Origin of the sequence: Pelagerythrobacter marensis (genome assembly GCF_036700095.1) — a bacterium.
In the GTDB taxonomy this organism is placed as follows: Bacteria; Pseudomonadota; Alphaproteobacteria; order Sphingomonadales; family Sphingomonadaceae; genus Pelagerythrobacter; species Pelagerythrobacter marensis_A.
The window spans coordinates 2828478-2885116 of the sequence record NZ_CP144918.1; the positions used below are offsets into that span (position 1 = coordinate 2828478).

Sequence of the window (56639 nt, forward strand, 5' to 3'; positions counted from 1 at the left end):
CGAATCCTGCGCCATTGCAGGGACGGCCGGAAGGCTCAGTGGAACGGCTGCGAGGATCGACGTGGCGAGCAGTTTCTTGCGCGGATTTATCACTGGTGCGTTTCCTTGAAGGCTATGAAACGGGATGATTATCCGGCTATCCGAGTGGCTATCCGATGTGAAGCTTTCACAAACTTTGGCCATAAGATACTGTTATTATGTTATTTCTCGTGAGCCCTAAACTCGGGTTTGTTTCTTTGTTGCGAAATGGAGACACTTTTCCTGCACGCAGCCGCAGATCGGCACGACGGCGATAACGCACAGGAATAGTGGCATGAACAAGCGTTATGCTTCGGCGGCCTCTCGGCATTGCCTTCGCAGTTCGGGACCTGCAGATGGCTTGCCTGCACTGCCCCACGCCAAGCCGAGAGAGGCCGAGAATTGACCGTTCACACCCCCGCCGGCCCTGCCCGCCTCCACCGCATGGTGAAAACCCTGGCGCTGATCCTGCCGCTCGCAATGGCGGGTGCGAGCGCACAGGCCAGCGAAGCGGCAATGCGCCAGGCCATCGCCGATCCCTTGCATCGGGCAGCCCCCGGCTGCGTCGCTGGTCGTTTCGAAGAGGGGCGTCTCGTGCAGTTCGCCGCCGCGGGATTTGCCGACATCGACAAGGGCCGGCCGCTCGGCCGCGACACGCTGTTCTACGGTGCCTCGCTGTCCAAGCAGTTTACCGCGCTGGCCGCGGCCACGCTGATTGCGGACGGCAAGCTCGCCCTCGACGACGATGTGCGGCGCTATCTGCCCGAACTGCCGCGCTATCGCGCGCCGATAACGGTGGCCATGCTCATGCACCACACCTCGGGCATTCGGGATTCGCTGGGCCTCCTGCGCATGGCCGGGATGAGCGACGTCGGCCGGGCCTCGAAGCAGGAGGCACTCCAGCTGCTGTTCCGACAGACTGACACCGCCTTCGTACCCGGAACCCGCTACGACTATTCCAACGGCGGTTACCTGCTGCTTGCCGAGATCGTCGAGCGTGTCTCCGGCATGTCGTTCGCCGAATATGCGCATCGGGCGATCTTCGCACCGCTGGGCATGCCCAATGCCTATTTCCTCGACGACGCCAGCCCCCGCCCGGGAACTTTTGCGCATGGTTATATGCCGGCGGACACGGCTGACGGGGCCGAGGGCGGAAGGTTCGTTCGGCGCGACACCTTTCCGCGCTTCAGCGGGTCGGGCGGATTGATGCTCTCGATGGCGGACCTCGAGCGTTACGAAGCCGACATCGAGCACGGTCACCGCGTTTTCACACCCGAAGTCGCCCGGATTCTCCTGACGCCGGGGCGCTACAGCGATGGCAGGGAGGTCGATGACGGCCGGGGGCTGAGCTATGGCGGCGGGCTGCACATAGGGCGCAAGGGTGGCCGGCGCGTGGTCAGGCACGGCGGTTCGGCCGAGGCCTTGAAGCATGCCTACCTGCGCCTGCCCGATACCCGCCAGGCCTTTGCAGTGCTGTGCAACCGGGGCGACTGGAAGGCAAGCGACAGGCTGGCGCGGGTCATGGCCGCCAGCGGCGTGCCGGCACCGGGCCTGCCCGACGCGCAACCGGTAGGACTGTTCCATTCCCCCGAACTGGACGCAGATTACCGCATCACCGCCGACGGCGCCGGATTGACCGTGCAAGTGACTTCGCCGCTGGTGGAGGAAGCGCAGATCCTTCGTTTCGCGCCCAAAGACGACGGCGCCTATCATAGCGGAGCGACAACGATCGCGCCGACCGGCGATCCCGCGCGCATAATCGTCAGCCGCGGCGGCTCGGGACCGATTGCCTTTACCCGCGTGCCGGCAGGGCCGGCAGGGAACGAATCTTCTGCGCCATAGACTTCGCCGCGCGCCCTACTCGTATCCTTGAAGATCGTGAAAGGAGGCAATCCGGGCACTATTCAGAGGTATTTCCCAGCCACTCCACCCATGCGCCATGCGGATGCGCAGTGGCGAGCAAAGTCCAGTTCGCCGGCCCGGGCCAATAACGCACGCGCAGTTCGTGGGCGAACGTCTCGCGGTTGGTCTCCAGCATGATCCACGCGAGCGGTTCGTCGGCCGTGGCCGCCTCGCCCGCTCGCTCCATGGCCTGCACGATCCTCTCGCGCGACGGTTCGGGGACATATTGCCACACGATCGAGTGGAACAGCGCGCGCGTTACGCCCGCGACCTGCGGCTCGGACAGCACCGCCTCCACCCAGTCGGCCGCACCCATCCGGTCGAGTTCGGGCGCACGCTCGCACGCCAGCCGGGCGGCGCAGTCGATCCGGCCCATCCGCTCGCGCGCTTCGGGCCAGACATAGCTTTTCAGCCGCAGCACGGTGTCGGGATCGCGCAAGTCCATCGGCTTGAGGTCGCAACCGCGGATGCCATCGATCCGCACCGGATCGGCGGGCGGCGGCGGCCCGCGCCATTCGGGCGCAAGGCGCATCGGCGAATCCGCCGGCCCTGCGGCCACACCGCCCAGGTCGAAGCGAAACCGTTCCATCATCGTGTTGATGCCCGCGCTGGCGCCGATCTCGTTCATTTCGAAGCGCGGGCCGAGCCGGCCCGACAGCCACAGCAGGCCCGCCATGATGCTGGCCGAACGGCCCGCCTCGTTGGTCTGCGGCGGATGGTCGAGCCAGGGGAGCAGGAGATGATCGTATGTCTCGACCAGGCCGGACACCAGTTCGTCCACCGCGCCCTGGTCGGTCGTCAGCCCGGCATAGACCGGCTCGAGCCGTTTGTCGGCCCCGCTCAGCAGCAGGTAATGCAGCCCGCCCGCGATCCGGAGCGGCATCGCGTCCTCCAGCACCAGTCCGTGCCAGTTGGCCATCCGGCGGCCCACCGCGGTTTCGGTTTCGAGCACGGCCAGCATCGCGCGGATGACCCGCGCCGTGCCCGGCGCCCCGGCCTTTTCGGCGTGCTGCGCCTGCCACTCGATCCCGGCGGGAACCGAGCGCGTATGCATGATCGCGTGCGGACTTTCCGCCATGTCCATTGCCCTTTCCGCGCCCCTTGCCTAAGTGCCGCGGCGCAATGGCAACACCGCTGACCTTCGCCATCCCCAAGGGGCGCATTCTCGAAGAGGCTCTGCCCGTGATGGAACGTGCCGGCGTCGTGCCGGAAGAGGCGTTCCATGACAAGGGCAACCGCAGCCTCACATTCGCCACTACGCGGGAAGACCTGCGCCTGATCCGGGTCCGTGCATTCGATGTCGCCACTTTCGTCGCGCACGGCGCGGCGCAGGCGGGCATCGTGGGGTCGGACGTGATCGAGGAATTCGACTATTCCGATCTCTACGCGCCGGTCGATCTCGCCATCGGGCACTGCCGATTGTCGCTCGCGGCGCCGGCCGAGGTGCCCGAGGCAGGGGCCGGCGCGAGCCACATGCGCGTGGCCACGAAGTATCCGAACCTGACCCGTCGCTGGTTCGAACGACAGGGCATCCAGGCCGAGTGCGTGAAGCTCAACGGCGCGATGGAGATCGCGCCCGCCCTGGGCCTTGCCCGACGGATCGTCGATCTCGTGTCCACCGGCCGCACGCTGGCGGAAAACGGGCTGGAGGAACGCGACGTGATCATGCAGGTTTCCGCCCGCCTGATCGTCAATCGCGCGGCGCTCAAGACGGACCCGCGCGTGGGCGAACTGGTCGAACGTTTCCGCGCGATCGCAAACGGCTCCGAGGCGGCCTGATGCGGCGCCTTTCGATCGCAGAGCCGGGATTCGAAACCGCCTTTGCCCGGCTGGTCGACGGCCGGCGCGAAAGCGACATCGCGGTGTCGCAGGATGTCGCCACAATCGTCGAGCGCGTCCGGCGCAAGGGCGATGCGGCGCTGGCGGAATATACCCGGCGGTTCGACAAGCATGATCTCGTCGACGATGGCGACTGGCGCATCGCGCCCGGGGCCTGCCAGGCGGCTTACGAACACCTGACCCCGCAGCTGCGCGAGGCGCTGGACCTCGCCGCACGCCGGATTGAAGCTTACCACCGCGATCAGTTGCCGTCCGATCGCGATTTTACCGACGACGCCGGGGTCCGCCTGGGCGCGCGCTGGCAGCCGGTCGATGCCGCGGGCCTCTACGTGCCCGGCGGCCGCGCGGCCTACCCCTCCTCGCTGCTGATGAATGCCATTCCCGCGCGCGTCGCCGGGGTCGGACGGCTGGTGGTGGTCACTCCCACGCGCGGGGGCGAGAGCAATCCGCTGGTACTCGCCGCGGCCCATCTCGCCGGCGTGGACGAGATCTGGCGCATCGGCGGGGCGCAGGCGATCGCGGCGCTGGCCTATGGCACCGAACGGATCGCGCGGGTCGATGTCGTGACAGGCCCGGGCAATGCCTGGGTGGCGGAGGCCAAGCGCCAGCTTTACGGCGTGGTCGGGATCGACATGGTTGCCGGGCCGAGCGAGATCCTGGTGATCGCCGACGGCGACAACGACCCCGACTGGATCGCCGCCGACCTGCTGAGCCAGGCGGAGCACGATCCCACCTCGCAATCCATCCTCATCACCGACGACGCCGCCTTCGCCGATCAGGTGGAGGACCGCATCGATATCCAGTGCGCCATGCTGGCGACTCGCGCCACCGCGCAGGCGAGCTGGCGCGACAACGGTGTGATAATCTTGGTCGAATCGCTCGACCAGGCCGTCCCGCTGGCCAACCGGCTCGCGGCCGAGCACGTCGAGCTGGCAGTGGCCGATCCCGGCGCCCTGTTCGCGGGCCTGCGCCACGCGGGCAGCGTCTTCCTGGGCCGCCATACGCCGGAGGCCGTGGGCGACTATGTCGCCGGGCCCAACCACGTTCTGCCCACCGGGCGCCGCGCGCGCTTCGCCAGCGGCCTGTCGGTGCTCGATTTCATGAAGCGCACAAGTTTCATCGAGCTCGATCCCGCTTCGCTCGCCGCCATCGGCCCTGCTGCGGTTGCGCTGGCCGAGGCCGAAGGGCTACCGGCGCATGCCAATTCGGTTTCCATGAGGCTCAAATGACATCCGCCCCTTCGCCCCGGCGCTCGATCGCGCGTTCGGCCGCGCGCCTTGCAGCCGTTCAGGCGCTGTACCAGCGCGAGATGGAGCGCACCGCCCTCGCCCGCCTGCTCGACGAATTTCACCAGCACCGGCTCGGCGCGGTGATCGAGGACGAGCACTATGCCGAGGCCGAAGTCGCCTTCTTCGACGATGTCGTATCGGGCGTGGATGCGCGGTGCGACGAGATCGACCTGCTGCTGAGCGAAAGGCTGGCCAAGGGGTGGAACCTCGCGCGGCTGGACAAGACGATGCTGCAGATCCTGCGCGCCGGAACCTACGAACTGCTCGCGCGGGCGGACGTGCCCGTCGGCACCGCGATCAGCGAATATGTCGACGTCGCCAAGGCCTTCTTCGACGACCGCGAGGCCAAGTTCGTCAACGGCATCCTCGACGCGGTGGCCAGGCAGGTGCGGTGAGCGGCGAGCTCGATCTGATCGAGCGCCTGCGCGCCCTCCCGCTGCATCCGGGGGCGCGAAACCTGGACGACGATGCCGCCGTGCTCCAGATCGGCGGCGAAACCCTGGTGCTGACGCACGACATGCTGATCGAAGGTGTGCATACCGCGCCGGGCCAGGACGCGGCCGACGTGGCGTGGAAACTGGTCGCGACCAACCTTTCCGACCTCGCCGCCAAAGGCGCGCGGCCCGTCGGCGTGCTGATCGGCTTCACCCGCGGAGGGGACGACGACCGGTTCGTCGCGGGGCTGGAGGAGGCCCTGTCGCATTTTGCCGTCCCGCTGCTGGGGGGCGACACCGTTGCAGGCGGGCCGCCGCGCAGTCACGGTCTCACCGCGATCGGCCGGGCAACGCATGTCCCGGTGCCTGCGCGCAGCGGCGCGCGACCGGGCGATGCGGTCTGGGTTACCGGCATCCTGGGCGCCGCACTGGCCGGGTACGAGGCCTTTCTGGCCGGCGACCGGCCGCGCGCCGACGCCTATCTGCGCCCTCGCCCCCTTGTCGAAGAGGGCATCGCGCTCGCCCCGGTGGCGACCGCGATGATGGACGTTTCCGACGGCTTGTTGCTCGACGCCTGGCGCATGGCGCGCGCCAGCGGGGCCAGCTTCGCGCTGGACAGCGCAGCGGCACCTGTCGCGCTGCCCGAGGGGCGCCGGGACGAGGCCCTGCGCTGGGGCGACGATTACCAATTGCTCTTCACCCTGCCCGCCGGGATCGCCCCGCCCCTTCGCGCGACCCGTATCGGTGCGGTGACGCGGCGCGAAGGCGATGCGGCGCTGATTCTCGACGGGGAGTCGATCGAATCACCCGACGGACTCGGCTACAACCATTAGGGTCGTTTTCAGCAAGGCCGAAGCGGCTCCGGCCCGCGCTCAGATATCGGGGCAGGGAACGCCGCGCTTCTCCAGGATCGGGCGCAGCGCGTAGTAGGCTTCCTTGGTGCGATGGCTGGGGATCGCCGGGTAGAGGTGATGGATGAAATGGGTTTCCATCCCGATCGAGCCGATATGGCCCAGCCGGCTCTTGAACAGGCGCGTATTGGTATAGCGGCCCTGCTCCACGCGGGGATGATGCGGCGCCCAGGACAGGTAGAACCGGATGTAGCTGAGGCCGATATGGCGCGGCAGCCACCAGATCAGCGCCGCCTCTATCGCATATCCGCTCCACGCCATGCCGAACAGCACTGCCATGAAGATCAGTTGCAGCCGGATCGTGTCCTTCAACGAATCCGACGCTTCCTTCGTGCCCATCTCGTGCAGGATGCGCTTGTAGATGTGGATCGACCCGTCGACGCCCGGCTGGCGGTTGAGCCAGGTCTTGTAGATCGCGTGCCACGGGCCGTTCGCCCGGTCGGGATAGTCGGGGTCCTTCTCGGGATGGTTGGTGTGATAGTGATGCTCCAGATGCATCAGCCGCGCCATCGAGAACGGGAAGACGATGATGATCGTCGAAACCTTGCCCGTCCATTCGTTCAGCCAGCGCCACTTGCTGCCCGGGCGGGCGATGTTCGAATGCATCGCCTCGTGACTGGTGACATAGCCGCCCACGGCGAACACGGTCGAAAGGACGAATGCCAGCGGCAGGTTCAGCCAGCCCATGATCGCGAGCGGGAAGAAGCTGAGCCAGATCGCGTAACAGGTGAAGGCGAAGGCGGGATAGATCCACATCTTCCCGCCCTCGAATTGCTTCGCGATCTCGCGCTCTTCCTTGAGCAGCGCGACGCGCGTGTGCCGGTCGAGCGTCGAATCGCCGGAAAGCGGTATCGCCGGGCTATCGCCGGGCGTCGGCGTGTCGGCTTGCCTGTCGCGGTCGAAACCGCCGCGCTGGTGGAGTTCGCGCGTTCCGCCGACACCTTCGGTCACAGCCAGCGCCCCTTTATCGTTGCGTAGAGCCCCCATGGGCCGCCGATCAGCAGGCCGAAGCCGATGGGGGACAGGCCGAGCGGCGGCGTCCAGCCCCAGTAGGCCATCGTCTGCGCGATCAGCGGCGCGATGAAGCCGATGCCGAACAGAAACGGCATGATCTTGAACAGGGACTGCACTGCCTTCTGCATGGCCGTTTACTTAATCTTAAGTACGTTCGGCCGCAAGCTCGCGTCGATTTCGGTCGGGCTAGCGTCGCATTTCGGTGCATCGCCGGACAAAGCGCGCAAAGCGCTGCAGGCCCCCTTGCGCGATGCGCACCACCGCCTATACCTCGTAGGCGCAAACGGCCCTGCGAAAGCGGGGCCGTGCGCCAAGAGAACAAGTATTCTGGGAAAAAAGAGGGGACACGCGCGTGAATCTAGTCACGATCGCAATCGCTCTGGGGCTGCTTGCCGTCATCTACGGCATTGTCACCAGCCGCCAGGTGCTCGGCGCAAATGCCGGTAGCGCAAAAATGCAGGAAATCGCCGGCGCCATTCAGGAAGGCGCACGCGCCTATCTGAACCGCCAGTATACCACGATCGCTTTCGTCGGCATCGCCGTCGCCGCGATCGTATGGTATTTCCTCGGCCCGATCTCGGCCATCGGCTTCGTCCTCGGGGCGATCCTGTCGGGCGTTGCGGGCTTCATCGGCATGAACATTTCGGTCCGGGCCAACGTGCGCACGGCCGCCGCGGCGCAGACCGGGTTGCAGCAGGGGCTCACTCTCGCGTTCCGCGCGGGCGCGATCACCGGGATGCTGGTGGCCGGCCTCGCCCTGCTCGCGATCGCGGTGTTCTTCTACATCCTGATCGGCCCGATGGCGCTGGCGCCCAACGGCCGCGAAGTGATCGACGCGCTGGTTGCGCTTGCCTTCGGCGCCTCGCTGATCTCGATCTTCGCGCGGCTCGGCGGCGGCATCTTCACCAAGGCCGCCGATGTCGGCGCCGATCTGGTCGGAAAGGTCGAGGCGGGTATCCCGGAGGACGATCCGCGCAATCCCGCGGTGATCGCGGACAATGTGGGCGACAACGTGGGCGACTGCGCCGGCATGGCCGCCGACCTGTTCGAAACCTATGTCGTCACGGTGGGCGCGACGATGGTGCTCACCGCGCTGCTGCTCACCACCGTGGGCGAGCTGCTTCTGCCGCTGATGGCCCTGCCGCTGCTGATCGGCGGCGCCTGCATCGTCACCTCGATCATCGGCACTTATTTCGTCCGCCTGGGCGGCGGAACGAACGTGATGGGGGCGATGTACAAGGGTTTCCTCGTCACCGCCGTTCTGTCGATCCCGGCGATCTGGTTCGTCACCAGCTATGCGCTGGGCGGCGACATGAACAGCGTGATCAACCCCGGCACCGACATGGTGCCCTTCAACGGGATGGACCTGTTCTGGTGCTCGATGGTCGGGTTGGCGATCACCGGCCTGATCATCTGGATCACCGAGTATTACACCGGCACCAATTATCGCCCGGTCCGCTCGATCGCCAAGTCCTCCGAAACCGGCCACGGAACCAACGTGATCCAGGGCCTGGCGATCTCGCTGGAGGCGACCGCGCTGCCGACGCTGGTGATCGTGGCGGGCATCGTCATCGCCTACCAGATCGCCGGCCTGATGGGCATCGCCTATGGCGCGACCGCCATGCTGGCGCTGGCGGGCATGGTCGTGGCGCTCGACGCCTATGGCCCGGTCACCGACAACGCCGGCGGCATTGCCGAGATGGCGGGCATGGACGACAGCGTGCGGGAGAAGACCGATGCGCTCGATGCCGTGGGCAACACGACCAAGGCGGTGACCAAGGGCTATGCCATCGGATCGGCGGGGCTTGCCGCGCTCGTGCTGTTCGCCGCCTATACTACCGACTTGCGCGAGTTCTTCCCCGATGCCACGGTCGATTTCAGCCTCGAAAATCCCTACGTGATCGTCGGCCTCCTGCTCGGCGCGCTGCTGCCTTATCTGTTCGGCGCGATGGGCATGACCGCGGTCGGCCGCGCGGCGGGCGACGTGGTGAAGGACGTGCGCGAACAGTTCGCCGCCGATCCGGGCATCATGGCCGGCACCAGCCGCCCCGATTATGCCCGCACGGTCGACCTGGTGACCAAGGCCGCGATCAAGGAAATGATCGTGCCTTCGCTGCTGCCGGTGCTGGCGCCGATCGTCGTCTATTTCGCGATCACCCTGATCGCGGGGCAGGACAACGGCTTCGCCGCATTGGGCGCGCTGCTGCTGGGCGTGATCGTCGGCGGGCTTTTCGTCGCGATTTCCATGACCGCCGGCGGCGGCGCATGGGACAATGCGAAGAAGTACATCGAAGACGGCAACCACGGCGGCAAGGGCTCGGAGGCTCACAAGGCCGCGGTGACCGGCGATACGGTGGGCGATCCCTACAAGGATACGGCCGGCCCGGCGGTGAACCCGATGATCAAGATCACCAACATCGTGGCGCTCCTCCTGCTCGCGGCCCTCGCCGCGGCCTGAAAGGCGCCCGTTCGGCCTGCATGATCGAGGGGCACGGAACCGGCCGGGTTTCGTGCCCCTTCGCCGTTAAGCCTTCCTAAGCACCCGCCTGCTAACCCGCGCATGCGGCGATCCGTGCCGCGGATTTCGAAGGTTAACGCGTGGTCAGCGCTTCACTCGAACGCCAGCATCCGTCGGCCGTGCCTGGGCGCGCGAACCGCACCGATTCGTCCGGCACGGTCTTCGCTGCGGTCGACCGGCGCGATCTCGAAAGCGCCATCGCGCTCGCCGAATGGGACGATCTGGCGCGGGATACGGGCGAGCCCAATCCGTTCTACGAGCACTGGAGCCTTTTGCCCGCGCTGGATGCGTTCGGGGAGCGGGCGGCCTGCACGCTCATGGTCCTGCGCTGCGAGGGGCGGCTCTGCGGGCTGATCCCGCTGGCCCGGGCAGCCGGCTATTACGGCTACCCCCTCCCCCATCTCGCCAACTGGAGCCACGACAATCTGTTCGTCGGCAATCCCCTGGTTCGCCGCGGGTACGAGGAACGTTTCTGGCGCGAGCTGCTCGATCATGCCGATGCCGCGCCGGGTGGTGCGCTGTTCCTCCATCTCGACCGACTGGCCGAGGACGGGCCGCTGTTCGCCGCCCTCGCCCGCATAGTCGGCGAGCAAGGCCGCGCATGGGCGGTCGTCCAGCGCGAAGAACGCGCGATGCTGCAATCGGACCTGTCGCCGCAGGCCTATTTCGAACGCGCTCTCAACGGCAAGAAGCGCAAGGAACTGCGCCGGCAGGACAAGCGCCTGGCCGACGAAGGCACGCGAGGGTTCGAGCGGCGCGACGACGAGGCCGGACTGGACCGGTGGATCGAGCAGTTCCTGGCCCTGGAGAAAGCGGGCTGGAAGGGGCGCAACGGCTCCGCCCTGGCCGACGATCCGCGGACGCGTGGCTGGTTCGTGCAGACCATGCGCGGCGCGGCGGCGCACGGCCGGCTCGAACGGCTCAGCCTGACGCTCGACGGCGCACCGATCGCGATGCTGGCCAATTTCATTGCCCCGCCCGGCGCCTTCAGCTTCAAGACCGCTTACGACGAACGCTTCGCCCGCTATTCGCCCGGGGTGCTCCTCCAGCGCGAGAACCTCGACCTGCTGACCCGCGACGGGATCGCCTGGTGCGATAGCTGCGCGGCGGCGGACCATCCGATGATCGAGCGCATCTGGCGCGAGAAGCGCGCCATGGTGCGGGTCAACCTGGCCATCGGCGGCAAGCTGCGCCGCACGGTCTTCCGCCAGGTCCTGCGGGCAGAACTCGCGCGTCAGTCCAGGAGTAGGTGAACGATGGGTATCCAGTCCCCGATCGGCCCTGGTGCCGCCGGCGAGAGCCACGGCCCGGTGTTCGGCGAAGCCGCCCGCGCGCAGTTCGCCGCGTCCTATCCCGAAACGCCGCATGTTCTGCCGCATGGCCTGGGCCACCACCATCTGCTGACGCTGGACGCGCTGGCGGCGCTTGCCGGGCGGCTTCCCGAGAGCGCGATCGAATACAACCGCGGCGATCTGCCGGTCGGGGTCGACGGCAAGCCGGAAGGCACCGGCCTGTCGATCGAGGAAACGATCCGCCACATCGCGCGCAGCAACAGCTGGGCCGTGCTCAAGAACGTCGAACAGGTGCCCGAATACGAGGCGCTCCTGCTTTCGCTGCTGGGCGAAATCCGCCCGCAGATCGAGGCCCGGACCGGGGCGATGCTGCGCCCCCAGGGGTTCGTCTTCATTTCCAGCCCGAACGCCGTCACCCCCTATCACTTCGATCCCGAGCACAACATTCTGCTGCAACTGGCCGGCAGCAAGACGATGACCCAGTTCCCCGCCGGCGACGACCGCTTCGCGCCCGACACCGTTCACGAATCCTATCACGCGGGCGGCGCGCGCGAGCTGACCTGGCACGACGAGCTGATGGAAGGCGGCCGCGCCTTCGCGATCGGACCGGGCGAAGCGGTCTACGTTCCGGTCATGGCCCCGCATTTCGTTCGCAACGGCCCGGAAAGCTCGATCTCGCTGTCGATCACCTGGCGCAGCGACTGGAGTTTCGCCGAGGCCGATGCGCGCGGGTTCAACCGCGTGCTGCGCCGCATCGGGTTGCGCCCGGCCGCGCCGGGGCGCTGGCCGGCGACGAACAAGGGCAAGGCGCTTGCGTATCGCGCGCTGCGCAGGCTGGGCATGACCGGTTGACCGCGCCCCGCGGGCACCGCAAAGCGCAGGACATGACCGAACAGCCCACCCCCGCGACTCTCGTAACCGATCTCGTCGAACTGCTCACCGTCTCGCCCGCCGGGACGGGCATGTTCGAAGGGCGCGCGCAAAAGGGCGGGGTCGGCCGGGTCTTCGGCGGCCAGGTCGTCGCCCAGGCGCTCCAGGCAGCCCAGGCGAGCGCGCCCGAAGGCATGGTCGCCCATTCGCTCCACGCCTATTTCCTGCGCGGCGGGCGCGAGGGTGCGGCGACCGGCTATCGGGTCGAGGCCGATTTCGACGGCCGCAGCTTCGCCAACCGCCGCGTGGTCGCGAGCCAGGCCGACCCGGAGCGCGGCGAGACGCCGATCCTGAACCTCATCGCCAGCTTCCAGCGGCCGGAGGACGGGCTGTCGCACGACGACTATACGATGCCCGACGTCGCGCCGCCCGAAGATCTTCCCACCGATATGGAACAGCGCCGCCGCTTCGTCGAACAGATGGGCGAGCTGAGCGAAGCGCAGCGCGCGCTGATGCTGCGCCCCCGCGCGATCGAAATGCGCACGGCCGACAGCCTGCACTGGATGAACAGCGATCCGCGCCCGCCGCATGCCCATTCGTGGTTCCGCGCCGCCGCCCCGCTGCCCGACGATCCGGCGCTGCACCGGGCGGTCATCGCCTATGCGAGCGACTATACCCTGCTGGGCACGAGCGCCCTGCCCCACGGCATCAGCTGGGCGCGCGGGGAAATGGTGGGGGCGAGCCTCGACCACGCGATCTGGTTCCATCGCCCGGCGCGAGCCGACGAATGGCTGCTCTACGCAACCGACAGCCCGTGGAGCGGCAATGGCCGCGGGTTCAACCGCGGGCGAATCTTCGACCGCTCGGGCAAGCTGGTGGCGAGCGTGGCGCAGGAAGGCATGATCCGAAAGCGCAAGGAAAAAGCCGCCTGAATCGCGCCCGGGCGTTGACACTCGAGGGGGTATTTGTGCGCTGTGACCTTTGCCGGCGGGGCCGTGTGTCCCGCGTTCGCCACGATCCCGGCGGAGATCGATAAACGCATATATATCAACAGTTTGAAGGCCGCTCTTCGGTTGCCGAAAGGCGCAATCGCGCGGCCGGGAGTCCGCCCCGAACGCGGCCCTGCCGGCGGCCGCCTGTGACCTTTCCGAAACGCGGTCACACCGCCGTGTGACCTTCCGGCCCGGCCGCCCCGCGCACTGCCCGGGGCGCGGCCGGAACGAGCAGGGGAAGGAGGCGGTGAATCGTGCCATCGGCGAGTTTAAGGCAGATTTTCGCCGTGTAGGAAAGCGATTTTGTCGCACCCCGGGAAAGGCGCCTTTCCGCCCCGTTCCGCTCGCCCGAGCCCGGCGAAGGAAAGGCTTGGCGGATACAAAAAAGGCCCCGAAAAACGAGGCCTTTTCCATGTTAAATCAACAGGATCTCAATTGAAGACCCATTCCCAGAACCAAGACCATTCCATCGGCTATCTCCTTCTGCGAAATGCAGAGGAGAATTACGTTAACCATGATTGTTTGTAAAGTATTAACCAAACCTGTCGCGTATCATCGGGCTATCCCTTTGTAATGTCAGTATCTCTTGCAAATGGCTCAGCGTTACCGGGCGCGAGATGTAATACCCCTGCCCGATGTCGCAGCCCATTTCCCGCAGGAACATGTAAGTCTCGCGATCCTCGATCCCTTCCGCCACAGATGTCAGCCCGGCATCGCGGGCAAGCCGGATGACGTTTGCGACAATGGCATGCGCGGTATCCGAACGGTGCGCATCGCGAACGAAAATCTGGTCGATCTTGATCTCGTCGAACGGCAATTCGAACATCGCTTCGAGATTGGCGCTCGCCACGCCGAAATCGTCCATCGACAGGCTTACGCCGAGCCGCCTGATCTGCTCGAAGACCTCGCGCGCCGCCGAAAAGTCCTCGATCCGCGCGGTTTCGGTCACCTCTATCGTCAGCTTCGCGGGATCGACCGAATGCATTGCCAGGCTCTTCTCGATCAGTTCGGCGATCCGGCTATCGACGAACTGGATGGCCGACACGTTCACCGACATGCGCGGATAGTGGTCGCTTCTGCCGAGCGTCTCGGCCGCGTCGAGGCTCTTGGCCAGGATGCGTTTGGTCAGTTCGTCGAGCCGGCCGACGCGTTCGCACTGGAGGATGAAGCGCGAGGGCGCAACTTCGCCGTGCTCCTCGTCGACCCACCGGGCCAGCGCCTCGACCCCGACGAACTGCCCGCTGCGCAAGTCCACCTGGGGCTGCAGCTTGATCGAGATGCGGTCGTCCGACAGCGCGCTTTCGAGCCGTGCCTGCAACGAATAGTCCCATTCCTCGCTGTCGGCGGCGAAATCGGAGATGATGAACACCGGGCGATAGGCCTCGCGCGCCTGGTCGGCCGCAGAGATCGCCGCGCTCAGGCGGGTCGAGACGGACCGTTCCTGCGATTCGTCGACCCCGATGGTCATCGACACGTCGAGCACGCGCTGCGAAACGGTGATCGATTGCGATGCGACGGCCCGCAGACCTTCGAGGTGTTCCTGAAGATCGTTGTATTCGTCGCTTTTGACGAGGAACGCGAAATACTTGCCGCCATCGTAATAGATCGTCGTGCGGGTATCGCCGAGTGCCAGCCGCGATGCCAGTTGGCGGAGGTAGCGCGCCTGGTCGGATGGCCCGAGAGTCGCGAAGACGGCGTCGAGGCGCGCGATCTTGGCGACGACGATCGACGTCCTGTCACCCGGATATTCGGCGAAGTCCCGCTGCAGCGCCACGAAGTTCGGCAGCCCGCTTCGCGATTCGACGAACAAGTGCCGCCGCTTGAAGTTCACCGTCGATCGCTGCGCTGCATAGACCAGTGCGAGGACCAGCGTTTCGCCGAACAGTGCGCGAATCCCGAAATATGCGGTCGCCACGAATGTTCCGGCCAGTGCGGCAATCCAGAAGAGATAGAATATCCGTCTGGGTGTCGTCCGCCTGAAAACGATCACTCCGATCAGCAGGCTCAACCCGAAAGCGCCGATCATCCAGAACCAGTCCAGATTCTGGCCGGTGCCGCGCAAGGCCGTTTCGGCCGCAAGAATATGGACGAAGCTCGACGGGCCGAACGCATACCCCGGGATCTTCACGATCCTTGCCTCGGCTCCCGCCGGTCCCAAAACGACCGTCTTGCCGGCAAGCGCGGCGGCGTCCGCTGCTCCCTGTTCCAGCGCAGCGAGCTTGTATCGCGGGATTTGATCCCGATCGATCGAGTAGTCCAGAGATATCGTTTCCTGAGAGTGTGGGCTTGCTGCCAGAGCCTTCCACATCGCCGGTAATGTGACCGTACCGTCGGAATACGATCCATCGAGAATCCATACAAATCCGAGAAAATCGGCTCGGTAGTCACTACTGACGACGGAGACGCCTCGTTCGAAAAACGGGTCCCCGTTCTGTGGTAGCGGCCCCGCTGAAAAGCCGGGCTGAAAGACTCTCGTCAGCACGATCCTGTCCGCCGCGCGAACCAGTTGTTCGTGCAGTTGCCTATCGAGCTCGGGGGAGTTGCTGCGCTGGATGGGCATGTCGATGAAAATCCGGTCGACCCCAAGATCGAGCAAATGGCGCAGGGATCGAAGAAGATGCTCGTTATCTACGGATTCCCTATCAAGGTCGGGCGCGGCGCCGACCTCGACGAAGACGATATCGGAACTGGGGGGACGATTGAACAGCTTCGCCTGGAGCGACCAGGCGGTGATGTCGACTGGTCGGAGTAGCGTTGACACGCCGACCAGCATGGCCAGGCCAATGGCGATGGCCGCATGGCGCACCCGCTCGGATGCAATCAGTTTTCGTGCCAGTGGCAACAAAGCAGCAATCCTTACTCGTCGCTGCAATATGCGAATATTGTAAACATGGTGTTGCCGGCATCGACGGGATGCCGCAGAAATCCACCAACTGCTGCACTCGTATGGTAAACGCCGACCGGCCCGCCCGCCCGGCCTCGCCGATGTTTCGGCCCGAATGGTTTAGCGCCTGTAAACGGCGCCTTCTATTTCCCCCTATCGATCCGGCGTCCGGCGCTCCGCCCTATCCGGCGGGGTGATAGAAGTCGTAGATTTTCTGCGCGACCGCGGCGCTGATGCCGGGCGTTCGCTTGAGATCCTCCAGCGCGGCGGCGCGCACTTTCCCGGCGGTGCCGAAATGCAGCAGCAGGGCGCGCTTGCGACTCGGCCCGATCCCCGGAATTTCGTCCAGCGGAGAGGCGGAAATCGCCCGGCTGCGCTTCGCCCGGTGCGCGCCGATGGCGAAGCGATGGACCTCGTCGCGCAATGTCTGGAGGTGGAACAGCAGGGGGGAATTGGTCGGCAGCGTCTTCTCGCGGCCGTCGGGGAAATGGAACACCTCGCGCCCTTCGCGCCCGTGGTGCGGCCCCTTGGCGATCGCGATCAGCGGCACGTCCTCTATCCCCAGTTCCTCCAGCGCGTCGCGCACGGCCGACATCTGCCCCTTGCCGCCGTCGATCAGCACGAGGTCGGGCCAGGTATCGCCGTCGCGATCGGGGTCTTCCTCCAGCGCGCGGGCGAAGCGGCGCGTCATGACCTCGCGCATCATCCCGAAATCGTCGTTGCTTTGCGCGGAGCGGATATTGAACTTGCGGTACTGGTTCTTGATGAAACCGTCCGGCCCGGCGACGATCATCGCGCCCACGGCCTTCGCGCCCTGGATATGGCTGTTGTCGTAAACCTCGATCCGCCGGGGCGGTTCGGCCAGCTCAAAGAATTCCGCCAGGTCGCGGTTGATCTTCGCCCGGGTGCCGCTTTCGGCCAGCCGCCGCTCGAGCGCCTCGACCGCGTTGCGGCTCGCCTGCGCCATCAGCCGGCGCCGCTCGCCGCGCTGCGGGACGCTGATCTCCACCCGGTGGCCCGCGCTTTCGCCCAGCGCCTCGCTCAGCAGGGCCTGCTCGGGCAGCGGGCGGTCGACCAGCACGGTGCGCGGGGGCGGCACTTCCTCGTAGAACTGGGCGAGCACGCCGGCGAGCACCTCCGCCTCCTCCACATCCTGCGTGTGGGTGGGAAAGAACGCGCGATGGCCCCAGTTCTGCCCGCCGCGAACGAAGAAGGCCTGGATGCCGACCCGGCCGCCCTTCGACGCGAGCGCGAAGACATCGGCATCGCCGACCCCGGCGGCGTTGACCGCCTGGCTCGCCTGGATCGCGGTGGCGGCGCGCAGCCGGTCGCGCAACATGGCCGCGCGCTCGAAATCGAGCGCTTCGGCGGCCTGCGCCATCTGCGCCTCGATCTTCTTCTGCACGGCGCCCGAACGGCCGGACAGGAAATCCTTCGCTTCGCGGACCAGCTCGCCATAGGCCTCCGGCTCGATCCGGCCGACGCACGGGGCGGAACAGCGCCGGATCTGGTAGAGCAGGCAGGGCCGGTCCCGGCGAGAGAAAAAGCTGTCTGTGCAGGACCTTAGCAGGAACAGTTTCTGCAGGGCATTAATCGTCGTGTTGACCGATCCGGCGCTGGCGAAGGGGCCGTAATAATTGCCCTTGGCCCGCCGCGCGCCGCGGTGCTTCATGATCCGCGGAAATTCATGATCGGCGCGCAAGAGGATGAATGGAAACGACTTATCGTCGCGCAGCAGGACGTTGTAAGGCGGGCGGAAGCGCTTGATCAGCTGCGCTTCGAGCAGAAGCGCCTCGGCCTCCGAATTGGTGGTGACGATCTCCATGCGCCGCGTCTGGCTGACCATGCGCCGCAGCCGGTTCGAGAGGTTGGCGACCTGGGTATAGTTCGCCACCCGGTTGCGCAGCGCACGCGCCTTGCCGACGTAGAGCACGTCGCCGCGGGCATCGAGCATTCGGTAGACGCCTGGCTTGGGGCGCAGCGTCTTCACCGTGTCGCGGATCGCCGCCACCCCCGCCTCGATATCCGGCTGGGTGCTGCCCTTGACGGTATATGTGGCGCGCTCCTCGTGGAAGCGTTCGGCGCCTCTCGGGTTGGGCGGGGTTCCGGCGGGGGTGCGCGACATGCGCCTGACATAATCGCTGCGTCGCAAATGGGAACCGGCAGACGGACAAGCGCCGGTTCAGGTTCGCCTCGCTATCGCCGACAGCGGCCCCGGCGGCTATGCTGGGCCGTCGAGAATCGGGAGTTCGAACGAATGATGAAGAAAGTGATCGCCATCGTGGCCCTGGGCGCCTCGGTCGCGACCCTGGCCGCGTGCAATACGGTGAAGGGCCTCGGCCGCGACATCGAATCGGTCGGCGAAGCGGGCGACCGCGCGATCTGACCGCGCTTGCCATTCCGGCCGGCTGCTCTACCGCCCCCGGGATGGAGGATTACGACGTCATCGTACTCGGCGGAGGCGCCGCCGGGCTGATGTGCGCCGCCGTCGCCGGACAGCGGGGACGGCGCGTGCTCGTGCTCGAACGTGCGGCCGAAGTCGGGCGCAAGATCCTGATTTCCGGCGGCGGACGGTGCAATTTCACCAATATCCATACCGCGCCCGACCGCTACCTTTCCGCCAACCCGCATTTCGCCAAGTCCGCGCTGAGCCGCTACACCGCGCAGGATTTCCTGACGCTGGTGGAACGCCACGCGATCGCCTGGCACGAAAAGACGCTGGGCCAGCTGTTCTGCGACGGATCGGCACGGCAGATCGTCGCCATGCTGCTGGACGAATGCGCCGCGGCGCAGGCGCAGGGCGGCCATGTCGACATCCGCTGCGGAGAGGATATCGCCGAGGTTGCCCATGCCGGCGGCAGGTTCGACGTCACGACGCCATCCGGCACCCGCTCCGCCCCCGCGCTGGCGATCGCCACCGGTGGGCCCTCCATCCCCAAGATGGGCGCGAGCGATTTCGCCTATCGCCTCGCCCGCCGGTTCGGCCTGCGGATCGTCGAACCGCGCCCGGCGCTGGTGCCGCTGACGCTGGGCGGGGAGGACGTGCTGTTCCGCGAGCTGTCGGGCGTCTCCGCCCCGGTCGAGGCGCGCTGCGGCCGCGCCGCGTTCCGCGAAGCGGCGCTGTTCACCCACCGCGGGCTGTCCGGCCCGGCGATCCTGCAAGTCTCCTCCTACTGGCGGCCCGGCGACGCCGTGGCGATCGATTTCCTGCCCGGCATGGCGCCCGACTGGCTGGTCGAAGCGAAACGCCATGCCCCGCGCGCGCACTTGCGCACCGTTCTGGCCGAGCGCCTGCCCGACCGGCTGGCGGCGACGCTGGCCGAGCGGATCGGGCTGCCCGGCGATCTCGGCAACCTGCCCGACAAGGGCCTGCGCGCGGCGGGGCAGAGGCTCGCCGACTGGCGCTTCCACCCCAATGGCAGCGAGGGCTTCGCCAAGGCGGAGGTCACGCTGGGCGGAATCGCCACGGCGGAGCTTTCGTCGAAGACGATGGAGGCGAAGCGCGTCCCCGGCCTCTACGCCATCGGGGAAGCGGTCGACGTGACCGGCTGGCTGGGCGGCTACAACTTCCAGTGGGCCTGGGCGAGCGCGGTCGCGGCCGGCACTGCCCTGGCCGAGCGGGGCGCGTAGCGCCGCGCCCGGCCCGTCAGGTCAGAACAGCTTGCGGAATTCGATTTCGAACGTGCGGCCCAGCGGGTCGATCAACGCGGGCTGATAGCTGAGCGGCACGGTGCCGCTGGCATCGGTGACCCGCTGGTGCGCGTCGAACAGGTTGTCCACCCGCAACGACAGGCGCGCGCCCTTCCAGAAGCCGGGCGTGTCGCCGGTCAGCCATTCCTGCTGCTCCAGACTGACGAAGGCGCGCAAGTCGAACGTCGCGATATCGTCGAAGAACAGGTCCTGCGATCCGGGCAACCCGCTGCCGTCGATCCGGGTGGCGGACTGGTAATTGCCCGAGAGGCGCAGGCCCACGCCCTTGTGGAACAGCCCGCCTTCCAGCTCGATCTTGTGGCGGGGGATGCCGCTGCCGATCGCCTCGCCGCTCAACTGGTCGAGCACCGGGCCGCCGGGCGCGACGAGCACTTCGTTCTCGAACTCGATCGAATGATAGAGGCCGAGGTTCCAGCGCCCCTGGCCGCCCGGCCCGCGGCCGAAACCGACGCCCCCGCCGCCCCTGCCCCCGCCGCGAGCGCCGCCTCCGCCGCCCGACCGTGCCTCCCCGCCTGCCGGCGGCGAAGTGCCTTCGCCGTCGCGCGTTTCGGGCAGGGCGCAGATCCGTTCGCGGAACGCGGCGAGCCGGGCGGGATCGATCTCGCCATTCTCGCCGGTCAGCCGCGAGCGAACCTGTTCGGGCAAGGCAGCGACATCGACTTCGGCCGCCGGATCGGCGCAGAGCGTCTGGCGCAAGGCGGCGAACCGTTCCGGGTCCATCCGGCCGAACTGCCCGCCGGCGGCGGCCCCTTCCGCGCTGCAGAACCGTTCGCGCAGCGCCGCGACCCGCGCGGGATCGACCTGCCCATCCTCGCCGGTGAGCCGCGCGACAAGGCGTTCGGGCAGGCCGGAAAGGTCGGGCATCTCGCCTTCGGGCGTGGCGCAGAACCGCTGGCGCATTTCGGCCATGCGCGCCGGATCGAACCGGGCGCTGCCTTCGCCGCCATTGGCCGGCGCCGGCGGACCTTCGCCGCCGTTGGCCGGCGGCTGCGGAGCGGCACCCGCCACGCGCATCCGCCCGCCCCCGCTCGCACTCATGCCGCCACCGCTTCCGCTCTCCGCCTCTTCCTTGCCCACCCGGCCGAACAGGTTGACGCCATAGCGCAGCCGGGAGCTTTTCGTGCCCGCGAAGGTCACTGGCCGCCGGTCGATCGAGACCAGATTGCCCGCCCCGTCGCGCACGACGCGATCGGGGAAAGCCGCCTCGATCGCCGGCGTGAGCAGCGGGAACGACTGCGTGACGTCGTCCGACCGGTTGCGGAAGTATTCGACCACGATGTTGGCGCGGTCGAACAGATCCAGCTCGTAATTCGCCGCCAGCTTGATGTCGCGCTGCGTTTCCGCGGCGAGATCGGGATTGCCCCCGGTCACGACGGTCGCCAGCACGCTTTCGCCGCGGCTGAAATCGTAAACCGGCACGTTGAATTCGGTGACCACCGGATCGCCAAGCTGCGACAGGCTGGGCGCCGCCTCGCGCCAGATATAGCTGGCCTGGAGCGAGAGGCGATCGGTCGGGCGCCAGGCCAGGCCGGCGGTGGCATCGGCCAAGGTGCCGAAGTCGGACAAGTGGTCGACCCCGGCGGCAAGGTTCAGGGTAAGCTCGCCCAGCGCGCCCAGAACCCCTTCGCGCGCGCTGGCAATGGGCAGGCCCACATTGACCCCCGCGTTGAGGTTGCCGCGCGTCTGCGCCAGTTCGCCGGCGTCGGAACGGGTATCGGTGCTCTCGATCCGGTTCCACGCATAGCCGGTGTCGAACGTCACCTGCGCCTCGCCCGCCGGCAAGGCGAAGGGCACGCCGCGCAGCGTGGTCTTGAAATCGGCCGCATATGTCGTGCTGTCGGCGCGGTCCACGCCGCCGGGGCCGATCGCGGGCAGCGGACCGTCGATTGCCAGTTCCCCGGCATCGACCAGATCCTGCAACACGCCGGTGTCGCGCCGCGCGTCGATCAGTGTGGTCTTGTCGGCCCGGCTGGCGTCGAGCGTGGCATCGAGCATCCAGTCGCCCACAGGCTTGTTGAGCGATCCGCCGAACGCATAAGTCGTCGAACGATTGCGCCGCTCCAGCGGATCGCCGTCGATCGTGCGCACCGCGCTTTCGCCGCCATCGGTCAGGGTCACGACGTCGAGGCCGGAGAGCGAGCGGCTGAAGCTGCGTTCCACCCCGAGGTTGAGCGAATACGTCCCCGAACCGGGCGCATCGCCCAGGCTGTCGTTGACCGTCGCGTCCAGTTCCCAGCTTTCCGCATCGGGGCGCAGGCTGCGGAACGGCGCCGGGTCGGGGTCGCCGGGCACGGTCGGCGTGCTGCCCGGGGTCTGCACGATATCGCGCTCGTCCTCGGTCAGCATGGAATTGGTGTTGAACTCGAACCCGATATTGGCCCGGCGCGATCCGTCGATGGTCAGCTGCGACAGCTCGATCTCGCCATTGGCGGTGCCGCCGCGATCCGGCCCGCCATATTCCAGCTCCACCTCGCGCGAGGTGAAATTGTCCTTGAGGATGAAGTTGATAACACGCTGATCCGCCGGATAGCCGAATTGCAGCGCCACCTCTTCGGGCAGGACTTCGACTTTTCGGATCGCCTCGGGCGGATAGCGGCGGAATTCGCGGAAGCCGCCGACCCGCTGGCCGTTGATCAGAAACACCGGCCGGCCCGATCCGCGGCCGCGGCCCGATCCGGTCTGCGGCGCAAGCAGTTCGATCAGTTCCTCGATCGAGCCGGCGCCATAGGCCGCGATCTCTTCCTCATCCAGCTCCAGCACCGGCGGCACGTTCGTATCGACCTGCCCGCGAATACGCTCGGCAGTGACCACGATATCGGCATCGCTTTCGCCCGCCGGATCGCCGCCTTGCGCAAGATCGGGCGCGGCGGACGGATCGCCCTGGGCGAATGCCGGGGCGGCGGTGAAGGCGGCAATGGCAAGGAAGGATGCAGTGGCGGACAGTCTCGGCAAGGTTTCGTTTCCTCTTGTCGTTACCCTCGCCCCTTGGCCCCGGAACTGCCAAGGCCGGGGCAGGCGCGCAATCCCCATGCGCGTAACGAATTGTCGCACAAAGCTTGCTCCACGATTGACGGAGGACGGCACGCGATGGCGGACAAGGCTTCCCTTTTGCTTCGTGCGCCGCTAAAGGGCGCGCCCGATCAAACACATTCGCATGGAACGATTACTGGATGGCCAAAGAAGAACTCCTCGAAATGCGCGGCAAGGTGGTGGAACTGCTGCCGAACGCGATGTTCCGGGTCGAGCTCGAAAACGGTCACGAGGTTCTCGGCCATACCGCGGGCAAGATGCGCAAAAATCGCATCCGCGTGCTCGTGGGGGACGAGGTGCTGTGCGAACTGACGCCTTACGATCTGACCAAGGCGCGCATCACCTACCGCTTCATGCCCGGACGCGGCGGCCCGGGGCCGCAATAGGCGGTGCCGCCCCTGCCCCGGCCCATCGGACCGCTCCGGCCATCGGCCGGGCGGCGGTTCGCGGCGCGCGGCGAAAGCTAGAGCCATGAGCGACCGTTCCGCCCCGCCGCCCGCGGGCGAAGGCGCAGGGCCGGCGCTGGTCCTCGCCTCCGCCAGCCCGCGCCGGCGCGAACTGCTGGCCCGGCTGGGCGTGGAACCGGCCGCAATCGCCCCCGCCGATATCGACGAGACCCCGCATCCGGGCGAGCTGCCGCGCGTCTATGCCGCACGCATGGCGCGCGAAAAGGCGCAGGCCGCCGCCGCTCCGGCGCGGCACGTTCTGGCCGGCGACACGGTGGTCGCGGCCGGGCGGCGCATCCTGCCCAAGGCCGAGGACGAGGCGACCGCGCGCGCCTGCCTGCAACTGCTGTCGGGCCGGCGGCACCGCGTCTATTCCTCGGTCGCGCTGCTCCATCCCGACGGCACGCTGCGCGAACGGCTGAGCGAGACGAGCGTGCGTTTCAAGCGGCTCTCCCGCGAGGAACTCGATGCCTATATCGCCGGCGGCGAATGGCACGGGAAGGCCGGCGGCTATGCGATCCAGGGCGCGGCCGAAGGGCTGGTGGCGTGGATCCAGGGCAGCCATTCGGGCGTGGTCGGCCTGCCGCTGTTCGAAACGCGCGCCCTGCTGAAGGCGGCGGGTTTCGCCCTTGGCTGACTGGCTGGTCGAGGAAGGGATCGGCGAGCACCGCGCGGTGCGGATCGCCGATGGCCGGATCGTGGAGGCGCAAGTGGAATGGCCGGGCCGGGCGATGCCGGGCCAGGTGCTCGACGCCCGCCTGGTCGCGCGCTCCGCCGGGGCCGCGCGCGGCACGGTCGCGCTGCCGGGGGGCGAGCAGGCGCTGGTCGACCGCCTGCCGCGCGACGCGGCCGAAGGGGCCGCGCTACGGGTGGAGATCGTGCGCGCCGCGATCGGCGAGCGGGGCCGCCACAAGCTCGCCCAGGCGCGGCCGAGCGCCGCTCCGCCCGCCGCCCCCACTCTGGCCGAACGGCTGCGCACTGCCGGACATGCGGTGCGCGTCGTCCACGCCTTCCCCGCCTGCGACTGGGACGACCTGATCGGCGAGGCCTTCGATGCGCGGGTCGATTTCGCCGGCGGCACGCTGCTCTTCGCGCCCACGCCGGGCATGACGGTGATCGATATCGACGGGCACTTGCCCGCGCGCGAGCTGGCGCTGGCCGCCTGCGCGCCGATCGCCGCCGCGCTGCGCCGCTTCGACCTCGGCGGCGCGATCGCGATCGACTTTCCCACCCTGCCCGGCAAGGCCGACCGCCGCGCGGTCGACGCCGCGCTGGGCGAGGCGCTGGAAGGCTGGCCGCACGAGCGCACGGCGATGAACGGCTTCGGCCTCGTCCAGCTCGTCGCGCGGCTGGAGCGGCCTTCGCTGCTCCACCTCGCGCATGCCACACCCGCTGCCCTTGCTGCACGGCGCCTGCTTCGCCGGGCGGAGCGAGTGACGGAGCCGGGCGCGCTGCTGCTCACCTGCCACCCCGCGGTCGCCGCGCAGATCGGCGAGCCTTGGCGGGACGCGCTGGCCCGCCGCACGGGCCGCACGGTGCGGGTGGAATGCGACCGAACCCTTGCCCCGGAGGCCGGTTTCGCGCAGGCAGTGGCGGCATGACCAGCCCCCGCCCCTGCCCGATCTGCAAGAAGCCGCGCAGCGACGCATTCGCCCCCTTCTGCTCGGCCCGATGCCGCGACCGCGACCTCGCGCAGTGGTTCAACGACGGCTATGCCGTGCCCGGCCGCCCGGCCTCTCCCGACGAGATCGTGCAGGAGGACTGATTCCCCCCTTGCCAAGCAAGGCAGCCTTCGCCATAGCGCCGCTTCCAACCGCTCGCCGGCCCTTCGCGGGTCGTTCGCAGAGTGCGCCCAGGTAGCTCAGTTGGTAGAGCATGCGACTGAAAATCGCAGTGTCGGCGGTTCGATTCCGTCCCTGGGCACCATAGCCCTCCCCCCGACGCCCTTCCCCCCTGCGCATTTTTCATTTTCCTACACGGCGATTTTTTGCTCCACCCTGCAAAATGACCCGCCGCACAGACAATCGCGAGACCCGCCTGCCCGCCCGGGAGGTGGTCGAGAACGGGGGCGAACTGCCCGCGTTCACCCCCGTCCCCCGCAAGTGCCGCCGCCACGACGGCTGGACCGACGAACGCCAGCGCGCCTTCATCGAGGCGCTGGCCGACACCGGCAGCGTCGAGGCCGCCTGCCGCGCCGTGAACATGAGCACCGTGGGCGCATACCACCTGCGCCGCCAGCCGGGGGCGGACAGCTTCCGCAAGGCGTGGGAGGCCGCGCTCCGGCTCGGCGTGCAGAAGATCGAGGATGTCGCGATGGACCGCGCGCTCAACGGCGTCGAGGTGCCGGTCTACTCCTACGGCAAGCTCGTCGGCACGCGCCGCGCGTACAACGACCGGCTGCTGATGTTCATGCTCCGCAACCGCGCGCCCGAGCGTTTCACCGAAGGCAAGGCGAAAGGCCTCGGCGCGATCGGCAAGATGGAGCTGGAGCGCATGAAGAAGCAGTGGCGCCAGGAATGGGAGGCGGAGAAAAAGCGCGAAGCCTCCTACGAGCACGAGGACGAAGTGCTCGCCAGCATCGACCGCAAGCTGGGCAAGATGCGCGAACGCCACCTCTATTACATGAGCCCCCGCACCCGCGCCCTCCACGACGCCTACGAAGCCGCCCGGCAGGAGGACGAAGCCAACGGCTACGACCCCTTCCAGGACCCGGACCACCCGGCCTCCCAGGCCTACCAGGACCGCGAGCGCGAGAAGGCCGCCCTGCCCGAGCTGCCCCCGCCGGAAGGCGACTATCCCACCGCGACGAACGACCGCGAGGCGCCGGAGCAGGAACCGGAAAGCGACGCCAACGCGGCCGCAGACGAGCCACCGGACCCCCCGCCCCCCGAACCCCGCGGCCCGCGCATCAGAACGCTGAGGGACGACAGGTGGTAACCTCCTCCCCTCCCGCTCGCGGGAGGGGTCGGGGGTGGGTCTGTTTCGTCACAACACCCAACGCTTGGAATCCTCTGGCGGCGACCCGACCGACCGCAAGGTCGACCGGCCGACCGGAGCGCTCTGCGCGGAGATCGCCAAGGGGCGCGGATGCGCCATACCCAGCGTTTCAGGGCCAGCGCTCCGCTACTGAGGCTGGGGCGAAACCCGTCGGGCGAAGGCTCGGGCCGATAGTAAATCGCCGATTCTTCGGCACGCGCCCTTAAGATAATTTCTGACTCAAATAGAGCGCGATTTATGGCTAGGTTCATCCCCGGGCAGGGGGGGTATGGTAATGTCAGACTTCGAGATTCTCCTAAAGTATGATGGCGGCGATGCACGAGAACATACAATTGATGCTAAGCTATACGGGCAGTCTCTGCAGGGCTTGGACCGGATGGTTTCCGACTGCCTTATTATCTCATCTCAATGTCGCCTCCCAAAGCGTGGAGAGAGATCGCCGCTGCTACTCAAAGCACGCGAGGGGTTTCAAAGTTCGTACGGAACACCACAGCTCTTGCAGGAGGCGTCACAGCTTCTCGGTGTCGGCGTTCCGATCCTCTCAGCAATCGGTCCAGAGATCGTCGGATATTATGTCCAAGCAGTTCTCGATTATTTCAAAGGCGACCACAAGTCCGTGGACTTGGCGATAAGCAAGATGGCTGAAATGCACCAAGTTGCATTGTCGACAATGTCGAAAATACATGAGAGCTCAATTAATACACTCAATGAGTTTGATAAGCGCAGGCACATGGAGGTGATGGGGATGCAAGACCTGTTTCGACGGGGCATCTTGTCGAATGGACCCGCAGCGGAGAGCTTTGTCTCTCCGATCGGTGAGTCCGTAGATACATCCACGTTCTACGCGGGGAAAGCTCCAGCGAGCGTCGTCAAGCTAGCCGATGCCGAGGCGATACGAGACTCACAGAAGGTCGATTGGCAGAAACCGAGACAGGAAGTTTTTACGACCGATGGTTTCAAATATCACACCAGCGGGTTGAGCATCGAGAACCCTGAGGCAGATGGCTTTTTAATGGCAGAGGTGAAAGATCCGATCTTCTTGGACGATAGCAACGCTTACACCCTCGCGGCACAGAAGCGCGCCCGGATTGAGGTGCTGGCACGCCGAGGATATAAGAACGGCAAACTGGCGCGCATACACATTTTGGATTTTGTGCGAGAAGTTAGCGAAGCTGCTTGAAGTTGTGGAGCAGACTCGATGCTATAAGAGCACGAAACATCCCGTTAAAAGATCGGGCTACCCCGAGGCACGCAGGCCCTCATCCCTAGGCTCTTCCGCCCCCTTCCCTAGGCGACATGGTCCCCCCGGTACGGCCCAGGGGCCTCACAAAGCAGTACACGTGCTCATATGACACTGTCAGCACCACACAATTCATCATGCCGACATGACGGAGGCCCCCACGGCTTCCGTGCCTCGGGGGGGCATTTGCAAAAATCAAGATTCGGGCGCAGATCAATTCCTGACGAAAGGAACCTGTGGTGCCCAAGACGAAAACCAAAACCAGCGAAGAACTTAAAGTTCTTGAGCAAAAGTGGTCGCGCGAACTGATCGAGGCAGGATGGACGGTCTTGCCGGCGGCGCTGATAGAACATCAGCGAGCGCTCGGCCTCGACGCGCTAGACATCAACATCATTCTTCACCTCGCCAACCGCTGGTGGACTGCAGACAACCGGCCAATGCCCTCGAAGAACTCAATTGCTGAGGCCATGCACATAGACCCTAGCACCGTGCGCCGCCGAATTCAGAGAATGGAGGCCGCCGGATTCGTTCGCCGCGAGGAACGGCGCGTATCGAAGGTAGGAAGCAAGACGAACATCTATCATCTGGACGGCTTAATTGAGAACTTGAAACCATTCGCTGCCGACATGGTGATGAAGAAGAAGGAACGTATGGCGGAGCGCGAAGCACGCTTTGCAAAGCGTGGTCGGCCAAAGCTTGCCTTGGTCAAGACCGACGACGAGATCTAAAGGGTTTGGCAGCGTAGCTCAAAGGATAGAGCACTCCGGTTTCTAGTGGCGCTTTGCACGTGTCGCCGCGCTGGAGAGGATAAGGGTTCGACTCCCTTCGCTGCCTCAATTTGCCGCACAATGAACGCTACTCCTCCAGCATCCTGGGCGCCGCAATAAAACGTCTCCTGCGAGATACTCCCATTTCCGGAATCCCCCGCATCCGCACTTTGCCCTTTTCTCCTTCTCCAATAGAAGCGCACCGAGAATTCAGACGTCGCAGCGTCGTCAACAGCCTCCTCGCGCTTGCTCTCGCTGCAGTAGCGCTAGAGGTCGAAGGAACTACGGATACTCCTGCCGCGCATGAACCAGGTTCACCACCTCCACAGCCTCGACCGTACTCGGTAGATCAGGATGTAGTTCGGATGCACCACTGCCTCGCGCGTGCCTGCGATGCGGCCGGGGCGATACATGAACGGGTGGTCCGGCAGTCGTTCCGCGCAGGCTTCGATCGCCGCAAGCAGCCGCTCCGCCGCCAGGATGTCGCGCTCTGAAATGTAATCGATGGTCTGCTTGAGATCAGCGAGCGCGCTCGCACGCCAGATCAGCGTTATCACGCGTTGCCGCGCCGCTTGTTCCGTTCGATGATGGCGCGCGCCTCGCTCATCGCTTCGTCATGCGGCACCGGCGGGCGCTCGTCCGCCAGCGAGGCGGCGACCTTCTCGGCCAGCCACCTTTCGTAAGCGGCCTGTTCCTCCGCCGTCGCGAACTCCGACACGATGGGCGATTGGGCGTTCATAAGCGGATGATAGGCGAAAGAAGGCGCGCTGCAAAGGGATTGGGTCCGGGGTGGATGCGACTCATTGTCAAAGAAGAAGGAAGTGCGCCGCGGCGAAGCCGCGTCGTCGAAGGGCTCGGACGGTCTGGGCCCCGCTCGCCCCCGCCCGCCTACTTCTTGCGCCTCTTGCGCGCGGCATATTTCTCGTCGCGCGCGGCCTTCAGTTCGGCTTCGGTCCGCTTGGGCTTCGCAGCCTCTTTCGCGGCGGCCTGCTTGTCTGCCTTGGCCTGGGCGATCGCTTCCTTGCGGGCGGCGCTCTTCTCGGCGGCGGCGGTGCCCCTCCACCATTCTGCGGATGGTCCCCCGCCCCGGTCCGGGGAGGATTTACTCCTCCCCCATCCTTAGCGCCGCAATAAACGCCTCCTGCGGGATCGACACATTCCCATACTCCCGCATCCGCGCCTTGCCCTTCTTCTGCTTCTCCAGCAGCTTCTTCTTGCGCGTGATATCGCCGCCGTAGCACTTGGCCGTCACGTCCTTCCTCAGCGCGGCGATCGTTTCTCTCGCGATCACCTTGCCGCCGATCGCGGCCTGGATCGGGATCTTGAACAGGTGGCGCGGGATCAGGTCTTTCAGGCGCTCGCACATGCCGCGGCCGCGCTCTTCGGCGACCGAGCGGTGGACGATCAGGCTCAGCGCGTCGACCGGCTCGTTGTTGACCAGGATGTTCATCTTGACGAGGTCGCCTTCGCGCAGGCCGATCTGCTCATAGTCGAAGCTGGCATAGCCGCGGCTGATCGATTTCAGGCGGTCGTAGAAGTCGAACACGACCTCGTTCAGCGGCAGCTCGTAAGTCACTTGCGCACGCCCGCCGACATAAGTGAGGTCGGTCTGGATGCCGCGCCGGTCCTGGCACAGCTTGAGGATGCTGCCGAGGTATTCGTCGGGCGTGTAGATCGTCGCCTTGATCCACGGCTCCTCGATCCATTCGATCCGGTTGGGATCGGGATAGTCGGCCGGGTTGTGCAGCTCGATCGTCTTCGCCTCCTCGTTCTTCGTCTTGGCCAGGCGGAGGCGGTAGACGACGCTGGGCGCGGTGGTGATGAGGTCGAGGTCGTATTCGCGGCTGAGGCGCTCCTGGATGATCTCCAGGTGCAGGAGGCCGAGGAAGCCGCAGCGAAAGCCGAAGCCCAATGCGGCGCTGCTTTCCATCTCGTAGGAGAAGCTCGCGTCGTTGAGGCGCAGCTTGCCGATCGATTCGCGCAGCTTCTCGAAGTCCGCCGCGTCGACCGGGAAGAGCCCGCAGAAGACGACCGGCTGGACTTCCTTGTAGCCGGGCAGCGCTTTCTCCGCCCCGCCCTTCACCGTGGTGATCGTGTCGCCGACGCGGGCCTGCTCGACTTCCTTGATCTGCGCGGTGATGAAGCCGATCTCGCCCGGGCCGATCTCGGGCAGGTCGACGCGCTTGGGGGTGAAGGCGCCGACGCGGTCGACCAGGTGCTGCGTGCCGCCCTGCATGAAGCGGACCTGGAGGCCCTTCTTCAGCACCCCGTCCATCACGCGCACGAGGATGACCACGCCGAGGTAGGGGTCGTACCAGCTATCGACCAGCATCGCCTTGAGCGGGGCGTCGCGGTCGCCGGTGGGGGGCGGGATCTTGGCGACGATCGCCTCCAGCGTTTCCTCGATCCCGATGCCGGACTTGGCGCTGGTCAGCACCGCCTCGCTGGCGTCGATGCCGATGATATCCTCGATCTCGGCGCGGACCTTTTCCGGTTCGGCGGCGGGGAGGTCGATCTTGTTGATGACGGGGACGATCTCGTGATCGTGCTCGATCGACTGGTAGACATTGGCGAGCGTCTGCGCCTCGACCCCCTGCGCGGCGTCGACCACCAGCAGCGCGCCCTCGCACGCGGCGAGGGAGCGGGAGACCTCGTAGGCAAAGTCGACGTGGCCGGGGGTGTCCATCAGGTTGAGCTGGTAAGTTTGCCCGTCGCGCGCGGTATAGGCGAGGCGCACGGTCTGGGCCTTGATGGTGATCCCCCGCTCGCGCTCAATGTCCATGTTATCAAGGACTTGCTCGCTCATCTCGCGCTCGGTCAGGCCGCCGCAATGCTGGATCAGCCGGTCGGCGAGCGTCGACTTGCCATGGTCGATATGCGCGATGATCGAAAAATTGCGAATAAGGCCAAGATCAGTCATCGCGGCCCCTTATAACCCCGGCCGGCAACCTGCAACGACCGAGACGCCGGGTGAGCCTCGCACGGAACGGAGGGGCGGAGCCGATCTCAGTCGCGACCGGCGGAGTGTTGGCGATCCTGCACCGGAGGAACGCCGTCGATATCGAGCGGGACCGGTCGGTCGAACTGAACCCCCATGCGGTTGTCGATGCACCAGCGGGTCGTCGCGCCGACCGAGAGCGTTTCGGTCAGGGCGATGCGAAAACGGGTTCCCTCGGGCACGTTCCACAGCCCTTCGATCATCGCGCCCTCGTGCGAGGCGTTGCGGATCGTGCCCGGATAGCGATGCCCGTCGTGATCGAGCACGACCTTGCGCAGCATCGTCTTGCGCCGGGCCCGCGCCGAACGCGGCCCCACCGCCTTCATCGTCAGCCCGTCCGACAGGCACTGTTCGACGGCATTGTCGCTCAGGGCCTTGGAATAGATGTACCCTTGGACATGCGTGCATCCGTGGAGACGGACGAGATCGAGTTCGTCGAGCGTCTCGACCCCCTCGGCCGTGACGTCCATCCCCAGAGCCTGTGCAAGGCTGGTGATCGACGCGATGATCGCGCCGTTCCGGCTTCCCGGCCGGGTGGCGCCGCTGACGAAGCTCTGGTCGATCTTGATCTTGTCGAACGGCGCCTTCTTCAAATAGCCGAGCGAGGAATAGCCGGTCCCGAAATCGTCCAGCGCCAGCCGCACCCCGATGCGCTTGAGCGCGGCGAACATCGCCTCGGTCCCCTCGTCGTCGTTGAGGAAGACGCTTTCGGTGATCTCCAGCTCCAGCCGCGACGGGTCGATCCCCGCCTGCGCGATGGCATTGGTGATGATCGCAGGCAGCTGCGGGCTAGCAAATTGCAGCGGCGAGACGTTGACTGCGCAGCGCACTTCCTCGGGCCATCTGGCAAGCGCGCCGCACGCGGTGCGGATCGCCCATTCGCCGATCGCGGTGATAAGCCCCGTGTCTTCCGCGATCGGGACGAACTTGGCGGGCGAGAGCCACCCGCGCCGCGGATGATTCCACCGGAGCAGGGCCTCGAACCCCGCAATCCGTTCGGTACTGGCGTCCACCACCGGCTGATAGAACAGTTCCAGGCCGCCCTGCGCGATCGCATCGCGCAGGTCCCGTTCCAGCGCATTGCGTTCTTCGGCCGCAGTGTGGAGATCGTTCGAGTAGAAGTGGAAACGCCCGCGCCCGCCATCCTTGGCCGCGTAGAGCGCCAGGTCGGCGTTGCGGATCAGGGATTCGCTCGTCACGCCATGGTCGGGCGAAATCGCGATTCCGATCGAGGATCCGATCACCACCCGCTGACCTTCGATCGTATAGGGTTGCGACAAGGCATGGAGGATCTCCTGCGCAAGGTGGCCCAGCTTGTCGCGATCGCTGCGCCCCGGCACGATCACTTCGAACTCGTCGCCGCCAAGCCGGCCGACGCGGCCGAACTTGCCCGCCGTGCGCTCCAGGCGCTGCGCCACCTGCTTCAGCAGGGCATCGCCTGCCGGGTGCCCCATGGTGTCGTTGACGTGCTTGAACCGATCGAGATCGAGCAGCAGGATAGCGCATTCGCGTTCCCGTTCTTGCGGGCTGCAAACGATTTTCTCGAGGGTCTGCGACATCTGGAAACGGTTGGCGAGGCCGGTCAGCGAATCGTATCGGGCGAGGCGTTTCGCGTTCTCCTCGCTCAGCTTTTTCTCGGTCAGGTCGGTGCCCGAGCCGCGAAAGCCGCAGAAATTGCGAAACCCGTCGTAGACCGGCCGGCCGTTGATCGACCACCAGCGCTCGTGATCGGCGGCGGCGGCCTTGACGGCGAGCCCTTCGAACGAGGATCGCGACGACAAGTGGAACGTCAGCGTCCGTTCGCCTTCGCGATTCTCGTCGCCGAGGTCGAACAGCCGCGAAAACGATCGGCCGATCAGTTCCTCCTCGGTCCGCCCCAGCGAACGCGCGACCGAGGAAGAGAGGTAAGTGAGGCGTCCGCGCCGATCGGTTTCCCAGAACCAGCCCTGCCCCGTCTCCTCATAGTCGTTGAGAATGCTCTGCGCCCGGTCGCGAACCCGCGCCAGCGCCTCTTCCTCCTCCGCCCGGGTGCGTTCGAAGCGGGCCTGATAGCTGGCGACGAGCGCACTCGCGATCGCCGCCATCGTCAGCCCCGAATAGGCATAGAACGATCCGTCCACCACGGCCACCGGCGCCCAGCATCCCAGCTTGCTGACGAAGACCAGGACGATTCGATCGCTCAGCAGTGCAGCGAACAGGACGTTGACGGTTACCAGTGCCGCCACGCCGATTCGCCAGTCGAGCGTCCCGGAATACATCCAGTCGGCCAGGCCGAACCCGGCCCCTGCCGACGACAGCGCAACGAGCGCGACGGCCAGTACCCGCCTGGCGGCAGGGGCCAGTTCGACACGCTCGCCCCAGGCGTTCACGGACCGTCCGAGAGCGGCAAACGCGACGCTGGCGATTGCCGCAGCCGCAGAAACGAGCGGCGGCCCCGAAAGCGCCACGACGCCGGAAAGCGCGAACGCGATGGCAACGGCGAGGCTCATCCAGAAGAACGGCACCGGCAGGACCGGGGGCGGCTTCGCGACGGCGGAGACTTTGGCCCGTTTGATTTCGCGCCGGTCGCCGCCGACCCGGCGCTCATCGCCGCCTGGCGCGACTGCCGGTTCGCGCGCGTCCATATCCGCGCCCGCTGGCAAACGGGGCGAAATCGTCGAAACGGGCGCCTTCGTCTCCTCCGGGACTTTCGCTGACGCAAGGACCATTGGGAGCGAATGCCCCAGCCGCGTTGAAAAAACGGTTAACCCGCCGCCAAGAATTGACCGTGCGCGCCGACGCGGTGCGCGCGCCTTGCAATGCCAAATCGGGCAGTGCATGACTGCGATTCCGGGAAGCGCTGCGGAGAGGACGATGGCGGAATGGGCAGCACATACGCCAGATGCGATCGTTCCCGACCGGGGAACTGACCCGCAAGCGGGTTCGCAGACGAAACCCACACGCCGCCCTGACGGACAAAAGACCGCTTGATGCGCCATATCGCGATCATCGGGTCCGGCCCGGCTGGCTACTACACCGCGGAAGCCGCGCAGAAGCGCTGGGGTGAAGACATCCGGGTCGATATCTTCGACATGCTCCCCGTCCCCTACGGCCTGATCCGAACCGGGGTCGCGCCCGATCACCAGTCGATCAAGGGCGTGAGCCGGCGCTATGAAGCCACGGCCCTGACAGAGAACGTCCGCTTCGTCGGCAATGTGGCCGTGGGCCGGGACGTATCCGTTCCCGAACTGCAATCGCTCTACGATGCGGTGGTGTTCGCCACCGGCGCGCCGAACGACCGCGCCCTGGGGCTGGAAGGGGAGGATCTCGGCAACGTATTCGGCAGCGCGGCCTTCGTCGGCTGGTACAACGGCCACCCGCAGTTCGCCGATCTCGCTCCCGACCTCTCGGGCAAGAACGCGGTCGTGATCGGCATGGGCAACGTGGCGCTCGACGTGGCGCGCATCCTGGCCAAGACCGAAGCCGAATTCGCCGGGTCGGACATCGTGGCGCATGCACTCGAGGCCCTTCGCGCATCGAGCTTGCGCACGATCACGATCGTGGGGCGGCGCGGGCCGCACCAGATCATGATGACGCCCAAGGAACTGGGCGAATTGATGACTCTGGACCGGGCAACCCCTCGCGTCGCGCCGGACGATCTCCCGCCGGAGGCCGAGGATGCTCTGCTGGAACCGGGCCTGCGGAAATCGGTCGCGCACTTGCGCAGCTTCGCCGCCATTCCCGAAAGCGAACGGGCCGACAAGGCGATCGAGATCGACTTCGACATGTTCGCCAGCCCCGTCCGCTTGCTGGGCGACGAAAAAGTCGAGGCGATCGAGCTGGAGCGCACCCGGGTCGAAGCCGGCCGGGCCGTCGGAACCGGCGAGACCTACACAGTGCCAGCCGACCTGATTATCAGCTGCATCGGCTATCGCAGCTCGCCGATACCCGGCGTGCCGTTCGACGAGCGGGCCGGCCGTTTCGCCAACGACGAAGGGCGCATCCTGCCGGGGCTCTACTGCGTCGGCTGGGCACGGCGCGGCCCCACCGGCACGATCGGCACCAACCGGCCCGACGGGTTCGGCGTGGTCGAGAAGATCGCCGAAGACACGGCGGAGGGCAGCCTGGGCCCCAGCGGCAGGCAGGGCCGCGCAGGCTTCGACGCGCTTGCGGAGAAGCGCGGCCTGGACGTGGTCACCTTCCGCGACTGGAAGAGGATCGAGGAAGCCGAAGCCCGGGCGGCGCGCGATGGCGCCCCGCGCGAAAAGTTCGTCGACATCGAGGCGATGATCCGCGCCCGCCGATAGACCGTCCGGCTGGACAGACCGGTTGCAATATGGGACTTTCCTCGCCGGAGAGAGGAGTCAGCATCATGGCCGCATTCGACCTTGTCATACGCAACGGGACGATCATCGACGGGACCGGCGCCGATCGCTTCACCGGCGACATCGCAATCCGCGACGGTATCATCGCGGAAGTTGGCGCGATCCGCGGCGAAGGACGCGAGGAGATCGACGCCGCCGGGACAATCGTCACCCCCGGTTTCGTCGACATCCATACCCATTATGACGGGCAGGCCACCTGGGACCAGGAAATGGCACCGTCCAGCTGGCACGGGGTCACCACCGTCGTCATGGGCAATTGCGGGGTCGGGTTCGCTCCTGCTGCGCCCGACCGGCACGAATGGCTGATCGGTCTGATGGAAGGGGTCGAGGACATTCCCGGCACAGCATTGGCCGAAGGCATTACCTGGGACTGGGAAACCTTTCCCGAATATCTCGACGCGCTGGAGAAGCTGCCGCGGACGGTCGATGTGGGCACCCATGTCCCGCACGGCGCGGTGCGCGCCTACGTGCTCGGCGATCGGGAGAAACCCGGCGCGCAGCCGACCGAAGCGGACGTGGCCGAAATGGCCCGGATCGTGGAAGAAGGGATTCGCGCCGGTGCGCTCGGTTTTTCGACCAGTCGCACGGTGATCCACAAGTCCGTCGATGGCGAGCTGGTGCCCGGCACCACGGCCACGGCGGAGGAACTGATCGAGATCGGCCGCGCGATGGGCCGCGCGGGCCATGGCGTGTTCGAAATGGCAAGCGACCTCAACCGCGAATGGAACGAGTTCGACTGGATGGGCCGCCTCAGCCGCGAGACCGGTCTGCCGGTGACGTTCGCCGCGCTGCAATCGATTGCCAAGGAGCTGCCACTGGACGAGCAGATCGCAGCCATGCGGGCAGAGAACGACAACGGCGCCAACATCGTCGCCCAGATCGCGCTGCGCGGCAATGGCGTGATCATGGCCTGGCGCGGCACCGTCCACCCGTTCCGGTTCCGCCCCAGTTGGCAAGAGATTGCCGAACTGCCGTGGGAAGCGCAGAAGGAAAAGCTGTTCGACCCGGCGTTCAAGGCCCGGCTCCTGGCCGAAGCCAACGATTTCAGCACCGCGCCGCCGGACATGCTCGGCCTGCTGACGATCGTCGTCGCCGGATGGACGATGCAGTTCGAAATGGACGAGGATTTCGACTACGAGCCCGGACCGGAAGCAAGCGTGCAGTCGCGCGCGGCAGCAGCGGGGCTAAGTTGCGAGGAATATGCCTACGACATGCTGTGTCGCAACGACGGCACCGGCTTCATCTACCTGCCGATCCTCAACTATGCCGACGGCAACCTCGATTTCCTCGAGGCGCTTCAGCGTGCCGGCGACACCGTCAACTCGCTGTCCGACGGGGGCGCGCATTGCGGGACGATCTGCGATGCGGCGAGCCCGACGTTCATGCTCCAGCACTGGGTCCGCGACCGCTCGCGCGGCGCCCGGATCGGTCTGGAGCACGCGATCAAGCGCCAGTGCGCCGACACCGCGCGCCTCTATGGCCTGGAGGATCGCGGCCTCGTTGCGCCGGGATACCTCGCCGATCTCAATATCATCGACATGGAGCGGCTGAAGCTCGGAAGGCCGTGGCTCGCCTTCGATCTGCCCGCCGGCGGCAAGCGCCTGCTGCAGAAGGCCGAAGGCTATGTGGCCACGATCAAGAGCGGCGTGGTCACCTTTCGCGATGGCCGGTGGACCGGGGCAACGCCGGGAGGGCTGATACGCGGCCCGCAACGGGCGGAAATGCGCGAAGCGGCGGAGTGAGCCGGTAGCGGCGGCGCGCTACACCCGCATCGGCATCAGGACATAGAGCGCCGGACTGTTCGCGTCCTGCCGGATCAGCGTGGGCGCGCCCGCGTCGGCAAGGTGCAGCTCGACCGTGTCGCTGTCGATCTGGCTGAGGATGTCCTTGAGATAGTTGGCGTTGAAGCCGATCTCGAACCCTTCGGATGAATAGTCCGCCGGCACTTCCTCGGCCGCGGTGCCGTTGTCCGGCGACGTGACCGAGAGGGTCACCTTGTCGTTTTCCAGCCCCATCTTGACCGCGCGAGTCTTCTCGGTGGCGATGGTCGCGACGCGATCCACCCCTTCGTAGAAGCTGCGCGGATCGAGCTTGAGCAGCTTGTCGTTGCCGGTCGGGATCACGCGGCTGTAGTCGGGGAACGTGCCGTCGATCAGCTTGCTGGTCAGGATCACCCCGCCTTCGCCTCCCAGGGTGAAGCGGATCTTGCTGGCCGAAAGGTCGACCTGAACGTTTCCGTCCAGCGATTCCTCCAGCAGCTTGCGCAGTTCGGCCACCGCCTTGCGCGGGACGATCACGTCGGGCATGCCCTGCGCGCCGTCGGGCTGATCGATGGTGAACCGGGCGAGCCGGTGGCCATCGGTCGCCGCGGCCTTCAACACCGGCTTGTCTTCTTCCGAAACGTGCAGGAAAATGCCGTTGAGATAATACCGCGTTTCCTCGGTCGAAATCGCAAACCGCGTGCGGTCGACCAGTTCGGCCAGCGTCTTGGCCGGAATTTCGAAACTGGTCGGCAGGTCGCCTTCGACGATGACCGGAAAGTCGTCGCGCGGCAGGGTGGGAAGCTGAAAGCGGCTGCGCCCCGCCTTGACCGTCATCCGGTTCTCGCTCGTCTCCAGACTGACCTGGCTGCCTTCGGGCAGTTTGCGGGCGATATCGAACAGCAGATGCGCCGAAACCGTGATGGCGCCGGGCGTCTCGACCGAAGCGGCGATCATGTTCTCCACCACCTGGAGGTCGAGGTCGGTCGCCATGACTTTGAGCGATCCGCCATCCCCGGCCTCGATCAGGACGTTCGACAGGATCGGGATCGTGTTGCGCCGCTCGACCACCGACTGCACGTGGCTGAGACACCTGAGGAGCGTTGCGCGTTCGATAGTGGCCTTCATCGCGTATCAATTCCCCCTTTGCGCTCACCGACGTCGCGCTCTCAGACGGTCTGGCACCCGCGTGCGGGGAGTGTCGGTAGAGACTAAGCCCCGAAGACAGGTTCGCGGCCGGAATCGCCCGCGAGCGCCGGAATGTTCGTAATATCCTTAGTCGCGAGGCGCATCGGGGCAAGAAAGAATGCCCCGGCGTCCCGATTCCTTGGGGATAAATCTGTCAGGAAAGCATCGCCATGCCGCCGTTGACGTGCAGCGTCTGGCCCGTGACGTACGCGGCCTCGTCGCTTGCCAGATAGGCCACCGCAGCGCCGATATCCTGCCCTTCGCCCATCCTGCCGATCGGGATGCGGGCATTGAGCGCTTCTTTCTGCGCATCGGGCAACTGGTCGGTCATCGCCGTGCGAATGAAGCCGGGCGCGACGCAATTGACCGTGATTCCCCGGCTGGCGAGTTCCTGGGCCAGGCTCTTGGACATGCCGACGAGACCGGCCTTGGCCGCGGCATAGTTCATCTGCCCCGGATTTCCGGTGGCTCCGACGACGCTGGTGATGCTGACGATGCGCCCCTGTCGCGCCTTCATCATCGGGCGGGCGGCCGCGCGCATGAGGCGGAAGGCGGCCTCGAGATTGATGCGCATGACCGCGTCCCATTCCTCGTCTTTCATCCGCATGGCGAGGTTATCGCGCGTCACGCCGGCGTTGTTCACGAGGATGTCGATCTTGCCCAGGGTATCGACCGTGGCGGGGACCAGTTCCTCCACCTGAGTCGCATTCGACAGGTCGCAGGTGATTTCCACATGATCGCCGCCGACCTCGTCGTTGATCTGTTCGCGGAAGGCGCGCAGCTTGCCGCTGTTCGATCCGCTCAGTGCAAGGCGCGCGCCCTGTCGGGCCAGGGCATAGGCGATTGCCGAGCCGATTCCCCCGCTGGCACCGGTGACCAGCGCCGTCTTTCCTTCGAGCGAAAACATTATCCGATCTCCTTCGCGAGGGCTTCGATATCCGCCATCGTGACCACGCTGGTCGTTTGCGCTTCCTTGTCGATACGGCCGATCATCGGGCCGAGAACCTTGCCGCCCAGTTCGACGAAGCCTTCCACCCCGGCGGCGCGCATCGCCTGCACGCTTTCGCGCCAGCGCACGCGGCCGGTCACCTGTTCGACCAGCAGGTGCTGCTCCTGCGCAGGGTCGGTCACCTGCGCCGCCGTGACGTTGGCATAGACCGGCAGAGCGAAGGGCCCCGGCGGGGTCTTCTCCAGCGCTTCGGCCATGGCATCGGCTGCCGGACGCATGAGATCGCAGTGGAACGGAGCCGAGACCGGCAAGAGCACGCCCCGCTTGATCCCGTGATCCTTCACCATCGCCACGGCGCGCTCGATCGCGCCCTTGTGGCCCGAGAGCACGACCTGCCCCGGATCGTTGTCGTTGGCGACCTGGCACACCTCTCCCTCGGCGGCGGCCTCGGCCAGGGCCTGCGCCTTTTCGAGGTCGGCGCCGAGCAGCGCGCACATCGCGCCCTCGCCGACCGGAACGGCGGCCTGCATCGCCCGTCCGCGCAGCTTGAGCAGGCGCGCGGTGTCGGCGAGCGCAAAGGCTCCGACCGCGCATAGCGCCGAATATTCGCCCAGCGAATGGCCGGCGACGCAATCGCCCCGGTCAGCCAGCACGACTCCGAATTCCCGTTCCAGCACGCGCAGCGTGGCGATCGAGTTGGCCATGATCGCCGGCTGGGCGTTCTCGGTCAGCGTCAGTTGATCCTCCGGCCCTTCGCGCATGACGGTCGACAGGGCCTGCGACAGCGCCTCGTCCACTTCTTCGAACACCTCGCGCGCCGCTGCGCTGGCATCGGCAAGATCGGCGCCCATGCCGACTTTCTGGCTGCCCTGCCCGGGAAAAACGAATGCTCGCATAACGATCTCCTTGTCGCCGCGCGGACTATGCGCGGCCGGGCGCGCGGGCAAGCCCGAAGGGCACGATCCTGTTGGCACCGTCGTGCCCGATATCGGCGAAACCGAGATAGGGGATGCCGGCGCGCGCGCACCAGTGCCTGGCGATATCCTCCTCGCTCGCGCCGAAAGGCCGGTCGTTTTCGGGAATGTCGGTGATCCGGCCGAGCTTCAGTCCCGCGATGCCGGCAAGATGCTGGGTGATGTGGAAGAACAGACGGTCGACCGCATAGAGATGCTCGGAAACTTCCTCCACCATGACGACGTGCCCGGCAAGGTCGGGCATCAGATCGGTGCCGCAGAGCATGGCCAGCGTCATCAGGTTGAACGCCGCCGCCGGGCGCTCGTCCAGCGAGCCTTCCAGCCCGCCGGCGTCGCCGCACAGCCAGTCGAGCGCACGGCCAACCGCCGCGGCGCCCCCTTCGCGCCGGATGTCGGCAACCATCGGCCCGTGCGCCGGACGCCCGACCCCCGCCTTGTAGAGCGCGGCGAGAAGATAGCCGGTGTCGGAATAGCCGAGGAACGCCTTGTCGCGCGCCGCCGGCCCCATACGGGCCACGGCATCCGCGGCAATGCGGTTGGAGCCGTATCCGCCGTGCGCAAACCAGATCGCATCGAACGCCGGATCGTCCGCGCATTCGAGCAGCGCGGCGAGCCGCACGGCATCGTCGCCGGCAAAATGTCCGTGACGCGCAAAGCACTGCCGGTGAAACACCAGCTCGACACCGGGCCGATCGGCGGCAAGATCGATCACCGCATCGGCGTGCTCCCGCTCGAGCCGCTTGCCCGGTGCACAGATCGCAATGCGTGTCATGATCGCGCCGTACGGCGAGCGACGGGCTGCATCAAGGCCCCGCACGCGGCCTCGCAAGCGCCGCCGCGCGCATGGCCGCTGCCGCCTAGGTCTCGTGAACTTCCGCCGCCGCGATGACGATGCCCATGAAGCTTTCCGCCGTCAGGCTGGCGCCGCCGACCAGCGCGCCGCCCACTTCGTCGGCTGCGAGCAGTTCGCGTGCGTTCTCGGCCTTCACCGATCCGCCATAGAGGATGCGCACGGCCGCGCCGTCTTCCTCCCCGAACAGCTCGACCAGCAGGGCGCGGATCTCGCGATGCATCGCGCCGATATCCTCCGCCGTCGGGGTGCGGCCGGTGCCGATCGCCCATACCGGCTCGTATGCGACGGTGAGCATTTCGCCCGGGCGGTCGAGCGATTCGGGCAGCGAAGCCCTGAGCTGGGCGAGGACATGTTCCACCGCCTTGCCGGCATCGCGCACCTCTTCGGTCTCGCCGCAGCACATGATGACGCGCAGGCCGGCGGCCAGCGCCGCCTGGGCTTTCGCACGGACGAGAGCATCGGTCTCGCCGTGGTTCTGGCGCCGCTCGCTGTGTCCGAGGATCACGAATTTCGCGCCGGCATCGGCCGCCATGGTGGCCGAAATGTCGCCGGTGTGGGCACCGTCGTCGGCCGGATGGCAGTCCTGAGCGCCGACACCGATCTGTTCGACTTCGCGATGAGTCGCGTGAACCAGCGTGAAAGGCGGCGCCAGCGCGACCTCCACCTTCATCAGGTTCTGTGCCGCACGGTCGATGGCACGCGCCTGGGCAAGCATCGCCCGCGTGCCGTTCATCTTCCAGTTTCCAACGATGTAGGGCCGTTCGGCCATGACGAATCCCGCTTCCTTGATCCCGATTTCAACGATTCCGGTCGCCGCCTAATATGGGGCGACGGGCCCGGCCTGCCAGATGCTTCATCTTGCAACGCCAAAAGCGTTGCCGACCTGTTGCCGGGAGGTCGCAGGGCGGATAAAGCGCTCGCCGCACAGCGCAACCCCTAATCGCACCTGACCCACGGAACATTCCCCGCATGATTCAGTTCTTCCGCAGATTCTTCCAGTCGAAGCTCGGCATTCCGCTGACGCTGGCTTTTCTTGCGCTGATCGCCTTTGCATTCGCCAGCAGCGACGTCGCAAACACCGGAACATTCGGGGGGATCGCCGGCGGCGACCGGGTCGCCGTCGTCGGCGGGCAGAAGATCGATTCGGCCGACCTCGTCATAAGCGCGCGCGACGCGCTCGACCGCGTGCGGCAGCAGAATCCCAACATGTCGATGGATGCGTTCATCGCGCAGGGCGGCCTCGACGACGTGCTGGATCAGATGATCGACCGTACCGCGATCGCGGAATATGCGCGCCGCCACGGCCTCAGGGCGGGCGACAATCTGATCAACAGCGAAATCATCTCGATCCCCGCCTTCCGCGGCGCCAGCGGCGAGTTCGATTCCACGACGTTCCGGCAGGTGCTCGCGGCGCGCGGGATTTCGGAATCGGCGCTGCGCTCCGATCTTTCGCAGGGCCTGCTCGCCCAGCAGCTGCTTGTCCCGGTGGCTTTCGGCGCCCAGGCCCCCGACAAGCTGGCGACGCGCTATGCCGCGCTGCTCAAGGAACGGCGCCGCGGCAGCATTGCCATGCTGCCGGCCCAGGCATTCGCGCCCGAAGGCACCCCCGATCAGGCGACGCTCGAGGCATTCTACGCCGATAATCGCGCCGACTTCATCCGCCCCGAACGGCGCGTCATCCGCTATGCGGTGTTCGGCCCGGAGAATCTTGACACCCGGATCGAACCGACCGCGGCCGAGATCGGCGCCCGATACGAGGAAGACAGCGCCCGCTACGCCGCGCGCGAAACGCGCCGGCTCAGCCAGCTGATCGTCCCGACCCAGGAAGCGGCCGGCACGATCCGCGAGCGCGTGGAAGCGGGCGGCTCGCTCGAAGCCGCTGCGCGCGAGGCGGGCTTCGACGTGGCCGAGCTTGGCCCGATCTCGCGGTCGGAACTGGCCGCGCAAAGCTCCGCCGACGTGGCCCGCGCCGTCTTCGCAGCCGAACGCGGTGCGATTGCGACCCCGGCGCGCAGCGGGCTTGGCTGGCATGTCGTCCGCGTCGATGCCATCGAACGGACCCCCGCGCGCAGCCTCGATCAGGTTCGCGGCGAAATCGCCGAGACCCTGCGCGCGGAGAATCGCCAGCGTGCTTTGGCCGACCTGGCCGCGAATATCGAGGAGCAGTTGACCGACGGTGTGTCGCTGAGCGACATGGCGCAGCAGCTGGATATCGACGTTCGCACCACGCGGCCGCTGCTGGCCAGCGGAGAGGTTTACGGCGCGCCGGGCGAAACCGCGACCGAAGTGCTCGGCCCCGCGCTGGAGACCGCGTTCCAGATGACCGAAGGGGAGCCGCAACTTGCGGAGATCGCCCGCGGCGAGACCTATCTGATCTTCGAAGCAAGCCGGATCGTCGAATCCGCAGCGGCTCCGCTGGCGGAAATCCGCGACGACGTGATAGCCGCTTGGCGGCGCGACCGCGGCGCCGCGGAGGCGCGTGCCGCCGCCGACCGGGTGCTCGCCCGCCTGAAGGAAGGCACCTCCCTCGCGGCGGCGCTCCGCGAAGAGGAAACGCGCCTTCCCCCGGCCGAACCGGTCGACCTGACTCGCCAGCAGCTGGCCGCTTTCGAGGGCCGGTTCCCGCCGCCCCTCGCCCTGCTGTTCAGCATGGCCCAGGGCACGGCCAAGAAGCTGGAGGCGCCCGAGGACAGCGGCTGGTACGTGGTCGATCTGGATGAGATCGAAACCGGGACGGTGGCCAGCGACGATCCGCTGCTCGCGCAGACCAAGCGCGAACTGGGCCCGGCCATCGGCAGCGAATATGCGGATCAGCTTCGCGTTGCCCTGCGCAAGGAACTGGGCGTGGAACGCAACGCCACCGCGATCGACGCGGTGCGCAAACAGCTCCTCGGGCAGAACTGAGCCGGTGGCGCGGGTCGCCTCGGGTCTCTGCAACGCCGAAGCCGCCGTCGCCGCGTTGGCGGCGGACCGGCCTGCGCTCGTCTGGCGCAAGGTCGTCGCCGACACCGAAACCCCCGTCGGTGCAGCGTTGAAGCTGTTCGAGCCGGAACGCGGCGATTTCCTGCTCGAATCGGTCGAAGGCGGCGAAGTTCGCGGGCGATACAGCCTGCTCGGCCTCGATCCCGACCTGGTGTTTCGCGCCGAAGGAAACGCAGCCGCGATCAATGCCCGCTGGCAACACGACCGCGATGCTTTCGTCGATTGCCCGGCCGGCGCGCTCGAAGAACTGCGCGCGCTAGTCGAACGTTGCCGGATCGACGTGCCTGCCGAGCTGCCGCCGGCCCTCGCCTGCCTGGTCGGATATTTCGGTTACGAGACGATCGGCCTGGTCGAGAAGCTGCCGCGCGCACCGGTCAACCCGCTGGCACTCCCCGACATGCTGTTCGTCCGCCCCACCGTGTTGCTGGTGTTCGACAGCCTGGGCGACGAACTGTTCTGCATCGCGCCGCTATGGGCGGGGGAGGCGGCGCCCGAAGCCGCCATCGCGGATGCAGGCGAGCGGATCGACGAGGTCCTGCGCAAGCTCGCCGGACCGGCCCCGGCGGAGGCACGCCTCGGCGACCTGCCCGAGATGAAGCTCGATCCGGTGGTCGCTGCGGAAGACTACGCCGCCAACGTGGCGAAGGCGAAAAACTATATCGCTGCGGGCGACATCTTCCAGGTCGTCCTCGCGCAGCGTTTCACCTGCCCTTTCCCCCTGCCGCCGATATCGCTCTATCGCGCGCTGCGGCGGGTCAATCCCTCGCCCTTCCTCTATTTCCTCGACTTGCCCGGTTTCGCCGTGGTCGGCTCCAGCCCGGAAATCCTCGTTCGCGTGCGAGGGGGGGCGGACGCAGCGAAGGAAGTGACCATCCGGCCCATCGCGGGCACCCGGCCGCGTGGCGACACGCCGGAAGCCGATCGCGCGGCCGAAGCCAGCCTGCTCGCCGATCCCAAGGAACGGGCGGAGCATCTGATGCTGCTCGACCTGGGGCGCAACGACGTGGGCCGTGTGGCGACCAGGGGCACGGTCCAGGTGACCGACAGCTTCACCGTCGAGCGCTACAGCCATGTCATGCACATCGTCAGCAATGTCGTGGGGCAGCTCGATCCGGCGCATGACACGCTCGACGCGCTGTTCGCAGGCTTCCCCGCAGGAACCGTCAGCGGCGCGCCCAAGATCCGCGCCTGCGAAATCATCGCCGAACTCGAGCCCGAGACGCGCGGCGCCTACGCCGGCGGGGTCGGATATTTCGCACCCGACGGATCGGTCGACAGCTGCATCGTCCTGCGCACGGGAGTGGTCAAGGATGGCACGCTGCATGTCCAGGCCGGGGCCGGGATCGTCGCCGACAGCGAGGCCGAGTACGAACAGCGAGAATGCGAGGCCAAGGCCGGCGCCCTGCTCGCCGCCGCGCGCGAGGCCGCGCGCATAGCCCAGGAACCGGGGTTCGGACAGTGAAGCGGCCATCGCTTTTCGGATTGGCGGCCTGTGCCGCGATCGCCCTTTCCGCCTGCGGGCAGGAGCCGGCCGGCGAGCCGGTTGTTCGAACCGAAATCGGCAGCGGCGTTGCCGAAAGCGATACCAAACCGGCCCCCGCGGTCGATCCGAGCCCCTCGCCCACCCCGACCGTCGCGTCGGCTTGCCGGAGCGCGACTTTCGAAGGAGCGACCTTCACGCATTGCCTTGCCGATCCGGCAAAGCACAGGATCGTCACCGCTCTCGGCCCGGCCGGCGGTGCGCCTTACCGCAGCTTCGCCAAGCTGGCCGCCGCGCGCAACGCCGACGCGCCGGCCGTCGCCTTTGCCATGAACGGGGGAATGTACGACGGCGAAGGCAAGCCGATCGGCTATTACGTCGAGAACGGCGACCGCCTGGAAGAACTCAACCGCGCCGAAGGGCCGGGCAACTTTCACATGAAGCCCAACGGCGTGTTCTACGGCACGGGCGGCACGTGGCGCATCCGCACCGCCGACGATTTCTACGCCAATGTCTCCCAACGTCCGCAGTTCGGCACGCAAAGCGGCCCGATGCTGGTGATCGGGGGCAAGCTGCACCCGAAAATCGCCGAAGACGGGCCGAGCAAGGCGATCCGCAACGGAGTCGGGATCGATAGCGCCGGGCGCGCGCACTTCGTGATTTCGCAAGGCCCGATCTCCTTCGGCGTGCTCGCACGCTATTTTCGCGACGAACTCAAGACGCCCAATGCCCTGTTCCTCGACGGCAATGTCAGCGCGCTGTGGGACCCGGCGCGCGGGCGAATGGACAGCGGCGCCCGGTTCGGGCCGATGCTCGTGATCGAGGAAAAGGAAACCCGATGAATTACGAACGCACGCTCTATCCCGAGATCGAGCCTTACGAGACCGGCATGCTCGACGTTGGCGAGGGGCATTCGCTCTATTGGGAACGGGTCGGCACACCCGGCGCGAAGCCCGCCGTCTTCCTTCACGGCGGCCCGGGCGGAGGGATGAGCCCGAACCATCGCCGCCAGTGGGACCCGGAGCTTTACGATGTCCTGCTGTTCGACCAGCGCGGCTGCGGCAAGTCGCTGCCTTTCGCTGAGATCGAACGCAACGATACCTGGCGCATCGTCGAGGATATCGAGCGGCTGCGCACGATGTGCGGACACGATTCCTGGCAGGTGTTCGGCGGCAGCTGGGGCGCGACGCTGGCGCTCGCCTATGCCCAAACGCACCCGGAGCGGACCAGCGAACTCGTGCTGCGCGGCGTCTTCCTGGGGCGCAAGAAGGAGAAGAGCTGGCTCTATTCCTATGGCGCGAGCGAGATCATGGCCGAGCAATGGGATGCCTTCACCGGGCTGATCCCGGCGGAGGAACGCGACGACCTCGTCGCCGCCTATCACCGGCGTCTGACCAGCGAGGACGAGCAGATCCGCCTGGCCGCCGCGCGCGAATGGTCGCTGTGGGAAGGCAGCGTCGCCACCCTGCTGCCCGACGAGACCCTGCTCGACACCTTTGCCGATCCGTCGAAAGCCATCCCTTTCGCGCGCATCTGCGCGCGGTTTTTTCTGGAGGATTTCTTCCTCGAAGAAGGGCAGCTTCTGGCCAATGCCGACCGGCTGAAGGGAATCCCCGGCATCATCGTGCAGGGGCGGCACGACATCTGCACCCCGCCCACATCGGCCTGGGCGCTGAAGAAAGCCTGGCCGGAGGCGGAGCTGTGGATCGTCCATGACGGGGGCCATGCCGCGAGCGAGCCGGGCATCGTCGACGGCCTGGTCCGCGCGACCGACAAGCTCGCCGGCAAGGCGGCCTGAAACCTAAACTTGCTTGATCGGGCCGGTCGATCGGCCGATGGCGGGCGCGATGATACTGGTGATCGACAACTACGACAGCTTCACCTTCAACCTCGTCCATTACCTGATGGAATTGGGGGCCGAGGTGCGGGTGGAGCGCAACGACGCGCTGTCCGCCGCCGATGCGGTGGCCAGCGGCGCACGGGGCGTGCTGATCTCCCCCGGCCCCTGCACTCCGAACGAGGCGGGGATCAGCCTCGACCTCGTCGCCGCCTGCGCCGATGCGGCGCTGCCGCTGCTCGGCGTCTGCCTGGGCCACCAGGCGATCGGCCAGCATTTCGGCGGGCGCGTGGTCCGCGGCGGACTGATGCACGGCAAGACATCGCCTGTCGAACACGACGGCAGCGGTGTCTTCGCGGGCCTGCCCTCCCCCTTCACCGCGACCCGCTATCATTCGCTGGTCGTGGAAGACGTGCCGGCGACGCTCGCAATCAACGCCACCAGCGAAACGCCGGGGCTGGACGGCACGAGCGTGATGGGTTTCCGCCATCGCGAGCTGCCGATCCACGGGGTCCAGTTCCATCCCGAGAGCATCGCCACCGATCACGGCCATGCTCTGCTCGCCAACTTTCTCGGCATCTGCGGGATCGAGGCGCGCCTGCCGGTCGGGGCCGCGGCATGAGGGCGCTGCCCCAGGCGGAACCGCATCTGAGCGAGGCCGAGGCGGAGGAAGTCTTCGGCTGGATCCTCGACGGCGAAACCGGCGAGGAGGAAATCGCCCGTTTCCTGATCGCGATCACCGAGCGTAGCGAGACGGCGGAGGAAATCGCCGGCGCCGCGCGCGCGCTGCGTGCCCGGCTGATCCCCGTCGCTGCGCCCGAGAATGCAGTCGACTGCTGCGGCACCGGGGGGGACGGGCACCATACGCTGAACGTCTCCACCGCCGTCAGCCTGGTGGTCGCGGCCGCCGGTGTGCCGGTGGCCAAGCACGGCAATCGCGCGGCCAGCAGCAAGTCGGGCGCCGCCGACACGCTGGAAGCGCTGGGCCTGGACATGGAGGCAGCGGGCCGCACGGCGGAAAAGACGCTGGCCGAAATCGGCATCTGCTTCCTTTTCGCCAAGAACCACCATCCGGCAATGGGCCGCATCCAGCCCATTCGCCAGCGGCTGGGCCGGCGCACGATCTTCAACCTGATGGGTCCGCTGTCGAATCCTGCCGGGGTAAAGCGCCAGCTGATCGGCATTGCCCGGCCCGCCTATGTCCCGATCTATGCCGCGGCCAAGGCCCGGCTGGGGACGGAGCGGACTTTCATCGCCTCGGGCGACGAGGGGCTGGACGAGTTGAGTCTCGCCGGCGGCAACGAACTGGCCGACGTGGTCGGCAACGATTTCGAAATGCGCCGGATAGAAGCAAACGAGGCGGGCCTGCCCAATGCCCCGGTGGAGGCGATCCGCGGAGGCGACGCACTGCACAACGCCCGCGCGCTGAAAGCCCTTCTGGCGGGCACCCCCGGCCCTTACCGCGACGCCGTGCTGTTCAACGCGGCTGCCACACTGATCGTCGCGGACAAGGCGAGCGGATGGGAAGAGGGCGCGGCGATCGCCGCCGAATCGCTCGACAGCGGCAAGGCGGGCGAATTGCTGGACCGCTGGATCGCTTTGGCGAAGTAGCGGCGGGGGGCGCCCCGTTAGAGCAATTGCGAGAAGTCGGTCAGCGCCGCGTCGCGCAGGCCCCGCCAGACGTTGCGCGCCTGGACCGTTTCGGCGACGTCGTGGACGCGCAGCAGTTGAACCCCTGCGTTCATCCCGGCGATCGCAAGCGCGAGGCTGCCGCCGAGCCGTTCGTGCGCCGGCGCCTCGTTGCTGAGCGCGCCGATCAACCGCTTGCGGCTCGCCCCCAGCATCAGCGGCTGACCCAGCGCGTGGAACAGCGGCAGCGCGTTGATCAGCGCCAGGTTCTCGGCCAGCGACTTGCCGAAACCGATTCCGGGGTCGAGCACGATCCGTTCGCGGGCAACCCCTGCCGCCAGCGCGGCATCGCGCCGCTCACGCAGCCAGTCGAACACGTCGAACACGACCGCGTCGTAGTCACCGTCGGCGTGCAGGTCGTCGCCCGCGCCCGGCGCGTGCATCAGGATCACCGGGCAGTCGCGCGCGGCGACGAGTTCGAGGCTGCGCGGATCGTGGCGCAGGGCCGACACGTCGTTGACCATGTGCGCCCCGGCGTGCAGCGCGGCGTCCATCACCGCCGGCCGGCGCGTGTCGACGCTGATCGCCGCGCCCATCGCCGCGCAATATTCGACCGCAGGGATGACCCGCTCGATCTCGTCGCCTTCCCACACCGCCGGGGCGCCGGGCCGCGTGCTCTCGCCGCCGATATCGACGATCGCGGCCCCGGCCTCCAGCATGGCCGCGGCATGGTCGCGGCCGTGTTCGGGCCGGTCGAGGAACTGCCCCCCGTCGGAGAAACTGTCGGGCGTAACGTTGAGGATGCCGACGACTTGCGGCTGATCGAGCCGCACGGTGCGCGCGCCAAGCTCCAGCGGCGGGTGTGCCATGCGCAGGTTGGCCCACTGCGTCTCCGCCTCGGCGCCCAGCGCTTCGGGCAGGCGCGCGAGCGTTTCGGCTGCACTGCCGGGCGTAAAGCGCCAGCGCTCGACCACCACCCCTTCGCGCCGGACGATGGCGGCGAAGCGGTGGGCATAGGTCATCCCGCCGCCCAGGCGGATGCAGTCGCCTTCCTCCCCCTGCGGGCTGGCGGCAAGGCCGATGGGCTGGAGATAGACGCGCTCGCTCATCGCCCGACCCTTGCGCATCAGTCCTCGGTCGCGAGCAGGTAGAGCTGGCGCGCCGCATCGATCGGCTTGATCTCGCCTTCGACTTCGTAGTGCCAGAAAGTCCATCCGTTGCAGCTCGGCGCGCCCTGCAGGTCCTTGCCCAGGCCGTGGATCGAGCCCGAGAGTTTGCCATGGGCGATCGAACCGTCCGCGCGCACGGTGGCGGCCCAGCGGCGCTTCTTGTCGAACAGCTCGGTTCCCGGCGCGATCAAGCCGTTTTCGACCAGCGCACCGAAGGCGACCTTGGGCGCGGTCTTGCGGCTCTGCATCGTGGTGAGCGCGCTTTCGTCCAGCGGCAGCTCTTTCGCGATCCGCTTCAGCGCCGCGTCGCGATAGCCGGCCTCGCGCTCGCATCCGATCCATTCGCGCCCCAGGCGCCTGGCCACCGCGCCGGTCGTGCCGGTGCCGAAGAACGGATCGAGCACCACATCGCCCCGCTCGGTCGTGGCCAGCAGCACGCGATAGAGCAGCGCCTCGGGCTTCTGCGTCGGGTGAACCTTGTGTCCGCCTTCCTTCAGCCGCTCGGCCCCGCCGCAGATCGGGAGGACCCAGTCGCTGCGCATCTGCAATTCGTCGTTGAGCGTCTTCATCGCGCGATAGTTGAAGTGATACTTCGCCTTCTCGCCCTGGCTCGCCCAGATCAGCGTTTCGTGCGCGTTGGTGAAGCGGGTGCCGCGGAAATTGGGCATCGGATTGGCCTTGCGCCAGACCACGTCGTTGAGGATCCAGAAGCCCAGATCCTGCAGGATCGCCCCGACGCGGAAGATATTGTGATAGCTGCCGATCACCCACAGCGCGCCGTCGGGCTTCAACACGCGCTTCGCCTCGGTCAGCCAGGCGCGGGTGAAATCGTCGTAGGCCTTGAAACTGTCGAACCGGTCCCATTCATCGGTCACGGCGTCGACATGGCTGCCGTCAGGGCGGTTGAGGTCGCCGCCGAGCTGGAGGTTATAGGGCGGATCGGCGAAGACGAGGTCGATGCTGGCATCGGGCAGCCGGCGCATCGCCTCCACGCAGTCGCCGTCGAGGATCTGGCCCAGCGGCAGCGCAGGCGCCAGCTCGCGCGGCGCAGCAACCGGCTTTGCGCCCCGCAGCGCGCGCGTCTTCGTCGTCTCGACGACCCCCATATCAGTCCCCCGTTGGCAGATTTATCCACAGGGTGAGTCCAAGCGGACTCCGCGTCAAGCACCGATTTTCGCCGGCGCCGAATCGATGGCGGGCAGCGGCTGCGGAACGAAACGAGTCCCCCACAAGATATGGAGTCCGCCCGATTCCGGCCGACTCGATATGCTGCGGGTGTTGCCCGAAGGACTCAATTTTCGCCCGAACGCGATATTGGAACCGTTGGCAGTGCCGCGGTTCGAAAATCGGACTCCGGCGCCTAGCGGACGAACAAGTCCATCTGCGCGACAGGCGCGAAGCTGCGACGGTGGAGCGGGGTCGGCCCGTGCCGGCGCAGCGCCTCGACATGGTCGCGCGTGCCATAGCCCTTGTTGCGTTCCCACCCGTAATGCGGGTGTTCGCGGGCGGCGGCGATCATCATGCGGTCGCGCCATTCCTTGGCCACGATGGAGGCGGCGGAGATCGCCGGTTCCTTCGCGTCGCCGCCGACGATAGCGCGCGCGGGCCAGCGCCATTCGGACCGTCGCCCATGCGGCGTCAGGTTGCCGTCTACCAGAACCTCGTCCGGCTCGCAGGCCAGCGCCTCGGCCAGGCGCGCGACCGCCAGCGTCATCGCCAGCATGGTCGCGCCGAAGATGTTGAGGCGGTCGATCTCGTCCACTTCGACCACGCCCACGCCCCAGGCGCAGCGCCGCCGGATCGCATCGTCGAGCCTGGCGCGCGAGGCGGCGCAGAGGCGCTTGGAATCGTCCAGCCCGGCGGGTCGCGGCTTGCACAGCGCGACGGCTGCCGCCACAACCGGGCCCGCCAGCGGCCCGCGCCCGGCCTCGTCGACGCCGATGACGAGGGGCGTGGGTCGGAAGTTATGATGGGGAGTTGCACCGAACATGACCAAGACCGCGATCCTTGCCGCCCTCCTATCGCCAGGGATGCTGTTTTCCGCAAGTTGCAGCGCCGAACCATCCGGGGAAACCGGCCCTCCGACCGCGCCCACCGCAGCCGCTGCCGGTGAACGGGTCGCCGCGCTGGACAGCGCGGATCTGCGCACCGAAGCCTTCGGCACGTTCGACGAGCCCTGGGCCGCGGCCTTCGCGCCGGGCACCGCGACCCTGTTCGTGACCGAGAAAAGCGGGACGATGAAATTCGTCGACACCGCGACCGGGCGAACCGGCACGGTCGGCGGGATGCCGGAAGTCGACTATGGCGGCCAGGGCGGCCTGGGCGACGTCGCGTTCCTGCCTTCCGAAAGCGCGGAGACCGTCGGCCGGCGCACGATCTACCTCACCTGGGCCGAAGCGGGCGAAGGCGACACGCGCGGCGCGGCGCTGGGCAAGGGGACTCTGGTCTGCGAACAGGCCGATGCCTGCGCGGTCGAAGGGCTGGAGGTGATCTGGCGCCAGCAGCCCAAGGTCACCGGCCGCGGGCACTATTCGCATCGCATCGCAATCGCGCCCGACGGGCAGCACCTCTTCCTCGCTTCGGGCGACCGGCAGAAGATGGAACCGGCGCAGGACCTGTCGAACACGCTCGGCTCGATCCTGCGGCTGACGCTGGACGGCGAGGCGGCGCCGGGCAATCCCTTCGCCGATCGCGGCAGCCCGTCCGACCAGATCTGGTCTTATGGCCATCGCAACGTGCTGGGGCTGAAGTTCGACGCGCAGGGGCGGCTGTGGGATCTCGAACACGGCCCGGCGGGCGGCGACGAGCTGAACCTGGTCGAGCGCGGGGCCAATTACGGCTGGCCGGTCGTTTCCGATGGCGAGCACTATAACGGCGACCCGATCCCCGCGCACGCAACGCGGCCGGAATTCCGTGCACCCGCAATCGGCTGGACCCCGGTGATCGCGCCGGGCGACTTCGTGTTCTATTCGGGCAGGCTGTGGCCCGAATGGAAAGGCCAGGCGATCATCGCCGCGATGAAGCCGGCGGGGATCGTGCGCGTGGCGATGGACAGCGAGAGCCCGCGCGAGGTCGCCCGCATCCCGGCAGAGAACCGGATTCGCGAAATCGTGGAAGGGCCCGACGGCGCGCTGTGGATTCTGGAAGACGGCGATGGCCGGCTGATCCGCATCGCTCCGGCCTGATCCGGCGCCGCCGGCAAAGCCCGGCCCAAGGCGAATTTGGTCGACTCCGCCGCGCGCCGCGCCTAACCGCGCGCGCCTATGGCCACGATCGTTCCCCTTGCCTCCGTCGACCCCGCGCTGGTCGAGGAACTTCTCGACCGCGCTTTCGGCCCGGATCGGCACGCGCGCACGGCCTATCGCATCCGCGAGGGGACCGAATGGCTGCCCGCGCTCAGTTTCGCCGCCGCGGACGACGCGGGATACCTGGTCGGGACGATCCAGCTCTGGCCCGTCGCGCTGACCGACCCGGCCGGGCGGGCGCACCCGATGATCATGGTCGGCCCGGTCGCGGTCGTGCCCGAGCGGCAGCAGGAAGGGTTCGGCAAGGCGCTGATGCTCGCCGCGCTCGGCGCGCTGGAGCCCGGCGCTCTGCCGCAGGTGATGATCGGCGACGCGGAATACTACGGCCGCTTCTTCGGCTTCTCCGCCGCCCCCACCGCCGGGTGGCGCTGCCCCGGCCCCTACGACCCGGCGCGGCTGCTGGTGCGGTGCGACAATCCCGCGATTCTGCCGGCCGAGGGAATGCTCGGGCCGTGGCGCGAGAGGGCCGACGCGCCCGCCGAGGATTGAGTCGCCACCGGCAATCTGCCAACGCCGGGTCACGATGCCTTACGATCCGCCTCCCGAACTCGCAGGCCTGACGCTCGACCAGATTGCCGAGCAGGTCGCGCAGCGCAAGCTGCCGCCTGTCGAACAGTGGAACCCGGAAAAGACCGGCGACAGCGCGATGCGCATCGCCGCCGACGGCACCTGGTTTCACGAAGGGAGCCCGATCGCGCGGCAGGCGATGGTGCGCGCGTTTGCCGGCCTGCTGACGCGCGACGCGCAGGGCCGGCACTGGCTCGTCACCCCGTTCGAGAAGCTGGCGATCGCGGTCGAGGACGCGGCTTTCGTCGCCACCGACGTCGTGCGGCGCGACGGGGAGCTGGCCTTCCGCCTCAACACCGACGATCTGGTGATCGCCGGCCCCGACCATCCGCTGCGCGCCGCCGGCTCGGCCGAGGAGCCGGCGATCTACCTCGGCGTGCGGCGCGGGTGCGAGGCGCGGCTGAACCGCAGCACCTGGCTCCAGCTCGCCGAAATCGCGCTGGCCGAAGGCGACGGGACGCAAGTGACGAGCGGGGGCGAGACATTCTCGCTGATGCCCGGATGAGCGCGCTGTTCGACCGGCTCCAGGCCCTGTTCGAGCAGGGTCACCGCGCCGATATCCCCGACCTGCTGTCCGACGAACGCTTCGCCGATGCGGAGCGGACGGCCGATGCCGCAGTGCTGATCGCCGTCACCGACCGCCCTTCCCCCGGCGTGATCCTGACCCAGCGCCCCGCCGGAATGCGCGACCATCCCGGCCAGGTCGCCTTTCCCGGCGGCAAGATCGACCCGGGCGAGACCGCGATCGAGGCCGCCTTGCGCGAGGCGGAGGAAGAGCTGGCGATGCGGCCGGAGCAGGTCCGCGTCGTCGGTGCGACCGACCGGTATCAGACGGGCACGGGGTTCGACATCACCCCGGTGCTGGGCGTCGTGCCGCCCGACCTGCCGCTGGTGCCCAACCCGGGCGAAGTCGCGGCCTGGTTCGAGGCGCCGCTCGATATCCTGCTCGATCGCGACAACTGGACCGAGCACGAGGTGTTCTGGAGCGGGGCAACGCGACGCTACTTCGAATACCATCACGAAGGCTTCCGCATCTGGGGTGTGACCGCGGCGATCATCGCCAACCTGTCGCGCCGGATCGAATACAGGGCGCTGTTCGATGCCTGAGACGCTGCCTGCCGCCCCCTGGACCCGGCGACCCGATCTCGCCGCGCTGGTCGCCGCGCTCGGCCCGCAAAACGTGCGCTGGGTCGGCGGCGCGGTGCGCGATACCCTGCTCGGCCATGCGGTGAACGACGTCGATGCGGCCACCCCGCTCGCGCCCGACGCGGTGATCGACCGGCTGCGCGACGCCGGCATCCGCACTGTGCCGACCGGGATAGAGCACGGCACCGTCACCGCGATCCTGCCCGAAGGGAACGTGGAAGTCACGACGCTGCGGCGCGACGTTTCGACCGACGGGCGGCGGGCCACGGTCGCCTTCGCGAGCGATTGGCGCGACGATGCCGCCCGGCGCGATTTCACCATCAACGCGCTCTACGCCGCACCCGACACGCGCGAGATCTTCGACTGGTTCGGCGGGCTCGAGGATCTCGCTGCGCGGCGCGTGCGCTTCATCGGCGAGGCGCGCGAGCGCATTCGCGAAGATCACTTGCGCATCCTGCGCTATTTCCGGTTTCAGGCCCGCTTCGGCGCGACTCTCGATCCCGAGGCCGAGGACGCCTGCAGCGAACTGGCGCCGACGCTGAAGGGCCTGTCGCGCGAGCGGGTGGCGGCCGAACTGCTCAACCTGCTCTCCCTGCCCGATCCGGCGGATACGGTGGCCCGGATGCACGCGCTCGGCGTCCTGCCGGTGGTCCTGCCCGAAGCGGGGCAGCACGGCATCGAAGCGCTTCGCCGGCTCATATCCGCCGAGCGCGAGGCGGGCATCGCGCGCGATCCGGTGCGCCGGCTGGCCGCGCTGCTCCCCGCCCTGCCCGCGGTTGCCGAAACGGTCGCCTCGCGCTTGCGGCTGTCGAAGGCGCAGCGCGAACGGATCGCCTGCGCCGCCGCGCGCACCGCCGCCGACCGCGAGAACCCCCGCGCGCTCGCCTATCGCGAAGGGCGCGAATGCGCTCTCGACCGGCTCCTGCTCGCCGGCGCGGACATTTCCGCGCTGGAGGACTGGGATGTGCCGGTGCTGCCGCTGAAGGGCGGAGAGATCGTCGCCCGCGGGGTTGCCGCCGGCCCCGATGTCGCCCGCATCCTGCGCGCGGTGGAACAAAAATGGATCGCGGAAGGCTTTCCCCCGCGCGATCGGGTGAACCGTATCGTGGAAGAGGTACTCCGAGCTTTCTGAATCTTGCTTCATCGCGGTTTAATGTCGATGACTCTATAAGGAGACTGTTGCCATCGCTTGCCTCGCTTGCGATGGAGCCGTTCGCCCTTTTTCGGGCGTATCGGGTTCCTGCTATTGCCAGCGGGGCTTGGCGCGGAAGGCGTTTCATCTCT

Annotated in this window: 51 protein-coding genes, 1 tRNA gene and 1 pseudogene (1 of these 53 only partly in view); 34 read left to right on the top strand and 19 right to left on the bottom strand. The window is 67.2% G+C overall.

Annotated elements, in window-relative coordinates:
* On the bottom strand, positions 1-93 hold the 5' portion of the coding sequence (locus V5F89_RS13560) for a TonB-dependent receptor plug domain-containing protein (RefSeq protein ID WP_338446159.1). It extends 2850 nt beyond the left edge of the window; 93 of the gene's 2943 nt are visible here — the first part of the coding sequence; it begins with the start codon at positions 91-93; its stop codon lies off the left edge, out of view.
* Positions 94-420: 327 nt separating this feature from the next.
* Here V5F89_RS13560 and V5F89_RS13565 point away from each other — a divergent pair, with 327 nt between their 5' ends.
* Positions 421-1860: a serine hydrolase domain-containing protein gene (locus V5F89_RS13565; protein ID WP_338446160.1), complete on the top strand. Its 1440-nt coding sequence runs from the start codon at positions 421-423 to the stop codon at positions 1858-1860.
* Between the two features lie 58 nt (positions 1861-1918).
* Here V5F89_RS13565 and V5F89_RS13570 read toward each other — a convergent pair whose 3' ends face one another.
* On the bottom strand, positions 1919-2998 hold the full coding sequence (locus tag V5F89_RS13570; protein WP_338446161.1) for a DUF2332 domain-containing protein: 1080 nt from the start codon (positions 2996-2998) through the stop codon (positions 1919-1921).
* Between the two features lie 44 nt (positions 2999-3042).
* Between V5F89_RS13570 and hisG the strand changes: the two genes are divergently transcribed.
* Genes hisG through thiL form a run of 4 tightly spaced genes read left to right on the top strand, consistent with a single transcriptional unit; the run spans position 3043 to position 6315 of the window.
* The gene (hisG, locus tag V5F89_RS13575) at positions 3043-3699 is read left to right on the top strand and encodes an ATP phosphoribosyltransferase (RefSeq protein ID WP_338446162.1); all 657 of its coding nucleotides are present in this window, start codon (positions 3043-3045) and stop codon (positions 3697-3699) included.
* Positions 3699-4988, top strand: a complete 1290-nt coding sequence (gene hisD, locus V5F89_RS13580; protein ID WP_338446163.1) for a histidinol dehydrogenase — start codon at positions 3699-3701, stop codon at positions 4986-4988. Before hisG ends, hisD begins: the two co-directional genes overlap by 1 nt.
* Positions 4985-5443, top strand: a complete 459-nt coding sequence (gene nusB, locus V5F89_RS13585) for a transcription antitermination factor NusB (RefSeq protein ID WP_338446164.1) — start codon at positions 4985-4987, stop codon at positions 5441-5443. Before hisD ends, nusB begins: the two co-directional genes overlap by 4 nt.
* On the top strand, positions 5440-6315 hold the full coding sequence (gene thiL, locus V5F89_RS13590; RefSeq protein ID WP_338446165.1) for a thiamine-phosphate kinase: 876 nt from the start codon (positions 5440-5442) through the stop codon (positions 6313-6315). The genes nusB and thiL overlap by 4 nt, the downstream gene beginning before the upstream one ends.
* A 39-nt stretch (positions 6316-6354) precedes the next feature.
* Here the strand turns inward: thiL and V5F89_RS13595 are convergent, their stop codons facing one another.
* Together V5F89_RS13595 and V5F89_RS13600 are read right to left on the bottom strand one after the other, a co-directional pair.
* On the bottom strand, positions 6355-7344 hold the full coding sequence (locus V5F89_RS13595; RefSeq protein ID WP_338446166.1) for a fatty acid desaturase: 990 nt from the start codon (positions 7342-7344) through the stop codon (positions 6355-6357).
* A complete protein-coding gene (locus V5F89_RS13600) occupies positions 7341-7535 on the bottom strand; it encodes a hypothetical protein (RefSeq protein ID WP_338446167.1) in 195 nt (64 codons plus the stop codon). Before V5F89_RS13600 ends, V5F89_RS13595 begins: the two co-directional genes overlap by 4 nt.
* Before the next feature lie 224 nt (positions 7536-7759).
* Here V5F89_RS13600 and V5F89_RS13605 point away from each other — a divergent pair, with 224 nt between their 5' ends.
* From V5F89_RS13605 to V5F89_RS13620, 4 genes are all read left to right on the top strand, one after another.
* The gene (locus V5F89_RS13605; RefSeq protein ID WP_338446168.1) at positions 7760-9865 is read left to right on the top strand and encodes a sodium-translocating pyrophosphatase; all 2106 of its coding nucleotides are present in this window, start codon (positions 7760-7762) and stop codon (positions 9863-9865) included.
* Between the two features lie 140 nt (positions 9866-10005).
* Positions 10006-11178: a GNAT family N-acetyltransferase gene (locus V5F89_RS13610; protein WP_338446169.1), complete on the top strand. Its 1173-nt coding sequence runs from the start codon at positions 10006-10008 to the stop codon at positions 11176-11178.
* A 3-nt stretch (positions 11179-11181) separates the two neighbouring features.
* Positions 11182-12069: a transcriptional regulator gene (locus V5F89_RS13615; protein WP_338446170.1), complete on the top strand. Its 888-nt coding sequence runs from the start codon at positions 11182-11184 to the stop codon at positions 12067-12069.
* A gap of 32 nt (positions 12070-12101) precedes the next feature.
* Entirely contained in the window at positions 12102-13019 is a 918-nt protein-coding gene (locus V5F89_RS13620; RefSeq protein ID WP_338446171.1) for an acyl-CoA thioesterase II, read from the top strand.
* Positions 13020-13611: 592 nt separating this feature from the next.
* Here the strand turns inward: V5F89_RS13620 and V5F89_RS13625 are convergent.
* Positions 13612-15207 (bottom strand): EAL domain-containing protein, encoded by a 1596-nt coding sequence (locus V5F89_RS13625; protein WP_338446172.1) that lies wholly within the window; start codon positions 15205-15207, stop codon positions 13612-13614.
* Between the two features lie 384 nt (positions 15208-15591).
* Between V5F89_RS13625 and V5F89_RS13630 the strand changes: the two genes are divergently transcribed.
* A complete protein-coding gene (locus V5F89_RS13630) occupies positions 15592-15831 on the top strand; it encodes a hypothetical protein (RefSeq protein WP_338446173.1) in 240 nt (79 codons plus the stop codon).
* A 313-nt stretch (positions 15832-16144) separates the two neighbouring features.
* On the opposite strand, the gene uvrC is transcribed toward V5F89_RS13630, so the two are convergent.
* Positions 16145-18088, bottom strand: a complete 1944-nt coding sequence (uvrC, locus tag V5F89_RS13635) for an excinuclease ABC subunit UvrC (RefSeq protein ID WP_338446174.1) — start codon at positions 18086-18088, stop codon at positions 16145-16147.
* A gap of 132 nt (positions 18089-18220) precedes the next feature.
* Here uvrC and V5F89_RS13640 point away from each other — a divergent pair, with 132 nt between their 5' ends.
* A complete protein-coding gene (locus tag V5F89_RS13640; protein WP_338446175.1) occupies positions 18221-18349 on the top strand; it encodes an entericidin A/B family lipoprotein in 129 nt (42 codons plus the stop codon).
* Between the two features lie 41 nt (positions 18350-18390).
* Positions 18391-19593: an NAD(P)/FAD-dependent oxidoreductase gene (locus V5F89_RS13645; protein WP_338446176.1), complete on the top strand. Its 1203-nt coding sequence runs from the start codon at positions 18391-18393 to the stop codon at positions 19591-19593.
* Positions 19594-19614: 21 nt separating this feature from the next.
* On the opposite strand, the gene V5F89_RS13650 is transcribed toward V5F89_RS13645, so the two are convergent.
* Positions 19615-22626 (bottom strand): TonB-dependent receptor domain-containing protein, encoded by a 3012-nt coding sequence (locus V5F89_RS13650; protein ID WP_338446177.1) that lies wholly within the window; start codon positions 22624-22626, stop codon positions 19615-19617.
* Positions 22627-22844: 218 nt separating this feature from the next.
* Between V5F89_RS13650 and infA the strand changes: the two genes are divergently transcribed.
* From infA to V5F89_RS13695, 9 genes and pseudogenes are all read left to right on the top strand, one after another.
* Positions 22845-23090: a translation initiation factor IF-1 gene (infA, locus tag V5F89_RS13655; protein ID WP_047806247.1), complete on the top strand. Its 246-nt coding sequence runs from the start codon at positions 22845-22847 to the stop codon at positions 23088-23090.
* Positions 23091-23175: 85 nt separating this feature from the next.
* On the top strand, positions 23176-23787 hold the full coding sequence (locus V5F89_RS13660) for a Maf family protein (RefSeq protein WP_338446178.1): 612 nt from the start codon (positions 23176-23178) through the stop codon (positions 23785-23787).
* Complete coding sequence (locus V5F89_RS13665) at positions 23780-24751, top strand: ribonuclease E/G (protein WP_338446179.1); 972 nt, start codon at positions 23780-23782, stop codon at positions 24749-24751. The genes V5F89_RS13660 and V5F89_RS13665 overlap by 8 nt, the downstream gene beginning before the upstream one ends.
* Positions 24748-24915, top strand: coding sequence for a DNA gyrase inhibitor YacG (locus tag V5F89_RS13670; protein ID WP_338446180.1), 168 nt, complete (start codon positions 24748-24750; stop codon positions 24913-24915). Before V5F89_RS13665 ends, V5F89_RS13670 begins: the two co-directional genes overlap by 4 nt.
* An 85-nt stretch (positions 24916-25000) precedes the next feature.
* Positions 25001-25076, top strand: a tRNA-Phe gene (locus V5F89_RS13675).
* Positions 25077-25154: 78 nt separating this feature from the next.
* A complete protein-coding gene (locus tag V5F89_RS13680; protein WP_338446181.1) occupies positions 25155-26087 on the top strand; it encodes a hypothetical protein in 933 nt (310 codons plus the stop codon).
* Positions 26088-26421: 334 nt separating this feature from the next.
* Positions 26422-27327: a hypothetical protein gene (locus V5F89_RS13685; protein WP_338446182.1), complete on the top strand. Its 906-nt coding sequence runs from the start codon at positions 26422-26424 to the stop codon at positions 27325-27327.
* A gap of 299 nt (positions 27328-27626) precedes the next feature.
* Positions 27627-28115, top strand: coding sequence for a helix-turn-helix domain-containing protein (locus V5F89_RS13690; RefSeq protein ID WP_338446183.1), 489 nt, complete (start codon positions 27627-27629; stop codon positions 28113-28115).
* A 7-nt stretch (positions 28116-28122) separates the two neighbouring features.
* Positions 28123-28221, top strand: a pseudogene (locus tag V5F89_RS13695).
* A 247-nt stretch (positions 28222-28468) separates the two neighbouring features.
* On the opposite strand, the gene V5F89_RS13700 reads toward V5F89_RS13695, so the two are convergent.
* The 4 genes from V5F89_RS13700 to V5F89_RS13715 form a co-directional block, all read right to left on the bottom strand.
* Positions 28469-28711: a type II toxin-antitoxin system RelE/ParE family toxin gene (locus tag V5F89_RS13700; protein ID WP_338446184.1), complete on the bottom strand. Its 243-nt coding sequence runs from the start codon at positions 28709-28711 to the stop codon at positions 28469-28471.
* A complete protein-coding gene (locus V5F89_RS13705; protein ID WP_338446185.1) occupies positions 28708-28893 on the bottom strand; it encodes a stability determinant in 186 nt (61 codons plus the stop codon). The genes V5F89_RS13700 and V5F89_RS13705 overlap by 4 nt, the downstream gene beginning before the upstream one ends.
* Positions 28894-29256: 363 nt before the next feature.
* Positions 29257-31074 carry a translation elongation factor 4 gene (gene lepA / locus V5F89_RS13710; protein ID WP_338446186.1) on the bottom strand — a complete coding sequence of 606 codons (1818 nt, stop codon included), beginning with the start codon at positions 31072-31074 and terminating at the stop codon, positions 29257-29259.
* Between the two features lie 86 nt (positions 31075-31160).
* Positions 31161-33776 carry a putative bifunctional diguanylate cyclase/phosphodiesterase gene (locus V5F89_RS13715; RefSeq protein WP_338446187.1) on the bottom strand — a complete coding sequence of 872 codons (2616 nt, stop codon included), beginning with the start codon at positions 33774-33776 and terminating at the stop codon, positions 31161-31163.
* 345 nt (positions 33777-34121) lie between these two features.
* Here V5F89_RS13715 and V5F89_RS13720 point away from each other — a divergent pair, with 345 nt between their 5' ends.
* A complete protein-coding gene (locus V5F89_RS13720) occupies positions 34122-35438 on the top strand; it encodes an FAD-dependent oxidoreductase (protein ID WP_338446188.1) in 1317 nt (438 codons plus the stop codon).
* Positions 35439-35503: 65 nt separating this feature from the next.
* Positions 35504-37258, top strand: coding sequence for a D-aminoacylase (locus tag V5F89_RS13725; protein WP_338446189.1), 1755 nt, complete (start codon positions 35504-35506; stop codon positions 37256-37258).
* 18 nt (positions 37259-37276) lie between these two features.
* On the opposite strand, the gene dnaN is transcribed toward V5F89_RS13725, so the two are convergent.
* The 5 genes from dnaN to tpiA all read right to left on the bottom strand — a co-directional run bounded on the left by dnaN (position 37277) and on the right by tpiA (position 42009).
* Complete coding sequence (gene dnaN / locus V5F89_RS13730) at positions 37277-38404, bottom strand: DNA polymerase III subunit beta (RefSeq protein WP_338446190.1); 1128 nt, start codon at positions 38402-38404, stop codon at positions 37277-37279.
* Between the two features lie 214 nt (positions 38405-38618).
* Positions 38619-39371, bottom strand: coding sequence for a 3-oxoacyl-[acyl-carrier-protein] reductase (gene fabG, locus V5F89_RS13735; RefSeq protein ID WP_338446191.1), 753 nt, complete (start codon positions 39369-39371; stop codon positions 38619-38621).
* On the bottom strand, positions 39371-40309 hold the full coding sequence (gene fabD, locus V5F89_RS13740) for an ACP S-malonyltransferase (RefSeq protein WP_338446192.1): 939 nt from the start codon (positions 40307-40309) through the stop codon (positions 39371-39373). The genes fabG and fabD overlap by 1 nt, the downstream gene beginning before the upstream one ends.
* A 25-nt stretch (positions 40310-40334) precedes the next feature.
* Complete coding sequence (locus V5F89_RS13745) at positions 40335-41159, bottom strand: LD-carboxypeptidase (RefSeq protein WP_338446193.1); 825 nt, start codon at positions 41157-41159, stop codon at positions 40335-40337.
* Positions 41160-41244: 85 nt separating this feature from the next.
* Positions 41245-42009, bottom strand: coding sequence for a triose-phosphate isomerase (gene tpiA / locus V5F89_RS13750; protein WP_338446194.1), 765 nt, complete (start codon positions 42007-42009; stop codon positions 41245-41247).
* Positions 42010-42209: 200 nt separating this feature from the next.
* Here tpiA and V5F89_RS13755 point away from each other — a divergent pair, with 200 nt between their 5' ends.
* The 6 genes from V5F89_RS13755 to trpD are packed head-to-tail and all read left to right on the top strand — an operon-like array spanning position 42210 to position 49150.
* A complete protein-coding gene (locus V5F89_RS13755; RefSeq protein ID WP_338446195.1) occupies positions 42210-44144 on the top strand; it encodes a SurA N-terminal domain-containing protein in 1935 nt (644 codons plus the stop codon).
* Between the two features lie 4 nt (positions 44145-44148).
* The gene (trpE, locus tag V5F89_RS13760; RefSeq protein WP_425334360.1) at positions 44149-45684 is read left to right on the top strand and encodes an anthranilate synthase component I; all 1536 of its coding nucleotides are present in this window, start codon (positions 44149-44151) and stop codon (positions 45682-45684) included.
* Entirely contained in the window at positions 45681-46544 is an 864-nt protein-coding gene (locus V5F89_RS13765; RefSeq protein WP_338446196.1) for a phosphodiester glycosidase family protein, read from the top strand. Before trpE ends, V5F89_RS13765 begins: the two co-directional genes overlap by 4 nt.
* On the top strand, positions 46541-47500 hold the full coding sequence (pip, locus tag V5F89_RS13770; RefSeq protein ID WP_338446197.1) for a prolyl aminopeptidase: 960 nt from the start codon (positions 46541-46543) through the stop codon (positions 47498-47500). The genes V5F89_RS13765 and pip overlap by 4 nt, the downstream gene beginning before the upstream one ends.
* A gap of 49 nt (positions 47501-47549) precedes the next feature.
* A complete protein-coding gene (locus tag V5F89_RS13775; RefSeq protein ID WP_338446198.1) occupies positions 47550-48161 on the top strand; it encodes an aminodeoxychorismate/anthranilate synthase component II in 612 nt (203 codons plus the stop codon).
* Positions 48158-49150: an anthranilate phosphoribosyltransferase gene (trpD, locus tag V5F89_RS13780; protein WP_338446199.1), complete on the top strand. Its 993-nt coding sequence runs from the start codon at positions 48158-48160 to the stop codon at positions 49148-49150. The genes V5F89_RS13775 and trpD overlap by 4 nt, the downstream gene beginning before the upstream one ends.
* A 17-nt stretch (positions 49151-49167) precedes the next feature.
* On the opposite strand, the gene folP is transcribed toward trpD, so the two are convergent.
* The 3 genes from folP to V5F89_RS13795 all read right to left on the bottom strand — a co-directional run bounded on the left by folP (position 49168) and on the right by V5F89_RS13795 (position 52327).
* A complete protein-coding gene (folP, locus tag V5F89_RS13785; RefSeq protein ID WP_338446200.1) occupies positions 49168-50277 on the bottom strand; it encodes a dihydropteroate synthase in 1110 nt (369 codons plus the stop codon).
* Between the two features lie 17 nt (positions 50278-50294).
* On the bottom strand, positions 50295-51443 hold the full coding sequence (locus V5F89_RS13790; protein WP_338446201.1) for a site-specific DNA-methyltransferase: 1149 nt from the start codon (positions 51441-51443) through the stop codon (positions 50295-50297).
* A gap of 254 nt (positions 51444-51697) precedes the next feature.
* Entirely contained in the window at positions 51698-52327 is a 630-nt protein-coding gene (locus V5F89_RS13795) for a ribonuclease HII (protein WP_338446202.1), read from the bottom strand.
* On the opposite strand from V5F89_RS13795, the gene V5F89_RS13800 reads away from it, so the two are divergent.
* From V5F89_RS13800 to V5F89_RS13820, 5 genes are all read left to right on the top strand, one after another.
* Complete coding sequence (locus V5F89_RS13800) at positions 52326-53522, top strand: PQQ-dependent sugar dehydrogenase (protein ID WP_338446203.1); 1197 nt, start codon at positions 52326-52328, stop codon at positions 53520-53522. The genes V5F89_RS13795 and V5F89_RS13800 overlap by 2 nt on opposite strands.
* A gap of 78 nt (positions 53523-53600) precedes the next feature.
* Positions 53601-54131: an N-acetyltransferase gene (locus V5F89_RS13805; RefSeq protein WP_338446204.1), complete on the top strand. Its 531-nt coding sequence runs from the start codon at positions 53601-53603 to the stop codon at positions 54129-54131.
* 34 nt (positions 54132-54165) lie between these two features.
* Positions 54166-54714, top strand: a complete 549-nt coding sequence (locus V5F89_RS13810; protein WP_338446205.1) for a DUF1285 domain-containing protein — start codon at positions 54166-54168, stop codon at positions 54712-54714.
* Complete coding sequence (locus tag V5F89_RS13815; RefSeq protein WP_338446206.1) at positions 54711-55316, top strand: CoA pyrophosphatase; 606 nt, start codon at positions 54711-54713, stop codon at positions 55314-55316. The genes V5F89_RS13810 and V5F89_RS13815 overlap by 4 nt, the downstream gene beginning before the upstream one ends.
* Positions 55309-56487: a CCA tRNA nucleotidyltransferase gene (locus V5F89_RS13820; RefSeq protein WP_338446207.1), complete on the top strand. Its 1179-nt coding sequence runs from the start codon at positions 55309-55311 to the stop codon at positions 56485-56487. Before V5F89_RS13815 ends, V5F89_RS13820 begins: the two co-directional genes overlap by 8 nt.
* Positions 56488-56639 lie beyond the last annotated feature (152 nt).

Bases quoted from the DNA above. Each gene is read 5' to 3' on its own strand.
- V5F89_RS13790 (WP_338446201.1), bottom strand. From the start codon at position 51,443: ATGGGGGTCGTCGAGACGACGAAGACGCGCGCGCTGCGGGGCGCAAAG.
- hisD (WP_338446163.1), top strand. From the start codon at position 3,699: ATGCGGCGCCTTTCGATCGCAGAGCCGGGATTCGAAACCGCCTTTGCC.
- tpiA (WP_338446194.1), bottom strand. From the start codon at position 42,009: ATGGCCGAACGGCCCTACATCGTTGGAAACTGGAAGATGAACGGCACG.
- V5F89_RS13745 (WP_338446193.1), bottom strand. From the start codon at position 41,159: ATGACACGCATTGCGATCTGTGCACCGGGCAAGCGGCTCGAGCGGGAG.
- hisG (WP_338446162.1), top strand. From the start codon at position 3,043: ATGGCAACACCGCTGACCTTCGCCATCCCCAAGGGGCGCATTCTCGAA.
- pip (WP_338446197.1), top strand. From the start codon at position 46,541: ATGAATTACGAACGCACGCTCTATCCCGAGATCGAGCCTTACGAGACC.
- dnaN (WP_338446190.1), bottom strand. From the start codon at position 38,404: ATGAAGGCCACTATCGAACGCGCAACGCTCCTCAGGTGTCTCAGCCAC.
- fabG (WP_338446191.1), bottom strand. From the start codon at position 39,371: ATGTTTTCGCTCGAAGGAAAGACGGCGCTGGTCACCGGTGCCAGCGGG.
- V5F89_RS13600 (WP_338446167.1), bottom strand. From the start codon at position 7,535: ATGCAGAAGGCAGTGCAGTCCCTGTTCAAGATCATGCCGTTTCTGTTC.
- V5F89_RS13645 (WP_338446176.1), top strand. From the start codon at position 18,391: ATGGAGGATTACGACGTCATCGTACTCGGCGGAGGCGCCGCCGGGCTG.
- V5F89_RS13705 (WP_338446185.1), bottom strand. From the start codon at position 28,893: ATGAACGCCCAATCGCCCATCGTGTCGGAGTTCGCGACGGCGGAGGAA.
- trpD (WP_338446199.1), top strand. From the start codon at position 48,158: ATGAGGGCGCTGCCCCAGGCGGAACCGCATCTGAGCGAGGCCGAGGCG.
- V5F89_RS13685 (WP_338446182.1), top strand. From the start codon at position 26,422: ATGTCAGACTTCGAGATTCTCCTAAAGTATGATGGCGGCGATGCACGA.
- V5F89_RS13640 (WP_338446175.1), top strand. From the start codon at position 18,221: ATGATGAAGAAAGTGATCGCCATCGTGGCCCTGGGCGCCTCGGTCGCG.
- V5F89_RS13670 (WP_338446180.1), top strand. From the start codon at position 24,748: ATGACCAGCCCCCGCCCCTGCCCGATCTGCAAGAAGCCGCGCAGCGAC.
- fabD (WP_338446192.1), bottom strand. From the start codon at position 40,309: ATGCGAGCATTCGTTTTTCCCGGGCAGGGCAGCCAGAAAGTCGGCATG.
- V5F89_RS13820 (WP_338446207.1), top strand. From the start codon at position 55,309: ATGCCTGAGACGCTGCCTGCCGCCCCCTGGACCCGGCGACCCGATCTC.
- V5F89_RS13775 (WP_338446198.1), top strand. From the start codon at position 47,550: ATGATACTGGTGATCGACAACTACGACAGCTTCACCTTCAACCTCGTC.
- infA (WP_047806247.1), top strand. From the start codon at position 22,845: ATGGCCAAAGAAGAACTCCTCGAAATGCGCGGCAAGGTGGTGGAACTG.
- V5F89_RS13660 (WP_338446178.1), top strand. From the start codon at position 23,176: ATGAGCGACCGTTCCGCCCCGCCGCCCGCGGGCGAAGGCGCAGGGCCG.
- V5F89_RS13680 (WP_338446181.1), top strand. From the start codon at position 25,155: ATGACCCGCCGCACAGACAATCGCGAGACCCGCCTGCCCGCCCGGGAG.
- nusB (WP_338446164.1), top strand. From the start codon at position 4,985: ATGACATCCGCCCCTTCGCCCCGGCGCTCGATCGCGCGTTCGGCCGCG.
- V5F89_RS13615 (WP_338446170.1), top strand. From the start codon at position 11,182: ATGGGTATCCAGTCCCCGATCGGCCCTGGTGCCGCCGGCGAGAGCCAC.
- uvrC (WP_338446174.1), bottom strand. From the start codon at position 18,088: ATGTCGCGCACCCCCGCCGGAACCCCGCCCAACCCGAGAGGCGCCGAA.
- V5F89_RS13725 (WP_338446189.1), top strand. From the start codon at position 35,504: ATGGCCGCATTCGACCTTGTCATACGCAACGGGACGATCATCGACGGG.
- folP (WP_338446200.1), bottom strand. From the start codon at position 50,277: ATGAGCGAGCGCGTCTATCTCCAGCCCATCGGCCTTGCCGCCAGCCCG.
- V5F89_RS13570 (WP_338446161.1), bottom strand. From the start codon at position 2,998: ATGGCGGAAAGTCCGCACGCGATCATGCATACGCGCTCGGTTCCCGCC.
- V5F89_RS13805 (WP_338446204.1), top strand. From the start codon at position 53,601: ATGGCCACGATCGTTCCCCTTGCCTCCGTCGACCCCGCGCTGGTCGAG.
- V5F89_RS13795 (WP_338446202.1), bottom strand. From the start codon at position 52,327: ATGTTCGGTGCAACTCCCCATCATAACTTCCGACCCACGCCCCTCGTC.
- V5F89_RS13755 (WP_338446195.1), top strand. From the start codon at position 42,210: ATGATTCAGTTCTTCCGCAGATTCTTCCAGTCGAAGCTCGGCATTCCG.
- V5F89_RS13620 (WP_338446171.1), top strand. From the start codon at position 12,102: ATGACCGAACAGCCCACCCCCGCGACTCTCGTAACCGATCTCGTCGAA.
- V5F89_RS13810 (WP_338446205.1), top strand. From the start codon at position 54,166: ATGCCTTACGATCCGCCTCCCGAACTCGCAGGCCTGACGCTCGACCAG.
- V5F89_RS13800 (WP_338446203.1), top strand. From the start codon at position 52,326: ATGACCAAGACCGCGATCCTTGCCGCCCTCCTATCGCCAGGGATGCTG.
- V5F89_RS13815 (WP_338446206.1), top strand. From the start codon at position 54,711: ATGAGCGCGCTGTTCGACCGGCTCCAGGCCCTGTTCGAGCAGGGTCAC.
- lepA (WP_338446186.1), bottom strand. From the start codon at position 31,074: ATGACTGATCTTGGCCTTATTCGCAATTTTTCGATCATCGCGCATATC.
- V5F89_RS13720 (WP_338446188.1), top strand. From the start codon at position 34,122: ATGCGCCATATCGCGATCATCGGGTCCGGCCCGGCTGGCTACTACACC.
- V5F89_RS13715 (WP_338446187.1), bottom strand. From the start codon at position 33,776: ATGGACGCGCGCGAACCGGCAGTCGCGCCAGGCGGCGATGAGCGCCGG.